Origin of the sequence: Collinsella aerofaciens (assembly GCF_039836695.1) — a bacterium.
Taxonomy (GTDB): domain Bacteria; phylum Actinomycetota; class Coriobacteriia; order Coriobacteriales; family Coriobacteriaceae; genus Collinsella; species Collinsella aerofaciens_BD.
The window spans coordinates 123,257-164,249 of the sequence record NZ_JBDPAC010000003.1 but is presented as its reverse complement, the minus strand read 5'-3'; the positions used below and the strand labels follow the sequence as shown (position 1 = coordinate 164,249).

The 40,993-nt window shown below is 53.2% G+C and carries 34 protein-coding genes, 1 tRNA gene and 2 pseudogenes (1 of these 37 only partly in view); 23 read left to right on the top strand and 14 right to left on the bottom strand.

What is annotated here, in order from left to right; translation table 11 throughout:
- The 4 genes and pseudogenes from ABG996_RS02930 to ABG996_RS02920 form a co-directional block, all read left to right on the top strand.
- Positions 1-327, top strand: a pseudogene (locus tag ABG996_RS02930) (choline-binding protein A); the annotation flags it as partial.
- 100 nt (positions 328-427) lie between these two features.
- The gene (locus ABG996_RS02925) at positions 428-916 is read left to right on the top strand and encodes a hypothetical protein (protein WP_347493997.1); all 489 of its coding nucleotides are present in this window, start codon (positions 428-430) and stop codon (positions 914-916) included.
- A gap of 21 nt (positions 917-937) precedes the next feature.
- Positions 938-1,057, top strand: a pseudogene (locus ABG996_RS10810) (choline-binding protein D); the annotation flags it as partial.
- 63 nt (positions 1,058-1,120) lie between these two features.
- Entirely contained in the window at positions 1,121-2,569 is a 1,449-nt protein-coding gene (locus ABG996_RS02920) for a C39 family peptidase (protein WP_347483871.1), read from the top strand.
- A 64-nt stretch (positions 2,570-2,633) separates the two neighbouring features.
- Here the strand turns inward: ABG996_RS02920 and ABG996_RS02915 are convergent, their stop codons facing one another.
- Positions 2,634-3,575, bottom strand: coding sequence for a DMT family transporter (locus ABG996_RS02915; protein ID WP_347479393.1), 942 nt, complete (start codon positions 3,573-3,575; stop codon positions 2,634-2,636).
- Positions 3,576-3,577: 2 nt separating this feature from the next.
- Positions 3,578-5,350, bottom strand: a complete 1,773-nt coding sequence (locus tag ABG996_RS02910) for a phosphotransferase (protein ID WP_347479391.1) — start codon at positions 5,348-5,350, stop codon at positions 3,578-3,580.
- A gap of 165 nt (positions 5,351-5,515) precedes the next feature.
- On the opposite strand from ABG996_RS02910, the gene ABG996_RS02905 reads away from it, so the two are divergent.
- The 10 genes from ABG996_RS02905 (at position 5,516) to ABG996_RS02860 (ending at position 19,358) form a co-directional block, all read left to right on the top strand.
- The gene (locus ABG996_RS02905; protein WP_347483869.1) at positions 5,516-7,687 is read left to right on the top strand and encodes an NlpC/P60 family protein; all 2,172 of its coding nucleotides are present in this window, start codon (positions 5,516-5,518) and stop codon (positions 7,685-7,687) included.
- Between the two features lie 42 nt (positions 7,688-7,729).
- The gene (locus tag ABG996_RS02900; protein ID WP_347479387.1) at positions 7,730-9,799 is read left to right on the top strand and encodes a L,D-transpeptidase family protein; all 2,070 of its coding nucleotides are present in this window, start codon (positions 7,730-7,732) and stop codon (positions 9,797-9,799) included.
- Between the two features lie 373 nt (positions 9,800-10,172).
- Entirely contained in the window at positions 10,173-11,120 is a 948-nt protein-coding gene (locus ABG996_RS02895; RefSeq protein WP_347479385.1) for a glycosyltransferase, read from the top strand.
- Positions 11,121-11,164: 44 nt separating this feature from the next.
- Positions 11,165-12,409 (top strand): lipopolysaccharide biosynthesis protein, encoded by a 1,245-nt coding sequence (locus ABG996_RS02890; protein ID WP_347479383.1) that lies wholly within the window; start codon positions 11,165-11,167, stop codon positions 12,407-12,409.
- 4 nt (positions 12,410-12,413) lie between these two features.
- A complete protein-coding gene (locus ABG996_RS02885; protein WP_347479381.1) occupies positions 12,414-13,274 on the top strand; it encodes a LicD family protein in 861 nt (286 codons plus the stop codon).
- Between the two features lie 33 nt (positions 13,275-13,307).
- Entirely contained in the window at positions 13,308-14,453 is a 1,146-nt protein-coding gene (locus ABG996_RS02880; protein WP_117786524.1) for a glycosyltransferase family 4 protein, read from the top strand.
- Positions 14,454-14,565: 112 nt separating this feature from the next.
- Positions 14,566-16,542, top strand: coding sequence for a DUF2142 domain-containing protein (locus tag ABG996_RS02875; protein ID WP_158564980.1), 1,977 nt, complete (start codon positions 14,566-14,568; stop codon positions 16,540-16,542).
- A 330-nt stretch (positions 16,543-16,872) separates the two neighbouring features.
- Positions 16,873-17,604 (top strand): glycosyltransferase family 2 protein, encoded by a 732-nt coding sequence (locus ABG996_RS02870; protein WP_229025531.1) that lies wholly within the window; start codon positions 16,873-16,875, stop codon positions 17,602-17,604.
- Positions 17,604-17,957 carry a DUF2304 domain-containing protein gene (locus ABG996_RS02865; RefSeq protein WP_117786521.1) on the top strand — a complete coding sequence of 118 codons (354 nt, stop codon included), beginning with the start codon at positions 17,604-17,606 and terminating at the stop codon, positions 17,955-17,957. Before ABG996_RS02870 ends, ABG996_RS02865 begins: the two co-directional genes overlap by 1 nt.
- A gap of 258 nt (positions 17,958-18,215) precedes the next feature.
- The gene (locus ABG996_RS02860; protein WP_347479379.1) at positions 18,216-19,358 is read left to right on the top strand and encodes an N-acetylmuramoyl-L-alanine amidase family protein; all 1,143 of its coding nucleotides are present in this window, start codon (positions 18,216-18,218) and stop codon (positions 19,356-19,358) included.
- 101 nt (positions 19,359-19,459) lie between these two features.
- Here the strand turns inward: ABG996_RS02860 and ABG996_RS02855 are convergent, their stop codons facing one another.
- Positions 19,460-20,287: an ATP-binding protein gene (locus ABG996_RS02855; RefSeq protein WP_006234068.1), complete on the bottom strand. Its 828-nt coding sequence runs from the start codon at positions 20,285-20,287 to the stop codon at positions 19,460-19,462.
- Positions 20,284-21,591: an IS21 family transposase gene (istA, locus tag ABG996_RS02850; RefSeq protein WP_035138955.1), complete on the bottom strand. Its 1,308-nt coding sequence runs from the start codon at positions 21,589-21,591 to the stop codon at positions 20,284-20,286. The genes ABG996_RS02855 and istA overlap by 4 nt, the downstream gene beginning before the upstream one ends.
- Positions 21,592-21,819: 228 nt before the next feature.
- On the opposite strand from istA, the gene ABG996_RS10805 reads away from it, so the two are divergent.
- Positions 21,820-22,443 carry a hypothetical protein gene (locus tag ABG996_RS10805; RefSeq protein WP_430733176.1) on the top strand — a complete coding sequence of 208 codons (624 nt, stop codon included), beginning with the start codon at positions 21,820-21,822 and terminating at the stop codon, positions 22,441-22,443.
- A 191-nt stretch (positions 22,444-22,634) separates the two neighbouring features.
- Here the strand turns inward: ABG996_RS10805 and ABG996_RS02845 are convergent, their stop codons facing one another.
- Both ABG996_RS02845 and ABG996_RS02840 read right to left on the bottom strand, forming a co-directional pair.
- Positions 22,635-25,106: a glycosyltransferase family 2 protein gene (locus ABG996_RS02845; RefSeq protein WP_347479826.1), complete on the bottom strand. Its 2,472-nt coding sequence runs from the start codon at positions 25,104-25,106 to the stop codon at positions 22,635-22,637.
- Positions 25,107-25,487: 381 nt separating this feature from the next.
- Positions 25,488-25,913 (bottom strand): hypothetical protein, encoded by a 426-nt coding sequence (locus ABG996_RS02840; protein ID WP_055252554.1) that lies wholly within the window; start codon positions 25,911-25,913, stop codon positions 25,488-25,490.
- 581 nt (positions 25,914-26,494) lie between these two features.
- On the opposite strand from ABG996_RS02840, the gene rfbA reads away from it, so the two are divergent.
- The 5 genes from rfbA (at position 26,495) to ABG996_RS02815 (ending at position 31,582) form a co-directional block, all read left to right on the top strand.
- Positions 26,495-27,394 carry a glucose-1-phosphate thymidylyltransferase RfbA gene (gene rfbA / locus ABG996_RS02835; protein WP_118450775.1) on the top strand — a complete coding sequence of 300 codons (900 nt, stop codon included), beginning with the start codon at positions 26,495-26,497 and terminating at the stop codon, positions 27,392-27,394.
- 95 nt (positions 27,395-27,489) lie between these two features.
- Positions 27,490-27,927, top strand: coding sequence for a DUF4869 domain-containing protein (locus ABG996_RS02830; protein WP_117767274.1), 438 nt, complete (start codon positions 27,490-27,492; stop codon positions 27,925-27,927).
- 9 nt (positions 27,928-27,936) lie between these two features.
- Positions 27,937-28,911 carry a hypothetical protein gene (locus ABG996_RS02825; RefSeq protein ID WP_070097171.1) on the top strand — a complete coding sequence of 325 codons (975 nt, stop codon included), beginning with the start codon at positions 27,937-27,939 and terminating at the stop codon, positions 28,909-28,911.
- A gap of 75 nt (positions 28,912-28,986) precedes the next feature.
- Positions 28,987-30,006, top strand: a complete 1,020-nt coding sequence (gene rfbB / locus ABG996_RS02820) for a dTDP-glucose 4,6-dehydratase (RefSeq protein WP_347479825.1) — start codon at positions 28,987-28,989, stop codon at positions 30,004-30,006.
- Between the two features lie 52 nt (positions 30,007-30,058).
- A complete protein-coding gene (locus tag ABG996_RS02815) occupies positions 30,059-31,582 on the top strand; it encodes a sugar nucleotide-binding protein (protein WP_347500965.1) in 1,524 nt (507 codons plus the stop codon).
- A 39-nt stretch (positions 31,583-31,621) separates the two neighbouring features.
- On the opposite strand, the gene ABG996_RS02810 is transcribed toward ABG996_RS02815, so the two are convergent.
- The 3 genes from ABG996_RS02810 to ABG996_RS02800 are packed head-to-tail and all read right to left on the bottom strand — an operon-like array spanning position 31,622 to position 34,892.
- On the bottom strand, positions 31,622-33,796 hold the full coding sequence (locus tag ABG996_RS02810) for a YfhO family protein (protein WP_347478547.1): 2,175 nt from the start codon (positions 33,794-33,796) through the stop codon (positions 31,622-31,624).
- Positions 33,753-33,914, bottom strand: coding sequence for a hypothetical protein (locus tag ABG996_RS02805; protein ID WP_347478546.1), 162 nt, complete (start codon positions 33,912-33,914; stop codon positions 33,753-33,755). Before ABG996_RS02805 ends, ABG996_RS02810 begins: the two co-directional genes overlap by 44 nt.
- Before the next feature lie 6 nt (positions 33,915-33,920).
- Complete coding sequence (locus ABG996_RS02800; RefSeq protein WP_271738028.1) at positions 33,921-34,892, bottom strand: glycosyltransferase family 2 protein; 972 nt, start codon at positions 34,890-34,892, stop codon at positions 33,921-33,923.
- A gap of 160 nt (positions 34,893-35,052) precedes the next feature.
- Here ABG996_RS02800 and ABG996_RS02795 point away from each other — a divergent pair, with 160 nt between their 5' ends.
- From ABG996_RS02795 to ABG996_RS02785, 3 genes are all read left to right on the top strand, one after another.
- Positions 35,053-35,898 (top strand): ABC transporter permease, encoded by an 846-nt coding sequence (locus ABG996_RS02795; RefSeq protein ID WP_271738027.1) that lies wholly within the window; start codon positions 35,053-35,055, stop codon positions 35,896-35,898.
- 11 nt (positions 35,899-35,909) lie between these two features.
- Entirely contained in the window at positions 35,910-36,677 is a 768-nt protein-coding gene (locus ABG996_RS02790) for an ABC transporter ATP-binding protein (protein ID WP_271738026.1), read from the top strand.
- Between the two features lie 52 nt (positions 36,678-36,729).
- Positions 36,730-36,806: transfer RNA gene (locus ABG996_RS02785), tRNA-Arg, on the top strand.
- Positions 36,807-36,910: 104 nt separating this feature from the next.
- Here the strand turns inward: ABG996_RS02785 and aroQ are convergent.
- From aroQ to aroA, 5 genes are all read right to left on the bottom strand, one after another.
- Positions 36,911-37,348, bottom strand: a complete 438-nt coding sequence (gene aroQ / locus ABG996_RS02780; RefSeq protein WP_347478543.1) for a type II 3-dehydroquinate dehydratase — start codon at positions 37,346-37,348, stop codon at positions 36,911-36,913.
- Positions 37,349-37,412: 64 nt separating this feature from the next.
- The gene (locus ABG996_RS02775) at positions 37,413-38,663 is read right to left on the bottom strand and encodes a shikimate kinase (protein ID WP_347478542.1); all 1,251 of its coding nucleotides are present in this window, start codon (positions 38,661-38,663) and stop codon (positions 37,413-37,415) included.
- A complete protein-coding gene (gene pheA, locus ABG996_RS02770; RefSeq protein WP_347478541.1) occupies positions 38,664-39,809 on the bottom strand; it encodes a prephenate dehydratase in 1,146 nt (381 codons plus the stop codon).
- 73 nt (positions 39,810-39,882) lie between these two features.
- Positions 39,883-40,980 (bottom strand): chorismate synthase, encoded by a 1,098-nt coding sequence (aroC, locus tag ABG996_RS02765; RefSeq protein WP_347478540.1) that lies wholly within the window; start codon positions 40,978-40,980, stop codon positions 39,883-39,885.
- Between the two features lies 1 nt (position 40,981).
- On the bottom strand, positions 40,982-40,993 hold the 3' end of the coding sequence (gene aroA / locus ABG996_RS02760) for a 3-phosphoshikimate 1-carboxyvinyltransferase (protein WP_347500964.1). 1,308 nt of this gene lie beyond the right edge of the window; the window shows 12 of its 1,320 coding nt (coding positions 1,309-1,320); its start codon lies beyond the right edge, outside the window; its stop codon occupies positions 40,982-40,984.

The window sequence follows — 40,993 nt, the reverse complement described above, 5'->3', positions numbered from 1 at the left end:
TCCGGCGCCCTCGCCTCCGGCTGGCTCAACCTAAACGGTACGTGGTACTGGCTCGATCCCTCGACGCACGCCATGGCCACCGGGCTCCATGAGTGCAATGGCTCCGCGTACTGGTTCAACGGCTCCGGCTCGATGGCGACCGGGTGGGTCCTCGACGGCGGCACATGGTACTACGCGACGGGCTCCGGTGCCCTCGCCTCCGGCTGGGTCTACGTCGGCGGCGCCTGGTACTGGCTTGACCCCTCGACGCACGCTATGACTACGGGTGTTCAAGAAATCGATGGGGTGAAATACTCTTTTGATAGTAATGGCGCTTGGCTCGGCTAGCAACTCTTCTTTAATTGCTTTTTTCTAATTACATACTGCTCTTAGCTATCCATTTGTAGACTATGTTTACATAAAAATTGGTAACTACTGGGGGCTGCACATGGCAAGGAAAAAGCGAATAACATTAATCCTAATCATTCTTTCAACTCTACTGCTCGCTGGACCCGGTGTGGTTGATATCGCGAACGCAGAACCCATAAGCTCCTCCATCCCTACTGATTTTGAGCGGCAATCCGTCCCCTCGACTCTTTCTCCTTCCGATTCAATCGATGATGGTCCTGCTCAAGAATCCGTTAAATGGAATCTGGGTTGGAATTCGTTTGACGGCAACTGGTTCTATGTGGATTCAGTCAATCCGGTCTCGTTGCATTCTGGCTGGCTCTATACCAATGGGGCCTGGTACTGGCTCGATCCCTCGACGCACGCCATGGCCTCCGGGCTCCATGAGTGCAATGGCTCCGCGTACTGGTTTGACGCCTCCGGCTCGATGGCGACCGGGTGGGTCCTCGACGGCGGCACATGGTACTACGCGACGGGCTCCGGCGCCCTCGCCTCCGGCTGGGCCTACGTCGGCGGCGCCTGGTACTGACTTGATCCCTCCACCCATGCCATGGCTACCGGCCTTCACGAGTGCAACGGCTCCCTGTACTGGTTTAATTCGTCCGGCGCGATGGCGACCGGGTGGGTCCTCGACGGCGGGACCTGGTACTACGCGACTGGCTCCGGCGCGCTGGCGCGCGGCCCCGTATCCGTCGGCGGCGTGCCCTACTGCTTCGACGCCCGGACGGGTGCCATGCTGACGGGCTACCAGACGGACGCGCAGGGCGTCCGCCGCTACTTCGGCAGCTGCGGCCCCCTTAACGGCTGGGGCTTCGTCGACGGCTCCTGGTACTGGTTCGCTGACGGTATCGCCTCGACCGGCTGGCTTTACACCGGCGGTTCCTGGTACTGGCTCGACCCCGACGCGGGCGGTGCCATGGTGACGGGCCTCCACGCGTGCAACGGCTCAGCGTACTGGTTCAGCGCCTCCGGCGCGATGGCGACCGGATGGGTCCTCGACGGCGGGACCTGGTACTACGCGACTGGCTCCGGCGCCCTCGCCTCCGGCTGGCTCAACCTAAACGGTACGTGGTACTGGCTCGATCCCTCGACGCACGCCATGGCTACGGGTGTCCAAACTATTGGATCATGTGAATACATATTTAATAGTTCCGGCAAGATGATGGCTAATTGCTGGTCAAACGGTGATGGGTCCTGGATGTATCATTCTTCATCCAGCGGTGCAATTGACCTTAAAGGCATCATGACCGATTCAGGAATCCAGCTGATTGACGATGGCGGGAATGTTAGAACGGGCTGGATTGAGAGTCAGGGTTCTCGATATTATTGTTCTGCTAATGGGATAGTTCTGACTGGATGGCAGCAAATAGCTGGGTCTTGGTATTACTTTAACTCGGATGGTCGAATGGCGACCGGCTGGCTTAACGATGGCAGTAACTGGTTCTGGCTAGATTCCTCTTCTGGCACAATGAAAACGGGATGGCTATCCCTTGGGGGCACATGGTATTACCTTGATGCCGCACGTGGGGGAGTAATGTTGAGCAACGGTTGGTATTGGATCGGCTCTACTGACTACAAGTTCAGTTCATCCGGCGCAATGGTTGGCGCTTGGGTCGATGTCCCGTGCTATTCGCAGTACCCGGAACTTCCTACTGGCTGTGAGTCGGTTGCCCTTACAAACTTGCTTAACTACTATGGTTTCGGTTTAGGTAAGACGATTATTGCGGATTATTACTTGCCCAAGGGAAGCAACGGCAACTTTGTTACCGCCTTTGATGGCAACCCAAGGCGTAGTAGCGGGGGTCTCATGGGATGCGTCGCCCCTGCGATTACTATTGCTGGTAATAACTTTCTGCGTGCTGCTGGAAGTGGCAAGCAGGCAAAAGACGTCTCTTTCTCGTCAATTTCTTCCATTAAGAACAGACTGACCTGTGGTCAACCTGTTGAGATGTGGAATACCGAGTGGGGAAGTTGGCCAGGAGGCCGTTATGCTGCGCGTTGGTATAACGGGCATTCCTATGGCCTGTGGGGCGGTAATCATGCCGTAGTCCTTAAAGGCTATGATGACGAGCAGGGAATTGTCTATCTTTCGGATTCGATTAACGGCAATGTTACGCGAAATGCCCAGGTGTTCTTCGGTACGTGGCAACAGATGGATAGCCAGGCCGTGGTAATTGAATAGCCATGATGTTAAAAAAAGGGAGAGCTCGATGAGCTCTCCCTTTTTTACTACATTTTTAATCAAGCTACGCTGTCCTATTACGTCCAAATAGTTCGTCCCAGTTACTAGCTGCCAAAACTGTTCCGCACACAATTACAACGCAGCAGATTACGGATGCCACGTCGGGAATTGTTCCAAGCAAGATCAGGCCAAAGACCACCGACCATGCCGAATAGGAGATATTCAGAGCCATCGCACGCGCTGCTCCGATTGCCGCAATGCCCTTGTAATAGAACAGATAGGATGCAGTTCCTGCGAGCCCGGCGAGTGCAATAATCAATGTGGGCATGCTCGGGATTGCGCCCAGCGTGAAATGCCATGCTCCGAAGAGGGGAAGTACAAGCACTCCATAAACAAGCGCACTTGTAGTTTCGCGGATTTGCAAAGCCGTTTCGTCATCAACGGCATCATCTTTCATTCCCCATGCGCACAGCACCGCTTCGGATCCCCATCCAATAACGGCAAGCACCGCGCCGAGTAAGCCGAGAGGGGCATTTGCAATCTCGCTTGATCCGGCCGATAGATAGCCCATCGTCATTACGCCGCAAAGGGCAACAAGAAGGGAAAGAATCTGACCTTTGCCCATTTTCTCCTTCAGCAGCACGAACGAAAGGAATGCTCCGACTGCGGGATAGAAGGCGGAGATAATTGCCGTGTAGGCTGCTCCGATATTATTAATCGCCAATACGTATCCGGTCATTCCGATAGGTCCACCGAGCAGCGCGCCGGCGATGACGACCTTGCCAGAACGAGTTTTAAGTGCAGCGAGCGTGTCTTTTAATCTGCCTCGAACTCCCATGTATCCAAAGAGCCAGATTGCGCAGAAGGCATCATGGAGAAAAGATCCCGCAATGGAGGCGCATGCAAGCGCTTCCGCCGATCCAATATAGGGCGCGAGCGCCAAGCCGATTCCAAGAATTACTGTATCAAGGCCCCAAAGAAGGCCGCTAAAAAAGCCGAATTTCATCGTTACTCACCTTTCCGATAGATCTCCAGTGCCTTTTTAAGGTATTTGGCACCGTAATTGAAGTAGATATAGAGCCACTCGCCCACGAAGTCACCTTCGGCTTCTTTCAGAAGAGACCAGAGGTACCAGCACCATCCTGCAAGGGCAATGTGCGCATAGTTATGCGCAACTTCGTTGTTTGTTGCCTTGCGCCCAAAATATGCATCAAGCGCGCGGTCGACTTCATCTTCGGAAAGCTCGCAGCAGACACTGCACGTTCCAAAATCGTTTGCGTAATCGCTCATGCCAGCATATTCCCAGTCAATGAGATAGTACTTGTCGTTCTCATCGATAAGAAAATTGAGGTAGAAGAAGTCATTGTGGCAAAGGCATTTTGGTGCATTATCGGCCTGTACAAAGCGCTCCAATTCATCGATTTCGGCGGACATTTCCCTGTAGCCTGGAATGTCGATGGGACCTTTTTCCAGAAGAAGTGATTCGTAGCGCTTCGCTTCGAGGTAGAAGTCAAATTCGGTTTCAACATTTGCACCACTCTCGTGAAGCGAACGACACATCTGCATCATTCGATTCATTTGGGCAGCATCATGCGGATCAGGCTGCTTTGCGTTGGGTACAAACTTCGAAATTTTCCAACCACGCTTTGGGTCCTCATGAATGAACGTGTCGTCAAGGCCGAGTTCCTTGGCTTTTTTAAGTGCGGCTACTTCTCCATTTCTGTTAATAAGCAGTTCGGTCCCGACTCCCGGATGGCGGTAAACGTACTCTCCGTCATTGGTTCTAAAGTGGCACGATAGATTCGTAAGACCTTGTTTAAGGGGATAAACGTCGTGAATCTCTGATTTGGAGCAGCCGAGCACTTGCTCGATGTTATCGAAAATATCGGAGTCAACGTTTTCGATAAAATGCGGATCAAAGGCACGCAGCTCATCAAGAGAATCGAATTCGTTGATCTCGCCCTCAGGATACTTCTTGATAACCATATCGAGCTCCTTGATGTGCTCGATATATAGATCTTCCCAAAGCTTGTCCGTTGTTTCGGGCTTGTTATATTCCGTTTCGAGAATCTGCTTAAATGTAACCGAGAAGGCTTTATCAAAGTAGACATGTCCGAGCATATACCAAGCATCGGAACCGCCAATCGTAACATTGGTGATTCTGTCCATTGCTCCGGTTTGAATGCACCATTCTTTGGTGTCGCCTTCAGCATATTGAGCAGAATAAAATGCTTTCCAAACGTATGCTTCAAACGGATTGTTTAGAAGGTAATCATCGCTTGAGCAAATATAGGTGTTGCCAAGCCGCTCTTTTACGCACATAAGCGATGCGTGGTTATTTTTGGATGCATATTCGTTGTTGACGACAATCGAGACGCCGAACTTGCTTTCGAGATAGAAGAAATATTCTTTTTTATAGCCGACAACGACGGTGATATTTCTGATACCTGCGTCTTGCAGCTGCCTAATCTGACGTTCGATGAGAATCTCACCACGTACCTTTAAAAGGCCTTTGGGCTTTTCATACGAAATGGGAGCAAAGCGGCTCGAAAGCCCCGCAGCCAATATCACTGCGTTTTCAACCTTATAGGGGTGAAGTGCTTCGTAACCGCTGTCGGTTAGGCTGTCAGATTCGAGAAGGCCCTCATTCGTAAGCTCTTTATTTGCTGCGTTTACCGATCCAAGTGAAAGGCCAGTGCGTTCGGCAACTTCTCGCTGGCTAGCATATGGGTTCTTTAGGTATTCGTACAGAACAGTAAAGTTACGCTTGGTCAGTTCCACTGCAGGCCTCCAATTAAGATGTTCATTGCTTAGGGAAAGAATAGAATGATTGAACGTTATGTTCAATTTAATATATTTATCTACATAGACTGAACAGACAGTAACGAAAATCAATCCTGGAATGTGGATTAAAATAAATAAATGAGATATCTGGGAGGGTCGCTTATGTATCGATTCGAAAAGAAGGCCACGCTTGTTTGTGCTGCTGCGTCATTAATCACTGCTTGCTGCTTGCCCCTGAGTGCGAATGTCGCGTTTGCACAGGATTCCGTTGAGGCTCAGAGTAATGAGTCAAAAGCGGATTTTTCTTCGGTGGTTTCCGATGATTTGCAACCTGATAATTCTTCCGTTATAAAAGATGGCTGGCAACGAGACGAGTCGTCTGGAGTTTGGTATTACGGAAAAAACGGTAAACACCAAACTGGCTGGCTGCAAAGCGGGGGCTATTGGTATTGGCTTGATCCAGCCAATGATGGTGCAATGCAGACAGGTTATTTCAATGTGACCGATGCTGGCGGATCGACTGCTTCGTTTTATGCGAATGACGGCAATGCCGTAACGCCTTTTGGCGCGCTATATCAGAACTGCTGGCTACGTAACTCAGATGGAAATTGGTTTTATGCCAATGCTGGAGGCGATTTAGCTGCTGGTTGGTTTTATCAAGACGGCACATGGTATTACCTGGATCCTGCCACCCATATAATGCAGGTTGGTTTTGTCGACCTCGGGAGCGGGAAATACTATTTAGATGCCACTGGTGCTATGAAAACCGGCTGGTTTCTCGTTGACGGGAATTGGTACTGGGCTTATTCATCGGGTGCCCTTGCTTCGTCATGGCAAACGATAGGTGGTGCTCGCTATTATTTTGACCCACAGACGTTCATTATGTTCAAGGGTCGTCAAAAGATTGATGGAAGAACCTACATTTTTGGTGACTATGGCCTCGCAAATGGATGGTACAAAGACGGAGCAGATTGGTATTACTGCTCTAACGGTATCGCGGCCACTGGCTGGAAACTCGTTAACGACACTTGGTATTATCTCGACCCAGCCTCCGATGGTAAGATGTCCGTTGGGTATTTAGACCTTGGCAATGCAGCTTATTATTTAAAGCCTAACGGGGCTATGGCTGTTGGTTGGGCTCAGGTCGAGGACGGCTGGTATTTCGCCTCCCAATCTGGTGCACTTATTTCTGGCTGGTATAAAGAGGGCACGAGCTGGTATTACCTGGACCCTGTTAGCCATCTCATGAAAACGGGCTTATTTGAGGTGGGCGGCAACGATTGTTTTGCAAACCAGAGCGGTAGGCTTGTGGTTTCAAGCTGGGTTACCGTTAATGACGGCGTTCAAAGATACGCTAATGATAATGGATATCTTTGCAAGGATGTGATTCGCGAAAACGGCACTATCCTAAAAACCGCTGGAGCTGATGGTTGGCAGGTTGCGTCAGGCTGGGTTAATGTCGCAAATCTTAGGTTTTACGCTGAGCCCGGAACGGGTGCCATTCATCTTGGATGGCTGCAGATTGACGGCGATTGGTATTGGCTTGATGCCGATTCTGGCGTGATGAAGACTGGATGGGTTTTTACTGGCGGTGCATGGTATTACCTAAACGCTGACGGAAAAATGGCAACTGGTTGGAAATGCCTGAATGGAACATGGTATTACCTTGAGTCCAATGGAAGCATGCATGTTGGCTGGCTTAAAGATTCGGGTAAGTGGTATTGGTTAGACGGCAGCGGCGCTATGGCAACGGGCGCAAGGACCATCGATGGCGTTCGTCGAGTTTTCTGGAGCGATGGACAGTGCGACAAAGTTGGCTGGCAAAATCCATCCCAGTATCCTCAGGTCAGTTCTTGGACTGTTCGGCTGCCTAGCTATTGCACCGGATACTTTACCTATGTGACCCCTTCTCGCATTTCTGTCGAAGCAACGCGGGAAGATTGCGTGAACGCCTTTATCCAGCGCGCCTATGAGTATATTGGTACGCAATATATTGAGCCTTGGTCTACCGCTCCCGGTGGAGCTGTTGATTGCTCTGGTTTTGTCTTGCAGTGCCTTTATGCTACTGGCATGGATATGGGTGTTTACAACCCTTATAACCATCGCTGGGATCCAAGCCAAACCTATAATTCCATGAATTGGTATCGAAGCAATATCTTTATGCCCGTGAGCACGAGCTCGATTCAACGCGGCGATGTGATTTATTACCGCGGTCATATTGCAATTGCACTTGGCGGCGGCTTGATGATTGATTCCTGGCCTCATCAAGGTGTCGGAATTCATCCTATTAGCGCAAGGGGAAATGTAATCGGCGCAGCTCGTCCGTTTATTTAATAGATTCCCTGCAAGACAGTCGGTACCGGTTGGGGGCCTGAAATGAATGCTCGGATTGATCATCGAATTTGCTGGCGAGTAATTGGCTTGATGCTATTTTCCGCCTTACTCTCAGTTACAGCCCCCGCATTTTCTTGCACTGCTTATGCCGTGGAAGAGGGGGCGGATAACGGTGTCGTAGAGCGCGACTCGACAGGAGGGCCGGGAGCATTGGTCGGTGGCGGTTGCTCTCAATACTCCAGCGATTGTGCCGGCAAAACAACGGAAGATTCGAGCCTACAGGTTGTCGAAAGCCATGACCCGTCGACTACAGAACAACTATCTGGATGGCAATGGAACGGTTTGTCCTGGTATTACTATCTAGATGGCTGTCGTTTGACCGGAATTCAGAATATTGACGACTCGCTGTACTACTTGGACCCCGCTCGTGACGGCGCAATGAGCTGCGGCTGGATTTTTACTGAAAATAAGTGGTATTACGCGGGTCCGTCAGGCGCTTTGGCAAGTGGCTGGCAGTTTATTGGAGACCAATGGTACTGGTTTGACTCCCTTAACAGCTGTTCTATGGCTACTGGTCGACGTGTTATTGATGGGCACCCTTATCTTCTTGGAACCTATGGACTGATTAATGGATGGTGCCTTGATAACGGTTTATGGTATTGGGGTGGCAATGGTGAAGTCTTAACCGGCTGGCTTCAAACTGGCAATAACTGGTATTGGCTTGATCCCGCCAATGATGGTGTTATGTCTAGAGGAATCGTTTCTGTCGGTTCGTCTCGTTACTATTTATCGGATTCCGGCGCAATGGCTGTTGGTTGGGCGTTTGATGGGACGGACTGGTATTACGCTGACGGTTCCGGCGCACTTGCATCGGGCTGGCGTTTGGTGAATGGCGTTTGGTATTGGCTCGATGTCGCAAATGACAATAGAATGGCTACCGGTTTTTTTGTCATCGGATCCAATCAGTATCATTTTTCTTCAACGGGAGCGCTGTCACTCGGCTGGTTTATGAGCGATGGAGACTGGTATTACGCTGAGCCTTCTCATGCGTCGGGCATTGTAAAGACGGGATGGCTGAAGGACAATAGCCAATACTATTATCTCGATCCTGCTGCCGACGGTAAAATGCTGCTAGGTCATTTTTCTGTAAATGGGAAAAGCTATTATGCAAAAGCTTCAGGCGCTGTTGCTTGCCGTGAATGGGTAGATGTCCAGGACTCGGTTCAGGATGAGCCGTCTAAGGCTTTTGCTGGTTCTGATTGCTCATTGTGTGGAGCATTGCGTAGTGGAAAGCTATTTACAACAAACGGTGATGGCGAATTAACCGAAGCTAACGGGTTTGTGACGCTTGGAGGGTGCAAGTTCTATGCTGATCCAACCGATGGCTCCCCCTGTGCTGGATGGAAGAACGTTAACGGAAAATGGTACTTCTTTGATGAGACTGCTGGCTATGCACGATCTGGCTGGCTGTACAAGGATGGCTCCTGGTTCTATTTGGACCCATCTACCTACGTTATGAAAACCGGCTGGGTTGCCGTTAACGGATCTTGGTATTACTTGAATTCGTCTGGTTATATGCAAACAGGGTGGCTTAACCTGGGGGGTACCTGGTATTGGCTTGACGCTAGTGGCGCCATGGCTACTGGCTGGCGCGTTGTGGACGGATCCTGGAATTACTTCATGGCCAACGGCGCGTGGGTGTCAGACTATATGGATGCTAAGGCTCAAAGTTATTCAAGCAATACAAATTGGCTGATACTTGTCGATACGTCACGTTGCGTTACGAGTATTTACACTGGATCATGGAATAACTGGTCCTTAAACCGTCGATATGTATGTTCGACGGGAAAAGCCAGTACGCCAACTGTGATAGGGGAGTACCAAGTCTACGGAAAGGGATACTCCTTTGGGCATGGATATACTTGCTATTACTACACACAGTTCTACGGTGATTATCTATTCCATTCTTCGCCCTACTACGTCAACAGTAACCGGGTGATGGATCCCACGATGGGCGTTCCATCCTCTGCAGGATGTGTGCGCCTTGAGATCCAGAACGCAAAATGGATTTACGATAACATTCCTTATGGAACAAAGGTTGTTACCTATTGATATTGGACAAGTGTCTTTAAAGGTGGGAGAAAGACACTGATTCTTAAGGGACTCTTTTCCAATTGAGGTGCTTTGATTTGGCAAGCGGTTTCATGAGAAGGCAGTCATAAACTGTATGCACTTCCGGTGCGCAGGATTTTAATTCTCTACGAGCTTCCTTTTCAGATTATTTTGAAAAGCCAACCATCTCGCTCCCTCTAGGGGGGCGAGATGTCGGTGTTGGTGTTAAAAATTACGGGAGCACCATTCAATTTGCCGCCATGTATTATCTAAAGGCCGAGCCTTCTCCTGTCTTTTTTGAGCGTAATAAACAACACCTTAAATCTCTAATGATTGCTTTGCTAATCTTGAAAACATGACTTTGGGAGGATTTTTGGAAATAGAAAAGGGAAATGGTACAGGCGTATGCGTACTTCTTTCAGCATATAAACCTGATCTTAAGTTTTTCGCCGCTCAACTTGATTCGATTGATGAACAAACGTTTCCGGTTACGCTTTTGGTCAGAAATGACTGCCCCGAATCGGCCTCTTTAGAGGGGTTTATCCAAGAGCATATAAAGAAAAACGCCTATCGTTATTATCATGGCGATAAAAATCTCGGTTATGTCAAATCGTTCGAGGCACTACTCTCTTTGGCAGAAGGGGATTACGTAGTATTTTGCGATCAAGATGATATTTGGGAGCCTAACAGAGTTCAAGTTTCGCTCAACCATATGCTAGAAGAAGGCTCAATTCTTGATGTTTGCGATAGATCGGTAATCGACGAAAACGGAAACATGCTGGTAGAGAGCTACAGAAAAGCTCATCCAAATTCGCCTGAAGTAAATTGGTGCTCCGGAGAGGATATTACTATTCAGGCTGCAAGTGTATGCTACGGCATTGGTATGGCTCTCATGCTAGATGCGAGTGCTGCTAAGTCGATGATTCCCTTTCCGGAATCCACTGCACATGATTTGTGGTTGACATTGGGCTGCAGCGAACTGGGGAAGTGCAGTTTTACAACGACTCCCTTGGTTAAGTATCGTCGACATGGCGGGAATGAAACTGGATTCCTTGCGGGTGTTGCTTCAAAAGATGATTGGTATTTAACAAGAGTTAAAAACAGGGTTGATACAGCTAAGCAATTTGCCGAAAGATTTCCTGATTCACCGCACCTAAAGGAAATAATGGGGTTCGCCGATGCAAGAGAGCGACGCTCCATAATTGGCTTGCTTAAATATCGACGAGCTTGCCCGTCCATTGCTAAAGCTGAAATCATTATGCGACTTGTACCGAATTGGCTGTTTCTTTTGATTTTAAACATGATTAAAGAAGCAAAATAGCTTCGTATCCGAATCGCGACTTGTTCAGAAGGGCGCTTATATTTGTGGAAGCCACAGAGAAGACTCTTTCGATTAAACACAATATGTTCTGGAATACCGTTGGCTCGTTGACGAATTTAGGCTGTCAATGGCTAATTACTATATTGGTCGTTCGACTGTCTGATGGATATAGTGCTGCTGGAATTTATTCCCTTGCTATGTCTATTTTCAACATGTTTTCTCAATTGGCCCAATACAGGATGTACACGGTACAAATTGCAGATGTTGAAAGGAAAAACTCTGCTGGTGAATACCTGACTTTTCGTTTCTTTACTACGTTTATGGCGTTTGCAATGTTGGCCGTCTATTCCATTGCGACGTGTCGTATTGATACGGTGCCTGCTGTTCTTTTGTATGCTCTCTATAAAACCGCCGGCTTAGTTATTGATGTCATGCATGCCAATGATCAGGTTGGCCATAGGATGGACTATATTGGGAAATCCCTCATAATGCAGGGCATTGGTTCTCTCCTTTCGTTCATTGTTGTCTTTGGGCTGTTAAATAGCCTCGAAGGTGCATTGTTGCTAATGACGGTAGTGACTATAGGTATCGGTGTTATTTACGATTATCCGAGATCAAATCGAATCTCTGCAATCAAACTTGGAATTACCCAAGCGAAGGTCAGAGCTTTCCTATGTGGCTGTTTGCCCATCGTTCTGGGCGGCATTGCTGCTTCTGCGGCGCCGAATATTCCAAGGCAGTATTTATCTTATACATTCGGAGATTCTGCTCTAGGCATTTATGCATCAGTTGCTGCTCCCGTGGCAATTATCCAAATGGGTGCGACGTATATCTATAATCCTTTATTAGGTTATTTAGTAGAGCGTTACTATTCTAGGAAAAAGTCCTTTTTTACGCTTATAGGTAAAATACTTGCCGGTATTTTATTTGTCGGCGTCATATCAGCAGTTGCGCTTTTCTTTTTCGGCAAATTATTGCTGTCTTTGTTTTATGGCGCTGGAATAGCCAAACATTCTGATCTCCTTCAGCCTATGTTGGCTTGTGCCTTTTTGACTGGCATTGCTTGGTTTGTCAACGATTTGCTGGTTTCTCTTGATAACTACCGAGGGGTATTTGTTGGCAGCATATTGTCCTTAATCAGTGCTGTTGCTGTCATGGCTCCCGCGCAAGTGTTGTTTGGCTTAAATGGCCCTACTGTAACGGCGCTTATATCCAATGCTATTTGCCTTATTTATCAGTCTTTTGTTTTGGGGAAACAGACGCAAGAATGGTTTGGGGAAAAGAGATAGGCCGATGATGTCTAAAGCTCACGCGCTATTAAAGCTTCAAAACACTGAATTGGATATCCTTCAGGTTGTCGCTGCATTCTGCTCTAAGCACGGCATCAGGTGGTGGCTTGATGGCGGAACATGTTTAGGAGCAATGCGTCATAGGGGGTTTATCCCTTGGGATGATGATATAGATATCGGAATGATGCGTTCAGACTATGACCGCTTTTGCTCTTTAGCCGAGGATGGTTTACCGGAAGGATATTCGCTCCATACATCGCGGAATACTATTGGCTATGCTGCGATGTTTGCTAAGGTGTATCGCGATGAAACTCGCTTCGAGAATCAGGAGGCTCGAGAGGCTTCCAGTTCGATGGGTATTTTTGTCGACATCTTTCCATATGACCAGCTCTATACAGATAAACGCCTTCGTGCAAAACAAGTCCGAACTGCATCAATTGCACAGAAAAGAGCTTATTTATATCACTCTTCTTCCATTGTTGTCCCTCATAAAGGGTTCCTTGGACAACTCGAGCAAATTGGTTGTTCTGCTATACACGTAGTGGAACGACTGGTTTCTCGAGGCGCATGCTCTTACCAGGATTTGTTCGACTCCTGTATTGCCGACTCAAATACGGGTGAGGTCTCTGATTATTGTCTGACGTTAAGCTGGCCGAATCTGGCGCCAGTGCCTATTTCAGAGATTTTCCCTCTGAGCAGTGCGGTTTTCGAAGGCAGTGAATTCCCCGTTCCTCGTATGACGGATAAATATCTTACAACGATGTATGGCGAATGGAAGAAAATTCCGGAGCCGGAAAATCGACATACCCATCTTCCTCTTCTGCTTGACTTTGGGGATGGTGAAGTCTGGACTGCGCAGAATTAAGGATATGAAATCTTTACCAGATGAGGTTATGTAATGAGTTCTTCTATTTGTATTTTCACCCATCATTATCACCCGCAACTTAGTGGAATTGGTAATTTTGTCGATGGTCTCGCTCATGCCCTAGCTGCCCGCGGCGACAGGGTGGTTATCGTTACTAATGATTCAATGCGCGTAGGAGTCGGTCATTCAGTCGAAAACGGTCTCGAGATAATTCGGCTTCCATGTATTTCATTGCTTGATGGAAGGCTTCCTCTTCCCAAAAAAACCGGCGATTATTACCGGCTCCTGCAAAGCCTTGATGATTATGAGTGGGACGGCGTACTTATCAACACGAGGCTTTTCCCCCTCTCACTCGAAGGGCTGAAGTTTGCTGTGGATCATAACACTAGGGCCGTCGTTCTCGACCATGGTTCAGCGTATCTTTCTTTCAATCAGCCATTCCTTGATTATTTTGTGCGCCGATATGAGGATTGGATTACTGATCGCGTAAAGACGTTTGAACCTGATTTCTATGGGATTTCTTCAAAAAGCGTTGAATGGCTTCAGCATTTTAATATCGGTGCAAAGGGCGTAATATCGAACTCAATCAATGCTTCAATTTATAGGAGCATCTCTTCGGGTAGAGATTTCCGATCAGAATTAGGTGTCCCTCAGTCATCTTTAGTTGTGGCTTTTGTTGGGCGGTTTATTCCTGAAAAGGGAATTTATTCAATTATTGAGGCAGCTCGCGCAAAGGATATTACCAAGCGTGATATTTGTTTTGTTCTTGCAGGGGATGGTCCGCTGGCCAATGAAGTCAAGGAAGCCTGTTCGTCGAACTTGTTTTGGCTTGGGAGATGTAGCGCAGAGGACATTTCCTCCTTACTTCAGCAAGCAGATGTGCTTTGTCTTCCAACTCGGTCCGAAGGCTTTTCGACGGTACTTCTTGAGGCTTCAGCTTGCGGAACGCCTGCTGTGGTAACAGATGTGGGAGGCGCGCACGAGCTTATTCCAGATGATAGCTACGGCACGATAATTCAGTCCATGTCATCTGATGAGGTGGTTTCGGCATTATGCAGGCTTTTTGATGATCGAAAGCTGCTTTCTCTACAGTCTCGAAACTCTAGGGCCCTTGTTGAAAATCGATATAGCTGGGACGCCACTGCTATAGATGTCGAGAAGGCGTTTTGTATTTGCTAAGTGATACTTGGCTGGCTTTTACTTAGCTTTTGAGTGAAATTGGATCTAAGACCCGAATTTGTTATTGTCGACTTATCCTATTCGATTTTGTCTTTAGTTGGAGATGCACGTTTTGAATAATCCTGCAATTAAGAAAAGCGAGTACGCGCTTGCCATCTTTGGGCTGGGACTTCTTTTGTTAGCTGTCGCGACATCATTGCACTATAAGAATTTAAATCTATTCATTCTTGAACTCTTTTGCGATGTCGTTGCTGTTGCGTGCTTATATTTGCAACCGAAATCACAGTCGAGCGGTGATGCTATTCGTCAGATAACCGTTCTCGTCGCGTCCAGTATCCTCAGCAGCTTTCTGCTAGTTTTCATCATATTGGCTGGCGCGAAGACGTTTGGCCCCTTCGGTCTTGGTGCATGGAATATCTCAGGTCTGGTTATATGCTTTCATTTAGTTTTAGCGTTCCAGGGAATTGAGCTTTGCTATGGCCTGATGAAGAGCTTCGTAACCTCGGTTAAGAAAACTGATGCTAAGAAGTGTTTCTTTTATTTGGCGGTTTTTGTTGGCTTTGCTGTTTTAATCGCTTTTATTGGCATTCCGCTCGATAAGTCAAAGACGGTGTTGTTCGCGTCTGCTTTGCCCATTACGGTTTTGATCGGATTGATTGCTATTAATGGGGGCATTTCTTATCTGAAGCCCGAACTGTTCGCTTTCGCATGCATTGTCTCAATTGGTCTATCCGTAATTATTTGCTTTCCCGTTACAAATTTTTTGACATGGGATGATGAGGTCCACTATGGAAATGCAAACAGTTTTTCCTACCTCACAAATGCTGAAATAACAAATTCTGACCGAATGATAGTCGAGCAGTTTTATATGGGGGACGGCTTTAGTTTGGATGCAGCTTTGGGTAAGTACCCAATAGATGAAACAAGAGAGTTTAACCGTGGCTCTGTTGAGCAATTGGTCAGAGAGGCTGATAAAAATGATTTAGCTGAAGGTATCGAACGTTTTAATTGTTTTGATAGTGTGGCTCTTTCTAAAATTGCCTATATTCCTTCATCTATCGGCCTTTGTTTGGGTCGCTTGCTTCATCTCCCATTCTCTATCAAATTTGCATTGGGTAAAATTTTTAATTTGTTTGCGTATGCAGTTATCTGCGGAATCGCAATTCGTATAGCCCCTTGCAGAAAATGTCTTTTCACTTGTATTGCGTTGTTCCCGTCTGCTGTGTTAATGGCAGCCAGTTACTCGTATGATCCCTGTGTGATATCGTTCAGTTTGCTAGGAACAGCTCTTTTGTTGAAGATGCTTATTTCTGAAGAGGATATTTCTGCTAAAACGTTCTTCGCATTTCTACTATCTTTTGCAATCGGGTTTGCAGCTAAAGCGATTTATTTTCCCTTATTTGGACTTGCGCTTTTAATTCCTGCAAATAAATATGTTTCAAGCAAGCAAAGACGTATCTTGATTGGTACTGCTCTATTCGTTTGTGCCATTATGATCCTATCTTTCTTGACGCCATATTTCTCATCTGTCGTAAATAATATTTCTGATGCACGTGGTGGCTCCGAAGTCTCTACGGCTGGTCAAACGACGGGAGTGCTTGCAAATCCAGTTGGAACTATAGCTGTAATCTCGAATTTCGTTTTTGGATCGATGCTGACCCCGGCGTTTCTCAATTCAATATCAACGAATATGGCTTATCTTGGGGACGTGTCTAATCTGTTCCCATGGCTTTCGTATCTCCCCATCATGCTGTTTGAAGCTATTTGCATTATTGATAATGAAAAAGATACTAAAATAAAGCTTAGCCGTTGCGGAATTGTTTGGACTCTATTCCTGGTTCTTGCTACTTGCCACCTAGTTGCTTTGGCTCTATACATCGCTTTTACAGGAGTTGGAAGCCAGACAGTTGCGGGTGTCCAAGCGCGATATCTCATACCTTTGATAATACCTTTTGCCTGTCTATTGCTCAGGTTCCCTATTTACTGCGATGAGGAGGTGAAGGCTAAAGTTACAGCCTTTATGCTCGGGGCTCCATTTGCGCTGCTGTATTTTGTGATGTTCGAGCTTCTGTATATCCGTTTTTTCTAAATTAGCGATATAGGTCATGGTTATAGTAGGAGTGGGCAATTAGTTGGATTCGATTGGATCGAATGGGACGGCGTTGAGGGTTCGCTCAGGACATGCGCCCCGTATTTGAGGCAGAACTGCAAGGGGTCCTTTTCCTGCGGTGATGGATGGGGACTCCATGTGTGCCCTAGTTGAGCAAGCTAAATATCTAAGCTTGAGATGTAACTTCCTAATGGTTAGACAGGATACAGTAAACTTAAGTCTGAGTTAAGCTATGCGTTGGACTGTAAGAGTCGCAAATTCTTTGGGCGTCGCTAAGAGCCAACTGTTTTTGGAATGGATGAATCTCGATTGTCTTTTACTTCAACGACATGTTCAAAAGGACATCTGCGTGTTCTCGTAATAATTCCTGCCTATAACGAACAGGAGTGCATTCTCAATACCGTTGCAGCTATAAAAGCTGCGGGTTATGACTATGTCGTAATCAACGACGGCTCACAAGATACAACGCTTGAGCTTTGTCGAGAGCATGGTATCAACATATTGGATTTGCCGCAGAACCTTGGTATCGGTGGAGCGGTCCAAGCGGGCCATAAATATGCCCAGAGATTTGGCTATGATATCGACATTCAGGTTGACGGCGATGGCCAACATGATCCTTCTTATATTCCTGAGCTTGTAAAGCTGATTGAGAGCGGTGCGAGTTTGGCGATAGGCTCTCGATTTCTGGTTGAGACTGATGGTTTTCAATCAACTTTTATGCGTCGTGTTGGAATCAGGTGGCTTTCATTTTTGCTCGAGTTGCTTACGGGTAAGGTGGTCACCGATCCCACTTCTGGCTTTAGGGCCTGCAATAAAGATGCTATCGACCTGTTCTGCAAGAGTTATCCTGATGACTACCCGGAGCCAGAGTCGATTGCTTTGGCTATGAAGCTTGGTCTTCCCGTTATGGAAGCGCCTGTAAAGATGAATGAGCGCCAAGGTGGACGTTCATCTATCGGGGGCTTCTCTTCCGTCTACTATATGGTCAAGGTTACGTTAGCCATTGTCCTTGTGTGCTGGGTCCATAGGGGAGACAAATAATGAATCTTATTTTGAGGATTGGTGCGGCCCTCTTTTTCGGCGGATTCCTCGTCTATGTTTTACGTCTCGTGTCCAACGGAAAGATGCTTCTTAAGTACTCTTTGCTGTGGATTTTGATGTGTATGGCGGCCTTGATCTGTGATTTATGTCCTCAGATTATTTATAGTTGCTCAACAGCTATTGGGTTTGTCAACCCGGCCAATTTCCTTTTTTTGGGTGCAATCGTGCTGTTGCTTGCAATCTCTCTGTCTCTTAGCGTTGCCGCGAGTCGTCATGTTTTGGCGATCAAAAACCTTACTCATAGGATTGCCCTGCTCGAAAAAGAGCTTGAGAAAAGGTCTGATCATGAATGAGCTCAATACATGGTTTGATTCAGTTCCTTCGGCTATCCCTCATTAGGGCTCCTAAGTTTGTGCACCATTGATCGCGCTCGACTGCTGGTTGTGGATTGTCTAACAAATAGACAATCCCTATGTTGAGTGTCTTATCGTTTTATCTGGTGCAACGTATCAAGCGAGTTGTCTTGCATATTAATTAATTTGGGAACTGCATCTCTGGGTCGACTGCATCTGGATATTCAAAGGTTAATTTGATTTGGCGAGAAGAGAAAAATGATGAAAAATCGACATCTGAGTTTAATCAGCGTGGTTTGTCTAACATCTATTTGTTTTATCTCTCTTTTATGGCCCGCAATCGCATTTTCATTAACTGAAGATTGCGTGGCTGAAGGCACTGATGGCTCTTTGGTTCAATCGGGTCAGGAAGCATTTGGGACATCAGGTAGCGATCGTTTGACTTTGGATTCCGATAATTTCAAAGCATCGATCGATTCGTCGATATATGAATATACTGGCGATGTGATTACTCCTGATGTCTCTGTTTTGACTGCCAGCGGTTCTGTGCTAGCAAGCGGAATCGATTATGAAGTCACGTATTCAGATAATGTTGCCCCTGGCTGCGCCACTATAAGAGTGAATGGGCTAGGAAATTACGCCGGCGTTACCTCTCAACTGTCGTTCCAGATCGTTCGTTCCTCTGATAATAACATCGCTCTTCCTGGTTCTTGGGCCTACCAAAACGGTAAATGGTGGTGGAGATATGAGGCTGGTGGTTGGCCGTCAAACTGTTTTCTGTCCATTAGAGGGGCGGAGTATTATTTTGATTCCGAAGGTTATGCAGCTACTGGCTGGAAATACTTGAACGATGGCTGGCATTTATTTTCTAACTCCTGTGCACATTTGAAGGGATGGGCTGCCACCGGTGGGCGCTGGTTCTACCTTGACGAGACATCGGGTTCAATGAAGACCGGCTGGGTTTTAATTGATGATAGCTGGTACTATTTGGACAGTTCGGGCGCTATGCAGACCGGGTGGTTACTTCTTGGCAATACTTGGTACTGGCTTGAGCCTTCTGGATTAATGGCTACGGGCTTTAGGCTTGTTAACGGCTCTTTGTATCATTTTTCCGAATCCGGTTCTATGAGCTCCGGTTGGTTTATTAACGATGGGGCATGGTATTGCTCCAACGCATCGGGAGAGATTCGTACCGGGTGGTTTTACAATGGTTCTAGCTGGTATTTGCTAGACCCCAATAATAATGGCGCCATGCTGGAAGGATTTCAAACTGTAAATGGCTCCATTTATTATTTGGATCCGGATAGCGGCGGTGCATTAAAGTGCAACACTTGGGTCTTCTCACAAGATGAAAACGTATATTATGCGTGCAGCAGTGGTGCGATTGTGCTTTCGTGTTAGCGTCGGATTATTTTAGCCAAATATAGTCGGCCGAGATTGACCAATCCCGGCCGACCCATTTTAGCCAACACGCCCGCATCTATGTCTTTCCTATCGCTTCCCTACATCCCCTCGGGCTGGATCCCCCTCACCTTCACCGCCTGGGGGACGGCCTCCACCGAGTAGGTGTCGAGCCCCCTGCCGCGGTAGCTCGGGCCCCGCATCACGAACACCGACGCCTTGTCGAACAGCCTGTCGAGGGCGCAGAGGAGCGTGTCGTCGCCCGTGAAGAACTCATCCCACCCGCTCGGGGCGATGTTGCTCGTGAGGACCATCGCGTTCGGCCCCTCCTTCTCGTAGCGCCTGTCGACGACATCGAAGAACAGGTCGGTGCACGGCCTGTCGTAGACGCATCTTCCCACCTCGTCAACGATGAGGCACGACGGCTTGACGAGCGAGGAGACGACCCGCGAGGTGTTTCCCCGCTGGACGGCCTTCTGGAACCTGTCCCTGAGCTCGGTCGCCTTTATGTAGTAGGTCTTGAGCCCCCGCATGCAGCACTCGCGCCCGTAGGCCTGCGCGAGGTGCGTCTTCCCTATGCCGCCGGGCCCGACGAAGGCGACGTTGCGGTGCGCGTAGAGGTCGGCCAGCGACGGGAGCTTGCCCAGCGCGGCCGCGTCCCGGCCCTGGATCCTGGAGAAGTCGAAGCCCTCGAAGGTCTTGGGCTCGCGCCTGGGCAGCCTGCTCAGCCTCAGCAGCGTCTCGATGGAGGCGAGCCTCCTCTTCTCCGCAAGGTAGGAGAAGGTGGCTGCCACGGCGGCCATCTCCCCGTCGCCGAGGTCGAGGTCCGAGGCGAGGGTCGCGAGCTCCTCCGCCCCGACGGCGATCCCGAGCCTCGACGCGGCGTCGCTCGCGAGCTCGTAGGGGCTCGCCCCCGCGCCCGCCATCATTCGGCCCTCCCGAAGTCGAACCTCTCGAAACCGGGTTTCGTCCTGGGCGGGGCGATTTGCTCGACCACGGTCCCCACCGGCTGGGTCGGCAGCTCCTCGGGCTGCGCCGGCGATGTCTCCCACTGCCCCTCGCACCAGCTGTCGGCGCCGGTGCCGACGGCGTGGGCGACGAGCTCGCGGGAGAGGTCGTCGCTGTATATGTGCACCACGCGCCCCTCCCGGTTCACCCTGCACTCGCGGCGGACGTACCAGTAGGGCACGCCGTAGCGGTGCCCCTCGAAGCTCACGAAGCCGTCGAAGGAGATCTTCCGGCGCGGGCACAGGTACCGCTCGACCTCGGCCGTGACCTCGAGCGGCCTGGTGTTCGCCGAGCACGCCGCCTCGTGCTCGCGCATCGGGACGCATGCCGCCGCGCGCCGCCAGCGGCCTCCCTGCTCGGCGCACCAGAGGGCGGCCTCCCGGTTGAGGGCGTCAAGGTCGGTAAAGGACCTTCCCGCGAGGAAGTTCCCCTTCACGAAGCGGACGAGCCTCTCCACCTTGCCCTTCGTATAGGGGTGGCGCGGCCTGCACAACCTGGTGCGGAAGCCGACGACGCCCATGAACTCGGCGTAGTCGGCCTGCCAGACGGGCCGGCCGTCGGCATCGCGGCGGACGACCACGCTCTTCATGTTGTCGGTGAGCACGGTCGCGGGCACGCCCAGCGCCGAGAACGCGTGCAGCATCCCGATGAGGAGGTTCTCCTGGCGCGCGTTCGGGAAGAACTCGACGTGGGCGCCCCCGCAATGGTGGCAGACCATGGCGAAGCAGGCGATCCGCGCCCGCTCCCCGCCGGGGCGCTCGACCGCGACGAAGCCCCAGTCCATCTGGTAGGCCTCTCCGGGCGCCGTCCTGAAGCGCTGGCCGCGGCAGCCCTGCGGGGCCGCCTGCCGCCTCTTCGCGGGCACGAGGTCCCGGTGCGCGGCGATGTAGGTCTTCACCGTGGTGAGGCCGCCGGCGTAGCCCTGGCCGAGCAGCCGCTCGAATATCACCTGCGAGTTGGTGACGCCCTTCCGCAGGAGGTCGTCCACCAGGCCGGTGTGGCCGGCGAGCACGCCCGGCGCGGCCCTCCTCCCGCTGTTCCCGTGGGGCAGGGCCCTGAACCCGTGTGCCCTGACCGTCCTCGCGCGGGAGCGGGTGAGCCCCGTCCTCCTGCAGAACTCCGCGAGGTTGCATGCCTGCGGGTCGAACCCGTCGCCCTCCTCCGCGGCCATCTCCCGGAGCGCCGCGTCTATAATCTCCTGTAGGTCATCGTGTCTCTCGTTCACCTCAATGGTCCTCCTAACGCCGGCGTGTTGGCACCACCAGCGTAGTGGCGGCGGGGAGGCACGGTGGCCATTATTCGGTGACCGGGATTGGTCAAAATCGTTTGACTATTAGCGGCTAAAATCGCCCGGCGCTAACATTCGGGCGTCAAGGACGGCGCGGGTGGAATTAAGCTCAGGGATCCCGAGGGAAAGCCTGTCGCTGGCTGGTATTGGTCCTCAGCTGCACAGGTGTGGTTTTACACAGACTCAGATGGGGTTCTGCAGCGCGGTTGGCGATTCATTGACGGTAGGTGGTATCACCTCGACAACGAATCCGGAGCCATGAATACTGGCTGGTTCCTCGATGATGATGGAACGTGGTACTACCTTATGTCTTCTGGACAAATGGTAAATGGCTGGAACAGAATTGGAGACTCCGAGTATTTCTTTAATGCCTCAGGTGCTTGGGTGGAGCCTGAGCACTCCGCGCGCGCCTCCTTGCAGTCCCAGATCGTTAATCGTTGCCATAGCGTTCCTTCTCCTGGGGCGGGACTGTGCTCGGAGTGGGTTAGCCATGTGTTTTACCCCGTGCTGGGGTCATATCCCAACGGCGACGCATGCGACATGTTCTGGAATTGGTGTTACAGCCGAGATATATCTCAGCTTAAAGTTGGAATGATCGTTGCGGTCCCTACGCATACTCATACAAGTGCTGGTGCCCGCTGGGGCCATATTGCTATTTATATCGGAAACGGTATGGTTATGGATAACATCGGTTACATCAGGACAACATCACTTGCTTGGTGGCTGAACTACTACCACACTACCGCTATACCACAGTGGGGCTGGGTTTTAAATACGCCTTTGGAATGATGCGGATTCTGGCCAGCATGCGGAATCAACGCCTGCTTGTGTATCGAATCACAAACGCTTCTTAACTGTATATCATGTATGGAATGCAATTATTCATAGTAAGGGAATCGAGGGTTGACCCTCGATTCCCTTATCTATTAGTCGCATTTTAATAAGGCTAAAATTAGAAAGCGCAGAATTAAGCTAACACTTTATAAATGATAGTAGCGATTTCCGGGTTCTCCCACGCTGAAATTTGGGTTAATGTACGGATCGCCTTCGACATAGTATTTTGCCCAGCGATAATTCATGTATGCGACTTCTTTGTGGAACCGAATCTGCTTTTCCGTATTGTTTTCAACGCCTCTAGAAATCGACTCGTAGTGATAGAGCTCGACTTCGGGCGTGTATACGATCAGGTCGTTAATCTCGCGTAGCTTTAAGCAAAAGTCAACATCATTAAATGCAACTTGAAGCTCTTCGGTGAAACCTCCGACTTTCTCATATTCGCTACGCTTGGTCATTATGCAAGCTGCAGTGACAGCGCTGAAGTCTTGTTGCGCATCGTTGAGTGCAAAGTAGCCCCAATTATTCCTTGGCATGCTCTGGCAAAGATGTCCCGCCACGCCGCCAGTGACGCATAGGCCCGCGTGCTGAATGGTGTTGTCGGGATAGTAGAGTTTTGCACCGACTGCGCCAACATCCTCACGTGCGCAGATGCCAAGCATGGTCTCGATCCAATTGGGCGTAATTACCTCAGTATCGTTATTCAATAGCAAGAGATAGTCGCCCTTGGCGTGAGCAACGCCAAAGTTCATGAGCTTGGAGAAATTGAATTCGTGTTCCCAAGTTACAAGACGAACGATGTCAGGATATTTTGCTTGCAACTTATCGTAATAATCGAACGTCACCTTTTCTGTGCTGTTGTTTTCGATTATGACGAGCTCGTAATTGTCGTACGTTGATTTCTCAACAATTGATGTAATGCAGTTGTTCAGAATGTCGGCGTGGTCTTTAGTCGGGATGATAATTGACACGAGTGGGTGGGAATCTGGCACAGCGTAGGTTACTTTATATGTAAAGGGACGACGCGCTTGTTCGACCTTCGCATTGAGCCCAAGCCTGTCCAAATGACTCTGGACCGCTTTGATACCTGCGATAGTGGCATACGGCTTGCTATCGGCATTTGCTGCGGTGGAGGTCTCGCTTAGGCGCCAGTGGTATAGAACCTTCGCAACATGATGAACTTTCCTTGCCTTTTCCACGGCGCGGAGAGTCAGATTATGATCCTGTGCTCCATCGAACTCTTTTGTGTTCGGCTCTAGAGTGTCTAGCAGGGACTTACGGATGGTAAGCATGTGGCAGATATAGTTATTGTTTCTGAGCAGATCGATATTGAAATCCGGCTTAAAGAACGGCTGCGCTAACTTTCCATCGGGCATGAGTTTATCTTCATCACAATAAAGAAGATCGACGTCATTATTGTTTTCAATTGCCTCGGCATATGAGAACAACAAGTCCGGTTCAAGAATGTCGTCATGGTCAAAGAAGCTAACGAAATCGCCCGAAGCTACGGCAACGCCTGCGTTTGTGTTTTCGGAAATACCCTTATTTTCGGTAAGATTAATTGACTTAATTCTGTTGTCGCGGGCTGTTTCCTGCTCAACGCGAGCCTTTAGTTCCTGATTGTCAGGGCTTGCATTAACTAGGAGGAGCTCCCAGTTTGCATAAGACTGGTTTTTTACGGATTCGACCATATCGTTAAAAAACGAAATCGGCGTGTTGTAAAGAGGGACAATGATGCTGAATTTCGGAGCGCTATTGAAGACGATTTTTCTCTGCTTCTCCAGTGCGCCAATGGTTGCCTTATGCTCTGTAAACCATTCGGGGTATTCAGGGTCAAACTGCGCATGGGTAAAGAGGAAGTTGGTCTCCTCAAGAAGCAAGCCTAATTTATCAGGCGTTAAGCAGTCAAATGCACTGAATGATGGGTGATTTTGATCGTCAATAATAAAATAGTAACGATCAAACGCCTTTGGCATGCGGATCGAGAGCTGCGTTTCAAGTTGCTTTTTCTCGGATGTAAATCCAACGCTCGTTACATTTGAACCGAAATTGACTATGCTCAGCCCAACCTCATTGAGGAACCGGTCGAGGCAGCGAAGTTTGATTTGCGAGTCATTGCGGTACGGTGTTCTAACCGTGCACCTCAGGATATACTCGTTTGAATCTTCGATGCACTGCCAAAAATCAATCGTCGCCATCTCAAACTCTGAAACGTCATCGTAATTTCGGAGTTTGCTGCACATGTCAGGTTTAATTTTGTAGTTAAGACGCGACTCCCATTTGATGTTCTTGCAATTGAGCGAAAGGGAGTCGCTGCTCAGGTTGCAACCGTCTTTGCCGATTTCGTTAAACTCAATTTTAATGGCTCGGGTATCGGGGTCGGGGATTACAAGAACGTATGAGTTCGATTCGCCGTTATTGTCCTTGAATTTTAGAAGAGACAAAGGTAAGCGGCGGTCGTCATCCGTTGCCGCTTGAGCTTTTATGCTGGAGCCTTCATGGATGCCTTCTATTTTAAGTTGCTGGTAGATTTTCCAGTTTCCTCTGCATACTCCGGTTGTTTCGACTCGCATTGTTTGCCTTTCGTTTGTTGGACACTGCTCATTGTACTTATTCACTTCATGTCTCGCTATAAATGCAGAGAGGAGTTCCGTGATTTCTGGCATTCTTAGATGTGTCGCTATGAGTTCGTCAGACGCTCCGTTCCGCTGTGTTAACATCGAAGAGGACATCTACGTACATCACGCTTTCTGTCGCTGTTGAGGTTCAGGTTATTGTCCTCGCGGCGCTCTGCTTCCTAGTCGTTGCTCATTTCGGGTCCATTGACTTCAAGGGGGTTATTATGAAAGTTGTCTTGTTTGTTGGAGGGGTTGCAAGGGTCCTAGGCGGGGGCTGCGCCCAACGAACGGATTGACGTGACGTGCGAGGTGTGTCCTAGGCCCGGGGGTTCGAATCCCCCGGCCCCCTCCGTAAAGAAAGAACCGCCATTGGGGCGACCCTTATCTCCTGGGGTGGCCGATTCGGCCGCCGCCACTCTTTTCCAGGTCTGCGGACCTGTGTTCGTCCTGGAACGGAAACAGGCTCCTCGCTATCACCCAGAGTATTCCGATGATCTCGGCGGTCGTCGCGCCCATCCAGGAAATTATCACCTCGGTAGGGATTTCGCGCTGCAGCCACATGAGACGGGCGGTGTACGCGACGACGAGGGTGTTGCATGCGACCAGCTGCCACTTGACGCACTTGAGCGCGGCCTTTCCGAGTTCGGACCGAAGGTCGTTCTCCGCCTCCATCCTCTTGACCACGCTCTCGGCCTGGGCCGCCTTGGCTCGCCGTTCCCGCTCCTCGCTCGAGCATTCGACCCTGACCTCGTCTAAATGGGCGCTTTCGATGGGGAAGACGTTTGCTCTCCTTTGTGCCGAACCCATGAGGTCGATTGCCTCTTGTGTCCCTTTTGGTGACCTGCTTCCGCGCTGGTCTGCGCTATCGCAGCCCAAGGTTTTCCACCCTATGGCCCACGGCGGTTACGGATACGTCGAGTATGTCCGTCATCTCACCGATGCTACAATTGCCCGCCCAGAGTTTCGCTACGACCTGTGCCGGCATGAGGAGCGCGGCGGCAAACGAGTTCGCCCATATCTCCTCGGGGTCTGTCCCTCGAGACGAGAGGGCGTCCCTTCGCTCAATGACCCCAGCAACCTCCCCGTCTCCTAGGTTTTGGTACGAGTGGATGTAGAGGCGCTCCGTCACCTCGCACGCCGTTATGTGCCCACCGCCTCATCCAGCTCGTCCGCGACCCTGTAGTGCGTGTTTGTGTCAATGGCTAACTGAACAGCGCATTGGACCAAATATGGTCCAATGGTTGGAGTCTTGTGGTCCGTAAGGACGTGAACCAAAGAGGCTGCATGCTTGGCTCTCTCCGTCCTTCTTTTGTGCAGTTCTGCAACCTAGGTTCGGCCTCGCGTATACTTATATCATCTGTGTACACCCAACTCTGGAGGTCCAACCTATGAAAGGCATCATCCTCGCGGGTGGCTCGGGCACGCGTCTGTACCCGCTCACGCTCGTCACCAGCAAGCAGCTGCTGCCGGTCTACGACAAGCCCATGATCTACTACCCGCTTAGCACCCTCATGCTGGCGGGCATCCGGGATATCCTGGTCATCTCCACCCCGACCGACCTGCCCAACTTCGAGCGCCTGCTTGGGGACGGCTCGCGCTACGGCGTGAACCTGTCCTACGCCGAGCAGCCCTCGCCGGACGGCCTTGCGCAGGCCTTCACCATCGGCGAGGACTTCATCGCCGGCGAGCCGTGCGCGCTGGTGCTCGGCGACAACATCTTCTACGGCAACGGCCTGTCCCGCCACCTGACGCGCGCCGTCCAGAACGCCGAGTCGGGCCGCGCCACGGTCTTCGGCTACCACGTGGACGACCCCGAGCGCTTCGGCGTCGTGGAGTTCGACGGGGAGGGCAGGGCCGTCTCCATCGAGGAGAAGCCCGCCGAACCCAAGAGCTCCTACGCCGTCACCGGCCTGTACTTCTACCCGGGCGACGTGGCAGCCAAGGCGCACGAAGTGAGGCCCTCGGCCCGCGGCGAGCTCGAGATCACCACGCTCAACCAGATGTACCTGGAGGAGGGGACGCTGTCCGTGGTGACCCTCGGCCGCGGCTACGCGTGGCTGGACACCGGCACCATGGAGAGCCTGCACGAGGCCGCGGAGTTCGTCCGCGCCGTGGAGCACTCCCAGGACCTGCCCGTGTCCGTCCCCGAGGAGATCGCCTGGGAGAACGGCTGGATCTCCACCGCCGAGCTTGAGGAGGCCGCCAAGGCCTACGGCAAGTCGGTCTACGGGCGGCACCTGAAGAAGGTCGCCGCCGGCGAGATCGTCAACAGCCCGCGCGAGTACTAGCGCAAGCTTGTTTTCTTTTAGGGGTCACCGTTTATCTGGTGGCCCCTTTCGTTATGATTACGTTGACCATAAAGACAATATGATTGGGAGTGGATGTGTTAAGCGTCTACTTTGGCGATATGCCAGAAGCGATTTACAACACAGCGACATATTTCAAAAACTCTTACCGGTCTTCTTGGATTACGGATCCCTATGCAGTCTCGATAATTAAAGATGTTGATCGATCGGATGTTGTCTCCGAAAACGTCATCGAAAGCCCTGTGCTTGGATCCATCTCCCCACTCCAGCTTTCTGGTGGCGTGAAAACGCTGCTGCTTATGAGATTTGATCGTAAGCAAATTTTTAACGCTTCTACCTGTGGTGACAACTGTGCCAAGTGGATTCTCGACATGGCGAAAGACCGCAAGCTTGTTGTGAATCTCTATCATGTGATGGACTTTGGTCGCGAGGATTTTAAAATTAAAGTCGTGAATAGTGGCCGAATCGTTCACAACATGGCCGAATTGATTCACGAGTCGATTCCGTATCTGTAGGTACTGCTTATGAACGGTTCGCATCTCGTTAAGATTTCCCGCCGCAGGGGAACTAAGTACACATTTACCATCAAGCGGAACATCACTATTGTGCGTGGCGATAGTGGCACGGGTAAGACGACACTGTTTGACATGGTCGCAGACTACATGCGAACGGGCGAGCAGTCGGGCGTTTCCTTGCAATGCGATTGTCCCTGTGTCGCCCTGACCGATTATGATTGGCGAAACCAGCTTTCGTCCGTTCATGACTCGATTGTATTTGTCGATGAGGGCTTAAAAGAGATCCATTCTGATGAGTTTGCCCATCATGTGCTGTATTCCTCGAATTATTTCGTGCTGATCTCAAGGGCTGATTTCCCCAATCTTCCGTATAGCGTGGATGAGATTTACAAGATTAAGACGAGCGGAAAATACCATTCTTTCGTCCCTGTTTATCAAGATCGCGGGAATCATCGTTATGCTATTTCCCGGTCGGCGCCAAAACAGGACTTTTCTATCCTTCTATGCGAGGACAGTAAGTCTGGTTTCCAGTTTTTTGAACGGCATTTCGCTGACAGTGAGCTTACCTGTACTTCGGCCATGACGAACAGCGCGATTTTGGGCTGGTTGGATCAGCATCTCGACGATCGCGTGTTTGTTGTCGCGGACGGGGCGGCATTTGGGTGCTATGCGGACCGCGTCCTTAAGCTGCAAGACATTCACCGCGATACTGTTACGGTTTGTCTTCCCGAATCATTCGAGTGGCTTCTACTGAGCTCCGGCGTAATTTCAGAGCTAGATGTTAAGACGGTTTTGGAAACCCCAGAAGCCTTTGTAAACAGTGAGAAGTTTAAAAGCTGGGAGGATTTCTTCTATAAGTACTTACGTGAAATAACTGGGGATTCGGTTTTTCACTACGACAAAGACTGCATTTCGGAGGCGTTTTGTACAGGAGGTAATTCTGCGAAGGTTATGGCTCTTATCGCATGCCGAAATGTCCGATAGTTTTGTTGAATAGCGTCGCGGCGTCACTTCCTGCGGCATACTAAAGAAGCTGTACATGCTTCAGATTGGATTTTCATGTCTGAGATTTTCGAACCCAAGAATATCATCGTCACTGGCGGCTGCGGCTTCATCGGCAGCAACTTCGTGCACTACGTGGTCAACAACCACCCCGAGGTGCACGTCACCGTCCTGGACAAGCTGACCTACGCCGGCAACCCCGAGAACATCGTGGGGCTGCCCGAGGATAGGGTCGAGCTCGTCGTGGGCGACATCTGCGACGCCGAGCTGCTGGACAGGCTGGTCCCCGGCCACGACGCCATCGTGCACTACGCCGCCGAGAGCCACAACGACAACTCCATCGCCGACCCGGAGCCGTTCCTGCGCACCAACGTGGAGGGAACCTTCCGCCTGCTGGAGGCCGTCCGCAAGCACGGCGTCCGCTACCACCACGTCTCCACCGACGAGGTCTACGGCGACCTGGCGCTCGACGACCCGGCGAAGTTCACCGAGGAGACGCCGTATCACCCGAGCAGCCCGTACTCGAGCACCAAGGCGTCCTCCGACATGCTGGTCCGCGCCTGGACCCGCACCTACGGCCTGCGCACCACGATCTCCAACTGCTCCAACAACTACGGCCCCTACCAGCACGTGGAGAAGTTCATCCCCAGGCAGATCACGAACATCATCGACGGCGTCCGCCCCAAGCTCTACGGCCGCGGCGAGAACGTCCGCGACTGGATCCACACCGAGGACCACTCCTCGGCCGTCTGGGACATCCTCACGAAGGGCCGGATGGGGGAGACCTACCTCATCGGCGCCGACGGCGAGAAGAACAACATCACCGTGCTGCGCATGATCCTGGAGGCGATGGGACGCGACCCCGAGGACTTCGACTGGGTCGCCGACCGCCCCGGCCACGACCGCCGCTACGCCATCGACTCCACCAAGCTCCAGCGCGAGCTGGGCTGGAGGCCGGCCCACACCGACTTCGCCGAGGGGCTCAAGCGGACCATCGACTGGTACGTCGCCAACGAGTCCTGGTGGCGCCCCGCCAAGGAGGCCACCGAGGCCCGCTACCGCGCACAGGGCCAGTAAGACTGCATTCCGGCGAACCGCACCGCGGGGCGCCCGCGCGGGGCCGCAGGGCATGGGGATGACCCTGCGTCCCCGCGCGGGCGCCCGCAACCTGAACCTCTTCGATAGGAGCTTTTCCCACATGGCAGACATCGCATTCGAGAAGGACCTCTCCGTCGCCGAGACCGGCATCGGGGGCCTGAAGGTCGTCGACCTCGCCGTCCACGGCGACTCGCGCGGCTGGTTCAAGGAGAACTGGCAGCGCGCCAAGATGACCGCCCTGGGCATCCCGGACCTCCGCGTCGTCCAGAACAACATCTCCTACAACGACAGCCGCGGCGTCACCCGCGGCATCCACGCCGAGCCCTGGGACAAGTTCATCTCGGTGGCCCGCGGCAGCGTATTCGGCGCCTGGGTGGACCTGCGCGAGGGCAGCGCCACCTACGGGAAGGTGTTCACCTGCACCCTGGACCCGTCCAGGGCCATCTACGTCCCGCGCGGCGTGGGCAACTCCTTCCAGGCCCTGGAGGACGGCACCGCCTACACCTACCTGGTGGACGCCCACTGGTCGCTGGAGCTCAAGAGGACCTACACCTTCGTGAACCTCGCCGACCCGGAGCTTAACATCCAGTGGCCCATCCCGCTGGACCGGGCCACCGTCTCCGAGGCGGACCTCAACCACCCGATGCTCAGGGACGTCGTCCCCATGGCGCCCAAGAGGACGCTCGTCACCGGCTGCAACGGCCAGCTGGGCCGCGCGGTGCGCGCGCTGGCGGAGGAGCGCGGCGTCGCCAAGGACTTCGACTTCTGCGACATCGACACCTTCGACATGTCCGACCCGGCGGCCTACTCCAAGTACGACTGGTCGCTCTACGGCACCGTGATCAACTGCGGCGCCTACACCGCCGTGGATAAAGCCGAGACCCCCGAGGGCCGCGCGGCCGCCTGGAAGGCCAACGCGACCGGCCCCGCCCTGCTCGCGCGCACCTGCGCCGAGCACGGGATCGCGCTCGTCCACGTGTCCTCCGACTACGTCTTCGACGGCACCGCCGAGGTGCACGACGAGGAGGAGCCCCTCAGCCCGCTGTCAGTCTACGGCCAGACCAAGGCCGCCGGCGACATCGCCGTGGCCGGGTGCCCGCGCCACTACATCATGCGCAGCTCCTGGGTCATCGGCGAGGGGCACAACTTCGTCAAGACCATGAGGGCGCTCTCCGACCGCGTCGCCGACCCGGAGGACAAGTTGGAGCAGGTCACCGTCGTGGACGACCAGCTGGGACGCCTGACCTTCACGCGCGACATGGCGCAGGCAATCTTCCACGTGCTGGGGAGCCGCGCCCCCTACGGCACCTACGACTGCACCGGTTCCGGCGCCGTCAAGTCCTGGGCCGACATCGCCCGCGCCGTCTTCGAGGCCGCCAACGGCAACGGCGACAGGGTCGTGCCGGTATCGACCGCCGACTACTACGCGAGCGCTGCCGGCCCCGTCGCCCCGCGCCCGGTCCACTCCGCGCTCGACCTGTCCAGGCTTGAGGCTGCCGGATTCCGCATGCCCGACTGGGAGGAAGAGCTGGGAGAGTACCTCAAGACGCTCTAGCTACTGTTATTGAATTGACGAGAGCAAAAGCCGCCGTTCTTAACGGCGGCTTTTCTTGTTTCTGGCAATTAGCCCCGCCGTAACAAGGGCAATGGCGGTCGCCAGACTCACTGCAAGCCCCGCAAGGGCGCCCGGAGTCTTGTAGGTCATCACGATCTTATTCGCGCCTTTTTGCATGCTCAGGGACGACAAGCCCTTATCGGCGGCGGGCGTTAGTTCTGCGGCGGTGCCGTTTACCGTTACGTTCCAGCCCTCATCGTACGGAACGCTCAGCAGCAGATTGCCGTCATCCTTGGCGGTATACTCGCCTTCGATCCTTCCGTTCTCAAAAACCGTCGGAATAAACTCGCTCGTCTTAAGCTCGTTAATGATCTGTTTGAAATCGTCCAGATTGAGGGCGTAAAAGACCGGCTCATTGTCTTGGGGCATGTCTGTATAGCCCTCTGCGACTCCGATTGACACCGTATGCTGGCTCGGGGCGTCCGATGCATCCGCAATCTGGCGGATATTATTGTCGAATCTCCAGGCCTCGTTTTCGATCGTTCGCTGGTCGATGGTAAGGGCGACGGGCCAATAGCTGCCGGCGGTCACATCTTTGTTGATGTAGAAATACCCGATGGAGCTTGCCGGTACAGTAACGCTCCATTGCTTTAAGCTTTCGCTATTCTCCGTGCTCGTGGCCTCGATCTTGGTATAGAGCTTTACCTCGCGGCCTAGGATTTTGCTGTAGAGGTCGTTCTGCTTTTCGAAGGGGTTCTCGATCTTCAGCGTGCTGTTTTGGATATCGCTTGAGGCTGCGACGCCAATGCTGAGCGCATAGGGGTTCTCGTACACCGCGCTTGTGGAGTCCGCCTGATTCGTTTTGGCCGAAACGTATCCCGCAGGCGCGTTCTCAGGAATGGCATACTTGACTCCCAGTAGGGCATCGACGGCAAGAATGGGCTCGGCATAACGGGTCGAAAACTCGCCGACACTGCTGTATCCAAGGGAGTTGAGCAGTGCAATTGCCTGCGGGTTGTTTGCCGACGAATATGAAGACAGTTGGTTGTATCCAAGCGCCAGGCCTTCGTTGAGGGCGGCGCTATCGGCGCGCGTAATCGTACGGTCGATGCGGTAGAAAGACGCCGAATCCTGGCCTTGAATGGCTGTGATCGTGTTGGTTGCGGTGGCGACATAGGCGCTGTTGGCTTCTTCGGAATAGCCTGTGTACAGCTGGTTCCACATAACATGGGCGTTGGCAAATAGTTCAATTACCGTGAGTGCCAGGAGCGGCATGATGATGGCCGGACGATGGGCTCGACGTAATGTTGGCCGCTCATTGAGTTTCTGCAACGCGTATCCTGCGGCCCACAGCGCAAAGAAGCTAAGCAAAAAGGCCGTGCGCGAGTAGAATCCGTTAGGAACGCGCATGCCGCACCAGACGTACTCGAGCGGGCTCAAAACGGAGCTTGCGACCAGGGTCATCGTGACGACGAGTGTTGCGATACGCGTCTTGATTGAAACCGTGCGGTTAACCAGCAAGCTCGTCGCAAGTAGCATCATGATGATGCCGCAATAGAACTGCGGTGTGCTATCGTTGTTTACCCACATGCAGGGAAGAAAGCCCCTGATGAGCGACTTGAGGCTGGTTTTTAGTAGGGGGCCGAGTGCCAGAACGGGGCCGCCCTTGGACATGGCAAGGATGGTCGGCAAAAAGGTCCATGCGGACAGGAGCAGTCCAAGCGCGATACCCCCGGCGAATCGCAGGGCCCGATCGAGCGTGAGCTTCCAGCTAAATCCTTCTTCTGTAACATAATCGATAAATTCGACCAATACGAAGATGCTGAGGAACAGGATGCTGATGTAGGCCGTATACCAGCAGAACATGACATTGAGCGCCGTTGCGATGACGAGGCGGATCATGCGCTGCTTGCGGATGAGCTCGTAGCATCCGTAGGCGCAGATGGGCAGCAGGGTGAGGCAATCGATCCAGAGCGGGTTGCGCAGGTTGCTGATGGTCCAGCTGCAAAATGTGAACGAGAGGGAAAGCAGGAATGCTGCGGGCTTGGATAGTCCGAAGCGCTTTTGTACATACCAGGCACTGCTAATGTGAATGCAGCCAAGTTTGAGCGCGCTGATAACAAACACAAAGAGCGTCAGCTTGTCTTGAGGAAACAGTACGCAGAGCAGGTTAAAGGGGCTGGCGAGATAGTAGGTCGATGAGGACGGCTTCAAAGGAGATGCAGGGGTCTTGCTGGGTCATGATGCGAACGACGCCATCGAGCTCTTTAAGAAAGATCGGAAGCGATTCCTGCTCGTTGTAGCACGGCACGACAATGGAGATGAGCGGCATGGTGGTTTACCTCTCGTTTGGATTGGAAGTAGGGTGGCCGGGCTGGTCGTCGTAGGCGTATTTGCTGTACACGTTGACCTCCCACTGCTTTTTTTCGACCTTTGCTACAGAATCCAGGATGAATCCGGTTGCAAGGCTCAGGCTGCACAGGAACATAAACGACGCGGCGAGTATGGCGGTGGGGAAGCGCGGAACGAGGCCGGTCTGGAAATACTCGACAACTATGGGCATGCCAAGGGCGAGGCCGATCACCGCAAACAGAAGCGCGACGAGGCTGAAGAACTTCAGCGGGCGGTAGTCCTTGAACAGCGTGCCGATCATCGCAACGACTTTAATGCCGTCGCTCACGGTATTGAGCTTGGACTCGGAGCCTTCCGGACGGTCTCGGTACTCGATGGGCACATCTTTGATGCGCCAGCGGTGGTCGACGGCGTGGATCGAGAGCTCGGTTTCGATTTGGAAGCCCTCGGAAAGCACAGGGAAGGTTTTAACAAACGGGCGGCTCATGGCGCGGTAGCCGGTCATGACGTCATCGAAGCTGTAGCCATAGATCCACTTGATCATGGCGCGAACTAGGTTGTTGCCAAAACCATGGAAGGCGCGCTTGTTCTCCTCGGAGTAGGTGCCGTTGGAAAGGCGGTCGCCTACGGTCATGTCGGCCGTGCCGTTAAGGATGGGCTCGCAGAGGGCTTTGGCCGCCTCGGCGGGGTAGGTGTCGTCTCCGTCGACCATCAGGTAGCAATCGGCGTCGATATCGCGAAACATCTGGCGGCACACGTTGCCCTTTCCCTGGCGGGGTTCAAAGCGGACCGTGGCGCCGTGCTCGGTAGCGATGCGTGAGGTATCGTCCGATGAGTTGTTGTCGTAGACATAGACCGTCGCTTGCGGAAGCTCGCGGTGAAAGTCGTCGATGACCTTACCAATCGTGAGCGCTTCGTTGTAGCAAGGGATGATGACGGCGATGGATTCAGAATTCACTCAATGCTCCTTATATATTCAATCCTTGAAAGTATAGCCGTTTGGGCTTGGCATCCTAAGATGTGGGTTAGTTCTCCAGTTTTGTTGCGCGTATCGTTTGCATGGCCGTCGGGTCTATACTGTTCGTTTGTCAACGATTACGAGTAAAGGAGTTGCATCCGTGTCGGATCAGACAAAGCAACAAGAAACTCGCAGTCTGCCTGCGACGTTTGCTAAGAACGAATTTGAGAAGGATGCGTTTATCCTTCGTCAGCTGGTTACCAAGGATTTCAAGATCAAGTATCGCCGTAGCGTTCTGGGCGTCGCGTGGTCGGTGCTCAACCCGTTGCTGATGATGATTGTTATGGCCATCGTGTTCTCGACGATTTTTGGCCAGGGCCGCAATGGCTCAATGACGCCCGAGATGTACCCGCTGTACTTGATCGTGGGTAACATTACCTTTGCCGTTATGTCCGAGTCTACGAACCAGGCCCTGACGTCTATCGTGGGCGCTGCCCCTCTGCTCAAGAAGGTTAAGGTGCACCGCTGGGTCTTCCCGGTGCAGAAGGTGCTCTTCTCGCTAGTCAACTTTGCCTTCTCGCTGGTCGCCGTCGCCATCGTCATGCTGTGGTTCCACGTTATGCCTTCTTGGCACCTCATTCTGCTGCCGGTTTGCCTGCTGCTGCTTATGTGCTTCTGCATGGGCCTGGGCATGATGCTCTCTGCTCTTACGGTCTTTTTCCGCGACGTTATGCATCTATGGAGCGTCGTCATTACGGCGTGGACTTACATTACGCCCATCTTCTGGACGACTGACTACATTGCGCAAATGCCGCATCTCGTGCGTATCTTGATGTATGCGAACCCCATGTTCAACTACCTGCAGTTTATGCGCGATATCTTTCTGTTCCAGACTACGCCCTCGCTTATGACGTTTGGTATGTGCGTTGCCTGGGCGGTTCTTGCGCTTATTATTGGCTATACCGTGTTCCATAAGTCCGAGCGCAAATTTATCCTCTACATTTAAGGAGTGCTGTGATGACTGAATCTGTTGTTGATTACAGCGAGCAGCCTCTGGCTGTCGAGGTCGACGACGTCACCATGATCTTTAACATGGCGTCCGAGTCGCTGACCAATCTCAAGGAGTACTTCATCAAGCTCGCCAAGCACGAGCTGTTCTTTGAGGAGTTTAGGGCGCTTAAGCACATCTCGTTCGAGATTCATCGCGGCGAGGTCGTGGGTCTGGTCGGCACCAATGGCTCCGGTAAGTCTACGATGCTCAAGATTATCGCTGGCGTGCTTGAGCCTAGCGAGGGCAGCGTTAAGGTGCACGGTAACATCGCGCCGTTGATTGAGCTTGGTGCCGGCTTTGACCCCGAGCTGACCGCCCGCGAGAACATCTATCTGAACGGCGCCCTGCTCGGCTATACCAAGGAGTTCATCGACGCCAACTTTGACGGCATTATTGAGTTCGCTGAGTTGCAGAACTTTGTCGATATGCCGCTTAAGAATTTCTCCTCGGGCATGGTGGCGCGTATCGCCTTTGCAATCGCGACGATTACCGAGCCCGATATCCTGATCGTTGACGAGACGCTGTCCGTCGGTGACGTGTTCTTCCAGCAGAAGTGTGAGGACCGTATCCAGCACTTTATCCAGAGCGGCGACGTGACGGTTCTGTTCGTTTCGCACTCTATGGAGCAGGTTGAGCGCATCTGCCAGCGTGCCGTTTGGATTGAGAAGGGTGACCTTCGCATGGACGGCCCGGTCGATGAGGTTTGTAAGGCGTATCGCGAGCAGTTCAACTAGGTTATAATTACAGCCGCTTGGCTGATTTATTTGGTCGAGCGTGCGGTTATTTGCTCCATTAGCTCAGTTGGATAGAGCAGGGGACTTCTAATCCCAAGGTCGACGGTTCGAATCCGCCATGGAGCACCATCGTTTATTAAGCCCGGACCGCTTGGTGGTCTGGGCTTTTTTCATCTTGTGTGTTGCTGGAGCCGAGCGCGAGCAAGCCGCTGCTGTTTGTTGGGGTTGGCATTTTACTTTTCGAGATGCTCTTTCAGCAGCTCCAGCGCGTGGGCGTAGCCCTGGAGGCCTTCGCCGGTGATGGTGGCGAAGCAGGCCAGACGGGCGTAGCTCACCTGACGGAAGTCCTCGCGCGTCTCGACGGCGCTGATGTGGACTTCCACTGCGGGGATGGCGACGGCCTTGAGCGCGTCCAGGATGGCCACGCTCGTGTGCGTGTAGGCCGCCGGGTTGATGACGATGCCGTCGACCATGCCGTACGCCTCCTGGATCTTGTCGACGATGCTGCCCTCGTGGTTGGACTGGAAGACCTCGACTTCGTCGAAGCCCTGTGCGGCGCCCGCTTCCTTGCAGATCTGCACTAAGCGGTCGTAGTTGTCGCTGCCATAGATGCCCGGCTCGCGAATGCCGAGCATGTTGAGGTTGGGGCCGTTAATGACGAGTGCGTTCATGGTTGCTTCCTTTGCGGTCGAAAAACCACCACAAAGGTGCCTGTCCCCTTTGTGGTGGTTTTTGTTAGAGAGCGGGTGGGAGGGTGTCGAGTACGGCGCGGGCGGTGTTGGCTGCGCAGTCGCGTGAGTCGATGATGTAGTCGGCCCAGGCGCGGTAGCGCGGCATGCGTTGCTCGGCGAGCTTATCGATGCCGTCGCGGGCGGTGATGGGGCGTCCCTTGTGGGCGAGCTCGTCAAGCTTACGGTTGAGCATCACGATCTGACTGTTCTGGTGCAGCAGTGGGTAGTTCTCGTCGCGCGTGACCACGCCGCCGCCCGTGGAAAGTACCAGGCCGCTGCGCTTGGAGATGTCGGCCAGCGCCGCCGTCTCCCGCTCGCGGAAGGCCGCCTCGCCGCGCTCGACGATAAAGTCGGCGCAGGGCATGCCTAGACGCTCCTCAAGTGCGCGATCCAGGTCGATGTGCTCGCGACCCGTGAGCTGGGCGATCTGCTCGCCTACGCGGGTCTTGCCCGAACCCGGCATACCGATCAAGGCGATGTTCTGCTCGCGGCGAGACAGGCGCTCCGTTACGTTCAAGATGCGCTCGCGCGGGGTGACTTGGCCGGTGTAGCGCTCGACAGCCTGTGCCGCCTGGGCAACAAGCATAAGCAGGCCGCCGACGCAGGGGATGCCGCGGCGCTCGGCCTCGAGCATTAGACCCGTGCGGGCGGGGTTGTAGACGATGTCGATGACGCCCTCGAGCGCATCGAGGCCTTCGAGCGTGCAGGGAGCGTCGGGGCAGTGGGGGAACATACCGGCAGGCGTACAGTTGACGAGCAGCGCGGCATCGGATTGCTGGGAGCTGTTGCCGTAGTTGACCTCGCTCGTGCGGCCCACGGACACCACGGTGGCGCCCAGGTCGCCGAGCACCATGCTTGCCGTGGTGCCGGCACCACCGGTAGCGCCAAGCACGAGGACCTTCTTGCCGGTAACCTCAACCCCCAGCTCCTCGACCAGGCACTGAAAACCAAAGTAGTCGGTGTTGTCGCCGCGCAGGCGCCCGTCGGGCAGGCGCGTGATGGTGTTGACGTTGCCCATGCGCTCGGCGAGCGGGCTCAGCTCGTCCAGGTAGTTCATGACGGCGCGCTTGTAGGGGATGGTCACGTTGGTGCCTTCCCACTCGTTGCCGGTCATAAAGGCCGCGAGGTCCTCGGGCTCGCGCTCAAATCGCACGTACTCGAGCCCAGCGAGCTCTTTGTAGATGGTCGGGGTGTAGCTGTGGCCCAGCACGCGGCCCAGTACGCCGTAGGGGCGGGTTGCGGCGGTATCGGTCATCTAGAGCACCTCCGTGTAGCTGCCAAAGTAGGTGAAGCTCTCACACACGTCGTCGATCGAATCGAGCAGGTCGTCGAGGGCCTTGCTGCCAAAGGGGCAGTCCAGGTCAAAGTAGAACATAAACTCAAAGTCGCGACCGGGGATGGGGCGGCTCTCGAGCTTGATGAGGTTGATGTTGAGTGCGTAGAAGCGCTCGAGCACGCGGTAGAGGGCGCCCGGCTCATTGGCCGTGGTGATCATGAGCGAGGTGCGGTTGGCACCGGGATAGACGCGCGGCTCGCGGCTGATGACGACGAAGCGCGTGTAGTTGTTGTCCGAGTCCTGGATGTTGGGCTCCAGCACCTCCAGACCATACAGCGCGGCACAGCTGCGCGAGGCGATAGCGGCGACGTCGGTGCGCTCGGAGTTGGCGACCATCTCGGCCGACATGGCGGTGTTGGGGTACTTGGAGGCGTGGAGATTATGGGCCTCGATAAAGCCGGCGCACTGGGCAATGGCTTGGCCGTGGCTGTAGACCTCGCGCACGTCTTGGAGCTTGGTGCCGGGTTTGACGAGCAGGTTGTGGTCGATCTTGAGGCGCAGCGAGCGCACGATATGGAAGTCGAACTGTGCGAGCAGATCGTAGACGGCGTTGACTGAGCCAGCGGTTGAGTTTTCGATGGGCAGCACGCCAAACTCGCAAAAGCCGTCGCGTACGGCGCGCATAACGCCCTCGAAGGTCTCAAAGAAGGCGATATCGGGCACGTCGAAGAGCCTGCACGCGGCGATCTGGCTGTAGGCGCCTTCGACGCCCTGGCAGGCGACGGTAGCCGTCTGGGGGAAGGGCGTGTTAAAAGCTGCGGCCGTGGCATGGGCCTTTTGCGACACCGTGATGCCCTTGAGCTCGTTGATGTAGCGCTGCTGCTCGGCCTTGCTCATGCTCATGAGGAGACGGAACAGGGTGATGGTCTGAGCCTCGTAGCGCTCGGGTGCGCGGCTGGCGAGGTTATTGAGTTTAGAGCGCTCGCGGGCGGGGTCAAAGACGGCCTTACCCATCTCGATTTTTGACTTGGCGACTTCGGTGGCAATGTCCATACGCTCGACAAAGCTGTTGAGCAGGGTGGTGTCGATGCCATCGATGGCCTGGCGAATATCGGCAAGGTCCATGGAGGCCCCTTTCACGTGTTGGTGATTTTTCTGGGACGGGCGTGGGGGCCGGAGTTGGCCCCCCGGAGATTTTTTAGAGCTGGGCGGCGTCCTCGAGGAGGGCGTCCCAGATGGCGAGGGCGGCGGCTGCTTCGGCTACGGGGACGGCGCGCGGGACGATGCAGGGATCGTGGCGGCCATGGACCGAGAGCTCGGCATTTTCCATGGCGTCCATGTCCACGGTCTGTTGCTCGCGACCGATGGAGGGCGTCGGCTTTACGGCCATCCGCCACATGACGGGTGCGCCCGTGGAAATGCCGCCCAGGATGCCGCCGGCGTTATTGGACTCGACCGCAATCTCGCCGGTCTCGGCATCAACGCGGTACGGATCGTTGTTCTCGCTGCCGCGCATGGCGGCCACGGCAAAGCCCATGCCAAACTCCACACCCTTTACGGCGGGAATGCCAAACGCGATCTGCGCTATGCGGTTCTCGATACCGTCGAACATGGGGTCGCCGATGCCCGCAGGCAGGCCGTAGATGCCGCACTCCACAATGCCGCCGATGCTGTCGAGCTCGTCGCGCGCGGCTAGGATCTCCTCGCGCATGCGGTCGGCTGCGGCGGCGTCAATGCAGGGCAGATCGTTCGTGAGGATCGCCTTGCGGTCGGCCTCGCGATAGACCATGTCGTCCATGGGTAGGTCCGAGATGCCGCCAATCTGCGCGACGTGCGCCATGACCTTGATGCCACGGGCCTCGAGCGCCTGCAGTGCGATGCCGCCGGCGATGCATAGGGGGGCCGTCAGGCGTCCGGAGAAATGCCCACCGCCGGCGACGTCGTGCATGTTGTGGTACTTCACGCGCGCCGGAAAGTCTGCGTGCCCGGGGCGGGGTTTGCAGCGCAGCTCGGAATAGTCCTTGGAGCGTGTGTTGGTGTTCTCAATGATCGCGGCGATGGGTGCGCCGGTAGTGTGTCCATCGACCACACCGGCAATGATATGCGCGGCGTCGGCCTCACGGCGCTTGGTCGCGGTCTCGTCGCGGCCGGGGGCGCGACGGTCCAAAAAGGCCTGCAGCTGCTCCTGGTCAACGGCGATACCGGCGGGAATGCCATCGAGTGAGCAGCCGATAGCAGGGGAGTGCGACTGGCCAAAGATGCTCAGATGCAAGACGTTGCCAAAGGTCGAGGACATGCTATTCCTCCTC

Excerpts from the sequence above, each read along its gene's own strand:
- ABG996_RS02805 (WP_347478546.1), bottom strand. The coding sequence starts at position 33,914 with ATGCCGCTCATCTCCATTGTCGTGCCGTGCTACAACGAGCAGGAATCG.
- ABG996_RS02880 (WP_117786524.1), top strand. The coding sequence starts at position 13,308 with ATGAGTTCTTCTATTTGTATTTTCACCCATCATTATCACCCGCAACTT.
- ABG996_RS02825 (WP_070097171.1), top strand. The coding sequence starts at position 27,937 with ATGAACGGTTCGCATCTCGTTAAGATTTCCCGCCGCAGGGGAACTAAG.
- ABG996_RS02915 (WP_347479393.1), bottom strand. The coding sequence starts at position 3,575 with ATGAAATTCGGCTTTTTTAGCGGCCTTCTTTGGGGCCTTGATACAGTA.
- ABG996_RS02925 (WP_347493997.1), top strand. The coding sequence starts at position 428 with ATGGCAAGGAAAAAGCGAATAACATTAATCCTAATCATTCTTTCAACT.
- ABG996_RS02905 (WP_347483869.1), top strand. The coding sequence starts at position 5,516 with ATGTATCGATTCGAAAAGAAGGCCACGCTTGTTTGTGCTGCTGCGTCA.
- ABG996_RS02900 (WP_347479387.1), top strand. The coding sequence starts at position 7,730 with ATGAATGCTCGGATTGATCATCGAATTTGCTGGCGAGTAATTGGCTTG.
- ABG996_RS02920 (WP_347483871.1), top strand. The coding sequence starts at position 1,121 with ATGCTGACGGGCTACCAGACGGACGCGCAGGGCGTCCGCCGCTACTTC.
- ABG996_RS02815 (WP_347500965.1), top strand. The coding sequence starts at position 30,059 with ATGGGGATGACCCTGCGTCCCCGCGCGGGCGCCCGCAACCTGAACCTC.
- rfbA (WP_118450775.1), top strand. The coding sequence starts at position 26,495 with ATGAAAGGCATCATCCTCGCGGGTGGCTCGGGCACGCGTCTGTACCCG.
- ABG996_RS02865 (WP_117786521.1), top strand. The coding sequence starts at position 17,604 with ATGAATCTTATTTTGAGGATTGGTGCGGCCCTCTTTTTCGGCGGATTC.
- aroC (WP_347478540.1), bottom strand. The coding sequence starts at position 40,980 with ATGTCCTCGACCTTTGGCAACGTCTTGCATCTGAGCATCTTTGGCCAG.
- ABG996_RS02855 (WP_006234068.1), bottom strand. The coding sequence starts at position 20,287 with ATGATGGCGGGCGCGGGGGCGAGCCCCTACGAGCTCGCGAGCGACGCC.
- ABG996_RS02790 (WP_271738026.1), top strand. The coding sequence starts at position 35,910 with ATGACTGAATCTGTTGTTGATTACAGCGAGCAGCCTCTGGCTGTCGAG.
- pheA (WP_347478541.1), bottom strand. The coding sequence starts at position 39,809 with ATGGACCTTGCCGATATTCGCCAGGCCATCGATGGCATCGACACCACC.
- ABG996_RS02860 (WP_347479379.1), top strand. The coding sequence starts at position 18,216 with ATGATGAAAAATCGACATCTGAGTTTAATCAGCGTGGTTTGTCTAACA.
- aroQ (WP_347478543.1), bottom strand. The coding sequence starts at position 37,348 with ATGAACGCACTCGTCATTAACGGCCCCAACCTCAACATGCTCGGCATT.
- ABG996_RS02775 (WP_347478542.1), bottom strand. The coding sequence starts at position 38,663 with ATGACCGATACCGCCGCAACCCGCCCCTACGGCGTACTGGGCCGCGTG.
- rfbB (WP_347479825.1), top strand. The coding sequence starts at position 28,987 with ATGTCTGAGATTTTCGAACCCAAGAATATCATCGTCACTGGCGGCTGC.
- ABG996_RS02840 (WP_055252554.1), bottom strand. The coding sequence starts at position 25,913 with ATGGGTTCGGCACAAAGGAGAGCAAACGTCTTCCCCATCGAAAGCGCC.
- ABG996_RS02885 (WP_347479381.1), top strand. The coding sequence starts at position 12,414 with ATGATGTCTAAAGCTCACGCGCTATTAAAGCTTCAAAACACTGAATTG.